This is a genomic window from Citrobacter sp. Cs237 (assembly GCF_030332325.1).
GTDB lineage: Bacteria > Pseudomonadota > Gammaproteobacteria > Enterobacterales > Enterobacteriaceae > Citrobacter_A > Citrobacter_A sedlakii.
The window spans coordinates 230,687-288,357 of record NZ_JAOWIB010000103.1; the positions used below are offsets into that span (position 1 = coordinate 230,687).

Genomic DNA, 57,671 nt, shown 5'->3' on the forward strand with positions numbered 1-57,671 from the left:
CGATTGGCGCGCAAACCGGCTTCCCGGCTATCAACCTGACCATCACTCAAGACGGCAGCCAGATTCAGGGGAAAGATGCCGATATTCTGATTATTGGCACGATTCCGGACAAGTTAAAGGATGAGAAGCGTATTGACCTGCTGGTGCAGGCGGCGCAGAGCTGGGTGAAAACGCCGCTTCGCCAGAGCGCCTTCCCGGGGATCATGCCGGATGAGGCCGACCGCAAAGCGGATGCGCAGGCCACTGTCACGTCGAGCGGCCCAATGGCCGCCGTGGTGGGCTTCCAGTCGCCGTTTAACGATCAGCGCAGCGTTATCGCCCTGCTGGCGGACAGCCCGCGCGGTTATGAACTGCTGAACGAAGCGATTAACGACAGCGGCAAACGTGCGGCGATGTTTGGTTCGGTGTCCGTCATTCGCGAGTCGGGCGTCAACAGCTTGCGGGTGGGTGATGTTTATTACGTCGGACATCTGCCGTGGTTTGAACGTCTGTGGTATGCGCTGGGAAATCATCCGGTGCTGTTAGCGGTGTTGGCGGCCATCAGCGTGGTATTGCTGGCATGGGTGTTGTGGCGCCTGCTGCGCATCATTAGCCGCCGTCGTCTTGATCCAGACCATGAGTAACGCATGATGAACGCGCTGCGTAGTGGAATCGCTGTTGTCCTGATGTTGGCCGCCCTGAGCGTTCAGGCGGCCTGTCATTGGCCCGCCTGGGATCAGTTCAAAAAGGATTACATCAGCAAGGAGGGCCGGGTGATTGATCCGAGCGACGCGCGGAAAATCACCACCTCGGAAGGGCAAAGCTACGCCATGTTCTTTGCCCTCGCGGCTAACGATCGTCCGGCGTTTGATACGCTTTTGGCATGGACCGAAAACAACCTGGCGCAAGGCTCGCTGAAAGCGCATCTGCCCGCCTGGCTGTGGGGACAAAAAGATCCAGCGACCTGGGAAGTGCTGGACAGCAATTCCGCTTCTGACGGCGATATCTGGATCGCCTGGTCGCTGCTGGAAGCCGGGCGTTTATGGCAGGAGCCGCGATACACCGATATCGGTAAAGCGCTGCTGAAGCGGATTGCCACTGAAGAAGTGGTGACGGTGCCAGGGCTGGGGTCGATGTTGCTGCCGGGCAAAATCGGTTTTGCCGAAGAAACCCGCTGGCGCTTCAACCCGAGTTATCTGCCGCCGCAGCTGGCGCAGTACTTTACCCGTTTCGGCGCGCCGTGGACCACCCTGCGGGAGACGAATCAGCGGCTGCTGTTAGAAACCGCGCCGAAAGGCTTTTCGCCGGACTGGGTGCGTTACGAGAAAAACAAAGGCTGGCAGTTAAAACCAGAAAAAACGCTGGTCAGCAGCTACGACGCCATTCGCGTCTATCTGTGGGCCGGGATGATGCATGATGGCGACCCGCAGAAAGCGCGGCTGCTCACTAAATTCAAACCGATGGCTACCCTGACAACCCAAAACGGCGTTCCGCCGGAGAAAGTGGATGTCGCCAGCGGCAAGGCGCAGGGCAACGGCCCGGTAGGCTTTTCCGCTTCTTTACTGCCTTTCCTGCAAAACCGCGACGCACAAGCGGTGCAGCGACAGCGCGTTGCAGACCACTTTCCTGGCAGCGATGCCTATTACAGCTACGTGCTGACCCTCTTCGGACAAGGGTGGGACCAGCATCGTTATCGCTTCACCGTCAAAGGTGAGTTACTACCTGACTGGGGCCAGGAATGCGCAAGTTCACACTAAGTTTTCTTGGGGTATCGCTCGGTATTGCGCTGATGCCCTTCGCGGAAGCCGCGCCGTCGGCGCAACAATTGTTACTCGACCAGGTTCGGCTGGGCGAGGCCACGCACCGCGAAGACCTGGTGCGTCAGTCGCTCTACCGGCTGGAGCTGATCGACCCGAATAACCCTGACGTTATTGCTGCCCGTTTCCGCTATATGCTGCGTCAGGGCGACAACGACGGCGCTCAAAAGCAGCTCGACAGGCTTGCTGAGATCGCGCCCAATTCGGCGGCGTATAAATCGTCGCGCACCACCCAACTGCTGGCGACGCCGGATGGCCGCCAGGCGCTGCAGGAAGCGCGGTTACAGGCGACGACCGGACATGCGGAAGAGGCCATCGCCGCTTACGATAAGTTATTCAAAGGCGCGCCGCCGGAAGGCGAGCTGGAGGTGGAGTACTGGAGTACGGTGGCGAAAGTGCCTGCCAGACGCGGTCAGGCGATCAACCAGCTTAAGGCGATCAACGCCCGCAGCCCCGGCAATACCGGGTTGCAGAATACCCTGGCGCAACTGCTGTTCGATAACGACCGTCCGGCTGAAGGTTTTGTCGTGCTGGAACAAATGGCGAAATCCAGCGCCGGACGCAACGCGGCGGCAACGCTCTGGTACGCCCAGATAAAAGATTTGCCGGTCAGCGACGCCAGCGTAAAAGCGTTGCAAAAGTACCTCACCGTGTTTAGTGAAGGGGACAGCGTGACGGCGGCGCGCAGTAAGCTGAACGAACAGCAACAACAGCTTGCCGATCCGACGTTCCGCGCCCGTGCGCAGGGGCTGGCGGCGGTAGAGGCCGGGCAGGGCGGCAAAGCGGTTGCCGGGCTGCAGCAGGCGGTGAAAGCGAATCAAAACGACAGCGAAGCCGTTGGCGCGCTGGGTCAGGCGTATTCACAGCGCGGCGATCGCGCCAGCGCGGTGGCGCAGTTTAAAAAAGCGCTGGCGATGGATCCGCAAAGCCCGAGCCGCGACAAATGGGAAAGCCTGCTGAAGGTGAACAGCTACTGGCTGGCGATCCAGCAGGGCGACGCCGCGCTGAAAGCGAATGATATCGACCAGGCCGAACGGTTTTATCAACAGGCAAGACGCATCGACAATAGCGATAGCTATGCGGTGCTGGGGCTGGGCGACGCGGCAATGGCACGTAAAAACTACCCGGCTGCCGAGCGTTACTATCAGCAGACGCTGCGTATGGACAGCGGCAACACCAACGCCGTGCGCGGCCTGGCGAACCTCTATCGCGAGCAGTCGCCGGAGCGAGCCAGCGCTTTTATCGCCACGCTTTCCGCCAGCCAGCGCCGCAGTATTGATGACATTGAACGCGGGCTGGAAAACGATCGTCTGGCGCAACAGGCTGAAACGCTGGAGAGCCAGGGCAACTGGGCGCAGGCGGCGGAGCTGCACCGGCGTCGTCTGGCGCTGGATCCGGGCAGCGTCTGGATAACCTACCGTCTGTCGCGCGATCTGTGGCAGGCCGGTCAGCGTAGCCAGGCCGACGCGCAGATGCACGCGCTGGCGCGTCAGAAACCTGGCGATCCCGAGCAGGTCTATGCTTACGGGCTGTACCTGTCCGGCGCCGATCGGGACCGCGCGGCGCTGGCGCATATCAACGCGCTGCCGCGCAGCCAGTGGAACCCAAATATTCAGGAACTGGCCGACAGGCTGCAAAGCAACCAGGTATTGGAAACCGCTAACCGTCTGCGCGAAAGCGGCAAGGAGCGTGAAGCCGAAGCGCTGCTACGTCAGCAGCCTGCTTCTACCCGTATCGACTTAACCCTCGCCGACTGGGCGCAGCAGCGCCGGGACGCTACGGCCGCGCGCGGATATTACAGCGGCGTGCTGGCGCGCGAACCGGATAACGTTGACGCGCTGCTTGGGCTGGCGGAGATCGACATCGCTCAGGGCGACAACGCGGCCGCGCGGGCGCGACTGGCGGCACTGCCGACGACCAACGGGTCTTCAATGAATATGCAACGTCGGGTGGCGCTGGCGCAGATGCAACTGGGCGATACCGTGGCGGCCAGACAGACATTCGATAGCCTGATTCCGCAGGCGAAATCGCAGCCGCCGTCGATGGAAAGCGCGATGGTGCTACGTGATGCCGCCAGGTTTCAGGCCCAGAGCGGCGAGCCGCAGCAAGCGCTGGAAACGTATAAAGATGCCATGGTCGCCTCTGGCGTCACCCCGACGCGTCCGCAGGATGACGACACTTTTACCCGTCTGACCCGCAACGATGAAACAGACGACTGGCTGAAGCGCGGTGTGCGCAGCGACGCGGCGGATCTGTATCGTCAGCAAGATTTGAACGTAACCCTCGAACACGATTACTGGGGATCGAGCGGTACCGGCGGTTATTCCGATCTGAAAGCGCACACCACCATGCTGCACGTTGACGCGCCCTGGTCCGATGGGCGTATGTTCTTCCGCACCGACCTGGTCAATATGAATGTCGGCAGCTTCGCAACCGATTCCGACGGGCGTTATGACAACAACTGGGGCACCTGTACGCTGGAAGACTGTAGCGGCAACCGCAGCCAGTCGGACGCCGGGGCGAGCGTGGCGGTGGGCTGGGCAAACGACACCTGGCGCTGGGACATCGGCACCACGCCAATGGGTTTCAACGTGGTTGATGTGGTTGGCGGCGTCAGCTACAGCAGCGATATCGGGCCGTTAGGGTATACGCTTAACGCGCATCGTCGTCCCATTTCCAGTTCGCTGCTGGCGTTTGGCGGCCAGAAAGACGCGCAGAGCCATAACGGCGACAGCGATGCGATTAACACCGGTAAAAAATGGGGCGGCGTACGCGCCGACGGCGGCGGCATCAGCCTCAGTTACGACAAAGGGGAAGCGAATGGCGTCTGGGCTTCGCTCAGCGGCGACCAGTTAACCGGCAAAAACGTGGCGGACAACTGGCGCGTGCGCTGGATGACCGGGTACTACTACAAGGTGATTAACGAGAATAACCGCCGCGTCACTGTCGGTCTGAACAATATGATCTGGCACTACGACAAAGACCTCAGCGGCTATTCGCTCGGTCACGGTGGTTACTACAGTCCGCAGGAGTATGTGTCGTTTGCGGTGCCGGTAATGTGGCGTCAGCGTACGGAAAACTGGTCCTGGGAGCTGGGCGGTTCCGTGTCGTGGTCGCATTCACGCACGAAAACGATGCCGCGTTATCCGTTGACGAACCTCATTCCGGCGGATTACCAGGAGGCGGCGCGCGATCAGACCAATGATGGCGGCAGCAGCCAGGGCTTTGGTTATACCGCCCGGGCGCTGGTGGAGCGGCGGGTCACCTCCAACTGGTTTGTCGGCACCGCTATCGATATCCAGCAGGCGAAAGATTACACCCCAAGCCATTTCCTTCTTTACGTGCGTTATTCCGCCGCAGGCTGGCAGGGCGATATGGATTTACCGCCGCAGCCGCTGGTGCCTTACGCCGACTGGTAATCGCCAGGGTCGGATGGCGCTGCGCTGGCGTGAAGGCCAGGTAAGACAACGCCGCCATCCGACGACCTGAACTCAGAAAAGTCCTTTTCAGATACGGCCTCTCTTAATGCCGCTGCAATCGGGTATACTCGGGCGGCAATTTGGGATATCCGGGGGAGACAATATTGCGCGTGAGTCGCTCGTTAACAATTAAGCAGATGGCAATGGTCGCGGCCGTTGTCATGGTGTTCGTTTTTATTTTTTGCACCGTTTTGCTATTCCATCTGGTCCAGCAGAACCGCTATAACACGGCTACGCAACTGGAAAGTATCGCCCGCTCCGTTCGTGAACCCTTGTCTGCCGCCATATTAAAAGCGGATCTACCCGGCGCGGAGGCGATTCTCGCCAGCATAAAACCGGCTGGGGTGGTTCAGCGCGCCGATGTCGTGCTGCCAAATCAGTTTCAGGCGCTGCGCATGAGCTTCATTCCTGAACGCCCGGTGCCGGTCATGGTCACCCGACTTTTTGAATTACCGGTGCAAATTTCCCTGCCCGTCTATTCGCTCGAGCGTCCGGCGAACCCACAGCCGCTGGCCTATCTGGTGCTACAGGCGGATTCGTTCCGTATGTATAAGTTCGTCATGAGCGCCCTCTCCACGTTAGTGACTATTTACTTACTTTTGTCACTCATGCTGACCGTGGCGATTAGCTGGTGCGTAAACCGCCTGATTCTGCACCCGTTGCGCAAAATCGCCCGCGAGCTGAACGATATTCCGCAACAGGATCTTATCGGGCATCAGCTGGCGCTGCCGCGTCTGCACCATGACGATGAGATCGGGATGCTGGTGCGCAGTTATAACCTTAATCAACAGATGCTTAAACGCCACAGCGAAGAGTTGACGGGGAACGCGATGCGTTTTCCGGTTTCCGAGCTGCCCAACAAAGCCTTTCTGATGGGGTTGCTGGAGCAAGTGGTGGCGCGACAGCAGACCACCGCGTTGATGATCGTCACCTGCGAAACGCTGCGTGATACCGCAGGCGTGCTGAAAGAGGCGCAGCGGGAAATCCTGCTGCTCACGCTGGTGGAAAAACTGAAATCGGTGATTTCCCCGCGAATGGTGCTGGCCCAGATCAGCGGCTACGACTTTGCGATTGTCGCTCACGGCGTGAAAGAGCCGTGGCACGCTATCACGTTAGGTCAGCAAGTGCTCACTATTATTAATGAGCGGTTGCCGGTCCAGGGGATCCAGCTACGCCCGAGTTGCAGCATTGGCGTGGCGATGTTTTATGGCGACCTCAGCGCCGAGCAGCTCTACGTTCGTGCCGTTTCGGCGGCGTTTACCGCCCGTCGGAAAGGCAAAAACCAGATTCAGTTCTTCGACCCTGAACAAATGGCGCAGGCGCAAAAAAGGCTGACCGAAGAGAGCGACATTCTTACCGCGATGGAAAACCACCAGTTTGCGCTCTGGCTACAGCCGCAGGTGGCGATCGCCAGCGGCAAGGTGGTGAGCGCGGAAGCGCTATTGCGTTTGCAGCAACCGGACGGAAGCTGGGCGTTACCGGAAGGGCTGATTGAGCGCATCGAGTCCTGCGGCCTGATGGTCACCGTGGGGCGCTGGGTGCTGGAGGAGTCTTGCCGTCTGCTTGCCGCCTGGCAGGAACGCGGAATGGCCATGCCGCTGTCGGTCAACCTGTCGGCGCTGCAACTGATGCACCCGACCATGGTGTCGGACATGCTTGAGCTGCTGGCCCGTTATCGCATCCAGCCGGGTACGCTGATTCTGGAAGTGACCGAAAGCCGCCGTATCGACGACCCGCACGCCGCGGTGGCGATATTACGACCATTGCGAAACGCTGGCGTGCGCATTGCGCTGGATGATTTTGGTATGGGTTACGCGGGGTTGCGCCAGCTCCAGCACATGAAGTCACTGCCGGTAGACGTGCTGAAAATCGACAAAATGTTTGTCGACGGTCTGCCGGAAGATAACAGCATGATCACGGCGATTATTCAGCTGGCGCGCAGCCTGAATCTGCAAACGATCGCCGAGGGCGTTGAGAACGAGGCGCAGCGCGACTGGCTGGCGCAAGCCGGTGTGGATATCGCTCAGGGCTATCTTTTTGCCCATGCCGTGACGGCTGAAACCTTCCAGGAACAGTATCTCACGCACAAGTGACGTAATTACAAAACTTTAAAAAGGCCCGGCTTATGCGAGCCAGTTCAAAGTTTTTAACATTTTTGTTTCAATTATGATCCAGGTGCATTTCTGTCGTGTTGTCCGGGTGTTATTTTAAGGCCGCAGGTTAATCATAACCTTACAAGACCTGTGGTTTTTACTTCAAGGACACCCTATGAAAACCTCTCTGTTCAAAAGCCTTTATTTTCAGGTCCTGACAGCAATTGCCATTGGTATTCTCCTTGGCCATTACTACCCTGAATTAGGCGCACAAATGAAGCCGCTTGGCGACGCGTTCGTCAAGCTGATAAAGATGATCATCGCTCCTGTCATCTTCTGTACTGTCGTGACCGGCATTGCAGGCATGGAAAGCATGAAGGCCGTTGGCCGCACCGGTGCGGTAGCGCTGCTTTACTTTGAGATCGTCAGTACGATTGCGCTGATCATTGGTCTGATTATCGTTAACGTCGTGCAGCCAGGGGCCGGGATGAACGTTGATCCCGCGACTCTCGATGCGCAGGCGGTGGCGGTTTACGCCGAGCAGGCGAAAGATCAGGGCATTGTCGCCTTCCTGATGGATGTGATTCCGGGCAGCGTCATTGGCGCGTTTGCCAGTGGTAACATCCTGCAGGTGCTGCTGTTTGCGGTGCTGTTTGGCTTTGCCCTGCATCGCCTGGGCAGCAAAGGCCAGCTGATTTTCAACGTCATTGAAAGTTTCTCGCAGGTCATTTTCGGCATTATCAATATGATCATGCGCCTGGCGCCTATCGGCGCGTTCGGCGCAATGGCCTTCACCATCGGTAAATATGGCGTCGGGACGCTGGTGCAACTGGGGCAGCTTATTATCTGCTTCTACATCACCTGTATCCTGTTTGTGGTGCTGGTACTGGGTTCTATCGCGCGGGCGACGGGCTTCAGCATTTTCAAGTTTATCCGCTATATCCGCGAAGAGCTGCTGATCGTGCTGGGTACCTCCTCTTCTGAGTCCGCGCTGCCGCGTATGCTCGATAAGATGGAGAAGCTGGGCTGCCGCAAGTCGGTGGTTGGGCTGGTTATCCCCACCGGGTATTCCTTCAACCTTGACGGGACGTCGATATACCTGACGATGGCGGCGGTGTTTATCGCCCAGGCGACCAACAGCCATATGGATATCTTCCATCAGATCACGTTGCTGGTCGTGCTGCTGCTCTCCTCTAAAGGCGCGGCGGGGGTAACCGGAAGCGGCTTCATCGTGCTGGCGGCGACCATCTCTGCGGTAGGCCATCTGCCGGTGGCGGGCCTGGCGCTTATCCTCGGTATCGACCGCTTTATGTCGGAAGCCCGTGCGCTGACTAACCTGGTTGGCAATGGCGTGGCGACGGTCGTGGTGGCGAAATGGGTGAAAGAGTTGGATTCCCAAAAGCTCGACGATGTCCTGAATAATCGTGCGCCGGACGGCAAAACGAACGAAATATCCTCATAATCTCACGACTTATGACCGCAGTCCCTTGTGGGGCTGCGGGCTCCTGCGCATAATTGACCCCTCCACCTTAATCCTTCAACATGAAGGCATTGGGTTTATTTCACTTCTGCCGTGACATTTCCATGTTCTTGCGGTCTAACACGAAGTGTTTTTACGTCATATTCAGACTGGCCTTCGCAGGGCTGTCTTTTTATTACCAGGATTGTTGATCAGGGGTTCACATGCAGGGCACAAAAATTCGACTTATAGCGGGCGGTTTGCTGATGATGGCCACTGCTGGCTATGTGCAGGCAGATGCGCTCCAGCCTGACCCGGCATGGCAACAGGGGACGCTGGCGAATGGATTACAGTGGCAAGTGTTAGCCACCCCGCAGCGCCCCAGCGACCGCATTGAGGTCCGCCTGCTGGTAAATACCGGTTCGCTCACCGAAAGTACGCAACAGAGCGGTTTCAGTCATATTATTCCTCGTATTGCGTTAACCCAGAGCGGCGGACTGGACGCCACCCAGGCGCGTTCGCTTTGGCAACAGGGTTTCGACCCCAAGCGTCCAATGCCGCCCGTTACCGTCTCCTATGACTCCACGCAATACAATCTCAGCCTGCCCAACAACCGTAACGATCTGCTGAAAGAGTCGCTGACCTATCTGGCGAATACGATGGGCAAACTGGCGATCACCCCGGAAACGGTGAACCATGCGATCAATAGCGAAGATATGGTCACTACGCTGCCGGTCGATACCAAAGAAGGCTGGTGGCGCTACCGGCTGAAAGGCTCCGCGCTGCTGGGCCACGATCCCGCTGAACCGCTGAAGAAGCCGATCGATGCGGCGAAAATTCACGATTTTTACCAGAAATGGTATACCCCGGACGCGATGACGCTGATTATTGTCGGTAACGTCGACGCGCGGACGGTAGCTGAGCAAATCAACAAAACGTTTGGCGAACTGAAGGGCAAACGCGAAACGCCTGCGCCAGTGCCGACGCTGTCGCCGCTGCGCGCTGAGGCGGTGAGCATCATGACCGACGCCGTGCGCCAGGATCGTTTGTCAGTCATGTGGGATACGCCGTGGCAGCCGATTCGCGAGTCATCCGCGCTGCTGCGCTACTGGCGCGCGGATCTGGCGCGAGAGGCGCTGTTCTGGCACGTACAGCAGGCGCTGAGTAAGAACAATGCTAAAGATATCGGCCTCGGCTTTGACTGCCGCGTGCTGTTTCTGCGCGCTCAGTGCGCCATCAATATTGAATCGCCGAACGATAAGCTCAACGCCAATTTAGGCACCGTGGCGCGCGAACTGGCGAAAGTGCGCGATAACGGTTTGCCGGAAGACGAGTTCAACGCGCTGGTGGCGCAGAAGAATCTGGAGCTACAAAAGCTTTTTGCCACCTATGCCCGCACTGATACTGACATTTTAATCAGCCAGCGCTTGCGTTCGCTGCAAAATCAGGTGGTGGATATCGCGCCGGAGCAGTATCAGCGTCTGCGTCAGGACTTTCTTAATGGTCTGACCGTGGAGATGATGAACCAAAGCCTGCGTCAGCAACTGTCCCAGGAGATGGCTTTGATTCTGCTGCAGCCGAAGGGAGAACCGGAATTTAACATGAAGGAACTGCAGGCCACGTGGGATCAGATTATGGCCCCGGTGAGCGCGGCGGCAGCGACGGTTGAAACGGATGATGCGCATCCGGAAGTCACGGATATTCCGGCCGCGCAGTAACCTGCAATTCTGTTGGCCCGGTAAGCGTAATGCTACCGGGCAACGGTGAATGGCTTACTGCGGCATTGCGTCGCGCGGGATAATCGCCCCGCGATGCTGTATTACCGTGCTGGCGGTCAGGTGTCCGCGCTTCGCAGCCGCTACGGTATCGCCACCGGTCAGGCGAATGGCCAGATATCCTGCGCTGAACGAGTCCCCTGCGGCGGTGGTATCAATGACGTTCTCTTTCGGCAGTTTTACCGCCGGGACGTCAATCAGATCTTGTCCCGCAACAGACACCAGGCAGGAATCCGCCCCGCGTTTCACCACCACTTCCTCTACGCCCGCGGCGTGCGTCCGCGCAATCACCTCTTCCACGGGTTTGACGCCCCACAGCGCGTCTTCGTCATCCAGCGTCAGGAAGGCGATATTGGTGCAGTCGAGCATCTGCTGATACACCTGCTGTGTTTCTTCTTTGCTTGCCCACAGACGCGGACGATAGTTGTTGTCGAAAATGACTTTGCCGCCGTTAGCGCGGCACTCGCGCAGCAGGGACAACAGCTTTTCACGGCTGCCCGGGCTGAGGATCGCCAGGCTAATGCCGCTCAGGTAGAGATAATCAAACGTCGCCAGTTCTTCACAGATCGTCGCAGACTGCTCGCTCTCGAGCCAGAATTTCGCCGCGGCCTCGTTGCGCCAGTAGTAAAACGTGCGTTCGCCGCTGCTGTCGGTCTCAATGTAGTACAGCCCCGGCAGACGGTTTTCCATACGCTGGGTCAGCGAGGTATCGACGTTTTCACCGTGCCATGCGTCCAGCATCTGCTGGCTGAAACTGTCCGTGCCCAGCGCCGTGACGTAGTGAACGGAAAGCGCCGCAGCGTCAACCTGGCGGGCAATATAAACGGAAGTATTCAACGTATCGCCACCGAAGCCGCGCTGAACGTCAGCGCCTTTCTGTGACAGTTCGATCATGCATTCGCCAATCACGGCAATCTTTTTGGACATAGTCGTGAACCTACCTGGAAAAATTAACGTTAGTGTGCGCTGTGGGTGTTTGGTGGTCAATCATATTAAAACAACGTTCCATTATTTTTTTGAGCCAGTCCGTATTCTGCGTTGTTTTTTCCTGACTGTTGTCGTTTTTGCGTGTGACGCAGCATAAAGTTCTTCGCGCGAAGGCCGATAACCCTTGACGAGTCCGGGCAGCCACACACTTAATCACGGGACATCGGCGATGATAAACCAGATTATCCAGCAGCTAAGCACGTCCGCAGCGAGCCCTGAATGCTTGCAGGAGCGTCGCTACTGGCTGCAGTGTGAGCGCGCTTACACTTTTCAGCCTATCTATCAGACCAACGGGCGTCTGTTGGCGGTGGAGCTTCTGACGGTGGTCACGCATCCGGATAATCCCGCGCAACGCATTGCGCCCGACCGTTATTTTGCCGAAGTGGCGGTACGCCAGCGTATTGAGGTGATAAAAGAGCAGCTCTGCTTACTTGAACAAAAGGCAGACTTTTTCCAGCGTCACGCGCTTCTGGCGTCCGTCAACGTTGATGGCCCGACCTTAATCGCTCTGCGCGAGTATCCGCAGATCCTGCAGAATATCGAGCGTATGCCCTGGCTGCGTTTTGAGCTGGTGGAACACATCCGTCTGCCGAAAGAGGCCTCGTTTGCCTCGATGTGCGAGGCAGGACCGCTGTGGCTGGATGACTTCGGCACCGGGATGGCTAACTTTTCCGCCCTCAGCGAAGTGCGCTACGATTTTATTAAGATAGCCCGCGAGCTGTTTGTGTTGCTTCGTCAGACGTCAGAAGGGCGTAACCTCTTCACCCAACTGCTACAGCTGATGAACCGCTACTGCCGTGGCGTTATCGTAGAAGGTGTCGAGACGCAGGAAGAGTGGCGAGACGTACAGCGCTCGCCCGCGTATGCCGCTCAGGGCTATTTCCTCTCTCGTCCGCGACCTTTTGCCTGTCTGGATGAGGTGAATTTGTCGCATTAAATCAGGCTGTTTCCGGTAAATCCGCCTGGCTGGACTATCTTTAGGACAGGCAAGGGAAGAAGTGAGGAAGCAGAACATGACCAGAGCAGGCAAAATTACCGCCGCTGTAACAGGGACTTTCTTGTTGTTGATCGTCGTGCTCATCGTCCTGATCGCGACATTTGACTGGAACCGACTCAAACCGACCATCAACCAGAAAGTCTCTGCGGAACTGAACCGTCCGTTCGCCATTCGCGGCGATTTAGGCGTGGTGTGGGAGCGTCAGAAACAGGAAACCGGCTGGCGAAGCTGGGTGCCGTGGCCGCACATCCACGCCGAGGATATTATCCTTGGCAACCCGCCGGATATCCCCGAAGTGACGATGGTGCATTTGCCTCGTGTTGAAGCGACGATTGCCCCGCTGGCATTGCTCACGAAAACCGTGTGGCTACCGTGGATCAAGCTGGTGAAGCCCGACGCGCGGCTGATTCGTCTGACGGAGAAAAACAATAACTGGACGTTTGATCTCGCCGGGGATGAACAAAAAGATCCCAACGCGAAGCCGTCTTCCTGGTCTTTCCGCCTCGACAACATCCTTTTCGATCAGGGGCGGATCGCCATTGATGACAACGTCAGCAAGGCGGATATTGAGATCCTTGTCGATCCGCTGGGTAAGCCGCTGCCGTTTAGCGAAGTGACGGGAAGCAAAGGTAAAAATGAAAACGCCAACGTTGAGGATTACGTTTTCGGCCTGAAGGCGAAAGGGCGTTATAACGGCGAACCGCTCAGCGGGACGGGGAAAATCGGCGGTATGCTGGCGCTGCGTAGTGCTGATGCGCCATTCCCGGTGCAGGCTGATTTTCGTTCCGGAAATACCCGCGTGGCGTTTGTCGGAGTGGTGAACGACCCGATGAAAATGGGCGGCGTCGATTTACAGCTTACGTTTTCCGGCGATTCGCTGGCGGAACTGTATGACCTGACCGGCGTCCTCTTGCCGGATACGCCGCCGTTTGAAACCGATGGCAGGCTGGTGGCGAAAATCGACAGCGAAAAATCCTCGGTCTATGACTACCGCGGCTTCAACGGACAGATTGGCGACAGCGACATTCACGGCTCGCTCACCTATACCACCGGTAAACCGCGTCCGAAGCTGGAAGGAGATCTGGAGTCTCGCCAACTGCGTCTGGCGGATTTAGGCCCGCTGATTGGCGTCGATTCCGGCAAAGGAGCCGAACAGACCCGGCGTTCAGAACAGAAAAAGGGTGAAAAAAGCGTCCAGCCTGCGGACAAAGTGCTGCCCTATGACCGTTTTGAAACCGATAAGTGGGACGTCATGGACGCCGACGTGCGCTTCAAAGGACGGCGCATTGAGCACGGTAGCAGCCTGCCGATTAGCGATCTCTCTACCCATATCATCCTGAAAAACGCCGATCTGCGTCTGCAGCCGCTGAAGTTTGGCCTGGCAGGCGGCAGCATCAACGCCAACATCCATCTGGAAGGTGATAAAAAGCCTATGCACGGACGGGCGGATATTCAGGCGCGCCGTCTGAAACTGAAAGAGCTGATGCCGGATGTTGAACTGATGCAGAAGACGCTGGGCGAGATGAACGGTGACGCCGAGTTTCGCGGCACCGGGAACTCCGTAGCGGCGCTGCTTGGCAACAGCAATGGCAACCTGAAACTGCTGATGAACGACGGTTTAATCAGCCGCAACCTGATGGAGATCGTCGGGCTGAACGTCGGTAACTACATTGTCGGGCAGATTTTTGGCGACGATGAGGTACGGGTGAACTGCGCGGCAGCCAATCTGGATATCGTTAACGGCGTGGCGCGCCCGCAGATTTTCGCTTTTGATACCGAGAATGCGCTGATCAACATTACCGGAACGGCGAGCTTCGCGTCTGAGCAACTCGATTTAACCATTGATCCGGAAAGTAAAGGGATCCGCATTATTACTCTGCGCTCGCCGCTGTACGTGCGCGGCACCTTCAAAAATCCGCAGGCCGGGGTGAAGGCGGGGCCGCTGATCGCGCGTGGGGCCGTCGCCGCTGCGCTGGCGACTTTGGTCACCCCAGCCGCTGCGCTGTTAGCGCTGATTTCGCCCTCTGAAGGCGAGGCGAATCAGTGCCGAACGATTTTGACCCAGATGAAGAAATAATGTCCTTCGCCGCGTTGCCCGGCGGCGCTATGCTTGCCGGGCTGTCGGGAAGGCACACAGGATGACCGGATAAGCGTCAGCGCCATCCGGCCAACGACTCACAGCGACTGATGACGCGTCTCGTGCGTTAACAGCAGCGCAATCAGCGTCAGCGCGGCCATTGATGCCAGATAAAGACCCACGGCGGCCAGCCCATAGTTTGACTGCAACCATGCGGCGATATACGGCGCCACCGACGCGCCAAGAATCGACGACACGTTATAGGAGAACGACGCGCCGGTGTAGCGTACTTCCGTGGGGAACAGCTCCGGCAGCAGCGCACCCATCGGGCCAAAGGTCAGCCCCATCAGGCTCAGCCCCAACAGCAGAAAAGCAAACACCAGCACCGGGTTTCCGGAACCGAGCAACGGTTTAAACGCGAACAGGGCAAAGAGGATGATCAGGCTGGTAATAATCACCATGCTCTTACGACGACCAAACGCATCCGCGAGCAGACCTGCAATGGGGACCATTACGCCGAAACCAATGACCGCCATCATCAGCATCCACAGCACCTCATTACGCGGCATGCCCAGCCCAACGGGAGCGGCTGCGGTACTGTAGGTCATTGAATAAACAGTCATAATATAAAACAGCGTGTAGGTCGCCAGCATGATAAAGGTGCCGAGGATTGTCACGCGCACATGTTTAGTCAACAGCGTGCCGAGCGGGATCTTGACCTGTTTTTTCGCTGCGGCGACTTTGGCGAAGACCGGTGTTTCATGCAGCGACACGCGAACGTACAGGCCGATGATCACCAGCACTGCCGAGAAGATAAACGGTACGCGCCAGCCCCAGGTCATAAACTGCTCGTCGGTCAGCAGCCAGGAGAGCAGCAGGAAAGTGCCGTTGGCAAAGAAGAAGCCAATCGGCGCGCCCAACTGCGGAAACGAACCGTACAACGCGCGCTTGCGCGGCGGCGCGTTTTCGGTGGCCAGCAGCGCTGCGCCGCCCCATTCGCCGCCGAGTCCCAGACCCTGACCAAAACGCGCCAGCGCCAGCAGCAGCGGCGCGAAGATACCAATGGTGGCATAGCCTGGCAGCAGGCCGATGATAACCGTTGAAATCCCCATGGTTAGCAGCGACGCCACCAGTGTCACTTTACGCCCCACCCGATCGCCAAAATGACCAAACAGCGCGGAGCCGATGGGACGCGCGACAAAGGCGATGGCGAAGGTGGCGAGCGACTGCAGCGTGGCGGCTGTCGGGTCGCCCTGCGGGAAGAAGATATGTGGGAATACAATCACCGCGGCGGTGGCGTAAATGTAGAAGTCGAAGAACTCAATGGCGGTGCCAATGAGTGAGGCGACGACGACTTTATTACGCGAGTTGACCGGCGTGTGTTCCTGTTCATTGTCGAGTGTGGTGGCTGTTGCTTGCATACAATTTTCTTATTTTTTGGCGAACGAAAGGCCATATTACGCACAGCAAAAGCGACATTTCAATCTGTAACAACGTAGTGGAATGGCTAAAAAATGGGCAAAAAGCGGATAATTTTTACGCCTGAGATTTCACGTCCATGAAATGCTTCACATAATTGTAAACTTAGTGGATGAAACTGGTTTTCGGTTAAATAAAAGTTACGGCCTGGATTTATATGCTGAATCAATGAGTGCTGGCGGAAGTCCATGCCTGGTCGGCCTTAGCTGGCCGGATGAGCGAGTCGCTATCCGGCACGTCGATACCGCCTCTAGCGGTGGCTTTTGCCCGGCATACGCGGGTCGTCTTTGTATTCGGCGGTGGCGATCCACGCGGCGCAAAACAGCGTCAGGCGGGCGAAAAAGTAAAAGAACGCCATCAGCCCCAGCACCGAGCCAAATGCGGCGCCGGACGGCGATTTCACCAGCGCGGGCAGGGTATAGGTCATGATGATTTTGATCACCTCAAAGCCAATCGCCGCAATAAACGTTCCGCGAATTAGCGCTTTTTTGCGCGGACGATGGCGCGGCAGACGCCAGAAAATCCAGAAGAACAACAGGTAGTTGGCGAAGATAGAGATCGTCAGGCCAATCAGACGCCAGGCCGGTTTCAGCCATTCAATGTTGTCCAGATACAGCGCCGAAATAATCATTTGTTGCGCCGAACCCGCAACCGAAGTTATCGACAACGTAATAATCAGCGCGACCAACAGCCCGATCAGCGAGATAAAATCGCGCAGGTACTTTATCCAGATTTTTTCCTGATCCTGCGGCGTGCGTTCCCACACGTCACGCGACTGCGCGCGTATCGCCTCACGCAGGTTACCCATCCAGTTCACCCCCGAATAGAGCGCCACCGCCAGACCCACCAGGCCAACGGTGGTACGCTGCTGCACCGCGGTATTGATGGTGCTTTTCAGCGTGGCGGCCAGCGTCGGGTCGCTGACGTTCATCAGGATCTTATTAAAGATATCCTGCAACAGCGTGGGATGGGAGACGAGGATAAAACCGGCGGCGGCAAACGACACCATCAGAAGCGGAATCATCGACAGAAACGAGAAGTAGGTGATGGCCGCGCCAAACTGATTGCCCAGGCGGTCGTTAAAGCGCTCAGTCGCGCGGATCAGATGCGCAATCATCGGAATGCGCTGGATCTGTTCCACCGTGGTGGTCAACTTTTTCAGCGTCGGGTTGCTGCTTTCCTGCTTCGGGGTCTCAATGGCTTCAGTCGTGTCGACCTTTGGGATCGGCTGGTGTTCAAGTTCCTGAGTGGGGCGTTTTACGTCGTTATCCTGCGTCATCAGGTCGGTCGTCCTTCTTTTGTTCATGTCTGCACAGAGTATAGCTTCTCAGTCCACGTAGTCCCGCATAACGCCGGATAACCATTCCATAAACAAATGGACCCGCCGCGAAAGATTCCGCCGATGGGGATAAAGTAGCGACACCGGCATCGGCGCGGCGCGGTACTGGGGCAGGATTTCGATCAGGCTGCCGCTGCGTAATGCCTCCCTCACGCCGACCCGCGGCACCTGTATGATGCCCAGACCCGCCAGACAGGCGGCGTGATAGGTTTCGGTGCTGTTTACCGTCAGCGTGCCGCCGGTTTTTATCCAGTGTGTGCCGCCGGCGCTGGCGATCTCAAAGCCGGGCGGGCGCGTCCCGAGATTCAGCGAATAATGCACCACGGCATGTGAGGCGAGATCGTCGGCGCTTTCCGGGTAACCAAAACGCTCCAGATACTGCGGACTGGCGCAGTTGATCACCGTCAGCTTACCGAGAGGACGAGCGATCAAACCGGAATCCTTAAGCGTGCCGAAACGCACCACGCAGTCAAACCCCTCGCGGACCAGATCCACCAGCCGATCGCTGCTGCTCAGCTCCAGCTCAATGCCGGGATACTGCTGTAAAAAGGCGGGCAGGCGCGGGATCACCAGATTTCTGGCGACGCCTACCGGCATATCGATCCGCAGCTTGCCGCTGATGCTGGTCGGGTCGTGTTGAAACAACCCGTCCAGCTCATCGAGGTTACTCAGCACATCTTTTGCCCGCTCGTAGTAGACCATGCCGTCCTGGGTCAGTTGAACCCGACGCGTGGTGCGGTGCAGCAACTGGGTGCCGAGATGGTTTTCCAGTGCCTGGATCTGGCGCGATACGCTACCTTTAGGTAGGCCCAGGGTATCGGCGGCACGCGAAAAGCTTTCCAGCTCCGCGACGCGAAGGAATAACTGCATTGCATGAATTTTATCCATTCGATTGACCTATTGTTGTTCTGGATGAAACAGTCATGCGCAATTCGCGACATTTATTGTTTTTCTATCACCTAATAAGCTTTGTCTCAATCTTCACAAGCGCAGAAATGAGGTTTCTTATGACGCAACGTATCGCATTGGTGACTGGCGCAAGCCGTGGACTGGGTAAAAACGCCGCGCTTAAGCTGGCGGCCAAAGGAACGGATATCCTCATTACCTACAATAGCCAGCAGCAGGCGGCGCTGGATGTTGTCGCCGAAATTGAAGGAAAAGGCAGAAAAGCGGCGGCAATTCAGCTAAACGTCGCCGATACATCCGGCTTTTCCGACTTTGCGCAAACAGTAAAAGAACAGCTTCAACAACACTGGCATCGCGAGACATTTGATTATTTAGTGAACAATGCCGGTATTGGGGTGTATGCGCCCTATGTCGACACGACCGAAGCGATGTTTGACGAACTGATGCGCATTCATTTTAAAGGCCCCTTTTTCCTGACTCAGCATCTGTTGCCGCTGCTGAAAAATGGCGGACGCATTCTCAATGTGTCAACCGGGCTGGCGCGTTTTGCCCTGCCGGGTTACGCGGCCTACGCTGCGATGAAAGGGGCAATGGAAGTCCTGACGCGCTATCAGGCGAAAGAACTTGGCGAACGGGGCATTTCCGTTAATGTTATCGCGCCCGGCGCAATTGAAACGGATTTCGGCGGCGGTCGTGTGCGGGACAATCAGGCGCTGAACGCGTGGATCGCGTCGCAAACGACGCTTGGCCGCGCAGGGCTACCCGATGACATCGGTGACGCTATTGCCGCGTTGCTCAGTGACGATCTGGCCTGGATGACCGCACAGCGTATTGAGGTGTCAGGCGGTATGTTTTTATAACCGCGGTTCAGCGGGCGAAAGTCCGCTGAATTAACCTAAAATGCGAATTTTTATTATGTTACATATTGCGGGTTTTTCACTTCTTTCCCTTTCTGCGCGCTTTCGATAATATTTTGATAAATAATATTATAAATCATTACCTCACCACGAATTTATAAGGATATCCTTAATTTAGCGTCGGTGTTTTCGTCAAATGTGTAATTTATGGGGCTGAGCTGTAACTATTCGTCTTTTTTTCTTCTCTCCGTGCGTGATATCGGTAGAATGGCCCCCGCCAAAAGGCGAATTCTTATTTTACCCCCCGGGTAATACCCTTTCACTCCTTAATGCGATTTTGGAAAACGGTGGAGAGAGAGTAATGAACATCATCATGTTTGACAGGCAGTCAATATTTATTCATGGAATGAAAATCAGTTTAGAACAGCGAATTCCAGGAGTAAGTATTCAGGGCGTCAGTCAGGCGGATGAACTCTGGCAAACGCTGGAAAACACCCCGGACGCCCTGCTGATGCTGGACGGCGACCTTGACGGCGAGTTCTGCCGTTGGTTATTACAGACTCTGGTCCAGCGGTTTCCGCAGGTGAGGACCTTGATTTCGGTGACAGATTGCAGCAAAAAGTGGCTTCAGGAAATGGTGCAATATAACGTGCTGGCGATTGTGCCGCGTGATTCTGTCGCCGAAAAATTCGCCCTTGCCTTAAATAGCGTCGCGATGGGAATGTTATTTTTACCCAGTGAACTGTTAACAACTCCATCACCTGAATATCGCGATATAAACGCATTAAGTAGCCGACAGCGAGAAATTTTAACAATGCTTGCGGCGGGCGAATCAAATAAAGAAATTGGCCGCGCGTTAAATATCAGTACCGGAACGGTTAAAGCGCATCTTGAAACGCTTTATCGCCGCCTCGACGTGAAAAATCGTACGCAGGCGGCCATGCTGTTGTTTCAGCCATAAGGCAATCGCTTTTTATTTCGTGGCCAGAGATGTGCTGGTCGCGAAATAGTCCCGCTTCAGTAGACCGAACAGCCAGTCATTTTGCCAGCGCTGTTCGAGCCAGTAGCTTTCCCGCAGCGTGCCTTCCAGTACAAATCCTGTTTTTTCCAGCAAGCGCCGCGAGGCCTGGTTTCCTTCTGTGACGCAGGCTGTCAGGCGGCGTAAGCCGCCCGTTGTGAAGGCGTAGTCGCAGACTGCGCGCAGGGACTCCATGCCATACCCTTTCCTCTGCGCCTCCGCTGCCAGCAGGAACCCCACTTCCGCGCTTCCTTCATCATGCTGAATATACCCCGTCACGCCCAGCGGCGTCTGCGTCGCCGTGTCGCACACCACAAGGCACAGCCAGTGCGCTGCGCCAGGCTGCCATGCCGGCAGGCGGGCGTCAAAGGCGTCACGGATCTGTTTTTCGCTGCGCGCGTCAGCAACGTAACGCATCACCGACGGGTGTCGCTGGAGCGCGAGAAAAAAGGGCCAGTCGTGGGAGACGATGGGGCGACAGGTCAGGCGGTCGGTCGTTAACACGGGCACGGGCACACTCCTGAAAATTTCTCGATGTTCACACAGCGGTCACTGTATTAATGATTAAACATGTTATATCTATAAAAAGTAATAATTAAAACAATGCACTAAAGCAAAATTTATTTCCCGGTGGGGTGGACTTTCTGGTGAAGGAAGAGAATGACGATTAGCGTTTTACAGACCACACGCACGACGTTTGAACACTGCCTGGGAATCATCCGCCAGGCTTCCGTTGAAATCCTGCTGTTGTTGGGGGTACATGCTTCTGAAGGCAAAGATCCGCGCTGGTTTCTTGAACAACTGGATCAGGCCCGACTGAATCTGGGGGGCTGGAGCGCGGTCGCCCGGCGGCTGCATCTTAACGATGCGCAACTGAGCCAGTTGACGCTGCAACTTCGCCACCTTCAGCAGTGCGTGCCGCAATACGACAGTGGACAAGAGGTCAACGAGAATCAGCTTATTGCCGCCCTGCGGGTAGTGAATGCCCTTGAACGACTGCGCCAGCATCAGCCGTTGCTGAATTACAAGACAGACATAGAGCAAACCGATGCAAGCCAGCAGATGCGCGCCGAGCGCCAGCTGCGCGCGATTGAACTGACGTTAATCGCCCTGATTGCGCAAATGTGGCCGGACAAGAGTCAGCTCAACAACTATCTCAGACAGAGCTTTGGCGCCGATAAGCTCAGACGCTGGATTAAGCAGGGTGAAAAGCAGGATCCGCTGAGCGGAATGCGCTTTAGCGAACTGGCGCTAATGGTGGTCGATAAGAAAACCTTTAGCCGCCATTATGCCGGGATCTTTAACGATGCATCCGTGTTGACGCTGTTTGTAGAACCGCGCCTCACACTACGCATGTTTCTTGATGACTGCCGGCAGGCGCGTAACAGCGTACTGGCCGGCGTTCCCTTATCATCGGCGCAACTAACGCTACTGGCCTGCCAGTTTCAGCATATTGTCCGCCCCGTACAGCGGGCTTACGAACAGGGACGAGGGCGGGTAAACCCGACGGCGTTCATGATCGTGGAAGAAGGAAAACTGGCGCAATACTGGGACGATGCGCGGCATAAAGACCATCAGGCAGGCGGTGACGCGCAGGAGATCGGCGAATCCATTGATCCACCGCGCAAGCGGCCGCAGCGCACGGCGGAAGAACGCGAGCAGCTGATTTCCGGCGTGCTGTGGGGCGCCGTCGGCGTGATGGTCTTCGCCATGCTCGGCGGCGGCGCGTGGCTGGTCAGCTCCCAGCCGCCAGCGCCAGCCCCAAGCGTGGCTATCGTGCAGAGCGAACCCAAGCGTGAAATGCCCTCTGCACGGGAGACGGTCAGCCAGATGGGCATCACCTGGGATGCGTTTTCACTTCGGGCGGCCATCGATCGTAACGATGTGCGGGTCACCAGCCTTTTTTTACAAGGCGGAATGAACTGGCAGATTACCTGGACGGAGACGGCATTTGCCCGCGGACACGACGACGTTTTACAGCTGCTGCTGCGCTATCCCTCCCAGATGGATGAAAACAAGCCCTGTCGACGGTTCATCAACACGCTGGGTCACGCCATGTCAGGCGGCGCGACGATGACCAGTGAACACAAAGCCTACCTGCAACGATTTTGCACCGTGCCTGCGGTGGTGAAGCGCCAGCAGTATGATATGGAGCAGGCGGAACGGCGCTTGCGCGCCGACCCCAGCGCGGATAATAAAAAGTGGCACAGGATCCAACGCGCCATTTATGACGCCATCAGGTAATGCGGTAGGCCGGAGAAGGCGCTTCGCGCCGCCATCCGGCACTCGCTTTAAGGTTCGCCGTACAAGCCAATCAGCCGACGCACCACGCCGTTCGTCCAGCCGAAGCCGTCCTGCAACGGATATTCACCACCGCCCCCTTCACGCGGGGTGCCGCCAGCGATGTGATACTTCTCGATCAGCTTGTGGTGCTGTTGATAAAAAAGATTCACCGTTTGCAACCAGCTATGCGCTATCTCATCGCCAAGCGCGTCGTCGCCGTACATTTTGAAGCCCTGAATCGCCATCCACTGGAGCGGCGCCCAACCGTTGGGTTTATCCCACTGCTCGCCGGTTTCATACTCGGTGGCGAGGATCCCGCCAGGCGTCAGCAGGCGGTTACGTACCGCGTCGCCGAGGCGATCGGCCTGTTCGTGCGTCGCCATGCCGACATACAGCGGCACGATGCTGGCGGCGGAGAACAGCGCCATCTCTCCGCGTCGCCAGTCATAGTCGCGATAGCAGCCGTTTTCTTCATCCCACAGATAGCGGTTTACTGCCGCCCGTCGGTCGCTGGCCTTCTGGCGAAATTCCGCTTCCACCTCGCGTTCTCCTTTCAGCGCCGAAATATTGGCGATAGCGCTTTCCAGCTTAAACAGGAAGGCGTTGAGATCGATCGGGATAAACTGCGTTGTGCGAATGCTCGCCAGACGCGTGGCGTCACGCAGCCAGCGGGAAGAGTAGTCCCAGCCGGAGGCCGCGCCTGCACGCAGGTCGCGATAGACCTCATTTGGCGGACGCCCGGAGTGCTTGGCGGTTTCCACATCTTCCAGCCACGACTCGTCGCGCGGCGTGTCACGATCGTCCCAGTAACGGTTGAGCAGCGAGCCGTCCGGCATGCGAACCACGTGACGATAGGCCTGGTTAAGCACCAGCGACTCCGCCCCGTCCATCCAGAAGGCGTACTCCATTTTCAAATGATCGAGATAACGCCGCGCGCCGCGTACGCCATCTTCTTCGAACAATTCGACCATCAGGGCGAAGACCGGCGGCTGCGAGCGGCTCAGATAATAGGTGCGGTTACCGTTAGGAATGTGACCGTATTTCTCGATCATCCACGCAAAATTATCCGCCATGCATTTCAGCAGATCTTCCCGGCCGCTTTCCGCCAGGCCCAGCATGGTGAAGTAGGAATCCCAGTAGTAGGTTTCACTAAATCGGCCGCCTGGGACGATATAAGACTGCGGCAGCGCCAGCAGCGAGGACCACGGGATATGATCCTGCGGTTCGCGGGTAAGCACCGGCCACAGACGGTCAATGTGTTCTTTAAGCGTATTTTCAGGGTCTGAGACATATTGGCTGTCGTACACTTCCGGCAACCAGAAGTGGTTTTCGACAAACTGTCGCAAATCGAAATCCCGATGACGTCTGACTTTACGGTAGCGGATCAGAATATCGAGCGGATCCATTTTCGGCGCGCAGTCCGGGAACGTTTTGCTGTCGGGAAACAGCTTTACGGACTGCACATGCTCAAACAGTTCAAGATAACGATCGGCTGGCGTCAGGGCGTCAGAGGCGGGGAGCCCCTCAATCATCTCAGGTTCCGGTTCTGCCTCGATCATCTCATCCAGCTTTAACTCGCACGGATCCGTTTCGTACATCAGATCGACATCGATCGTGAGTTCCTCTGACGGGACGTGTTGTAGGTTCTGGTTGATCATAATGAGAAGGACCTCCGGATTGCGTCGTAAATGATACGGGTGTTGCCCGGCTGTTTTTTAAGCGTAGACATTCGCTTCGGTCTGTGCGGTGCAAAGTGTGCGGTCGATCACGTTTCGATATTTCCTCTTTTATCATATAAATAATTTATCTGTTTGAAAGACAGCGCTATTCTGAAAAATGATGTTGTGTCGACCGTCGCTATTTTCGGAACATTCGATTGCAACGAAGTATAAATAGCAAAAAATAAAAAACCCGTTAAATAATAGGGATAAGCTATCTCAACGATAGTTACCGCCCATGTTATTGCTTGATACTTATCAATCCCCGCTTCAGCGTCTTTTTTATTATGACTGGGTCTTTACAAGACACGTCATTTTATCTTTCTGGGACCCACTAACTCACTACCGTGAGGGTAAAATAATGAAAATCATTACCCGTCTTACCGCGATAGCCATCGCTGGCATCGTTCTATGTTATTTCGGCTTATCCGCTTACGTCTGGTACCACGAAAAGCAGCGTAGCCAGACCGCATCCGTTCAGGCCTCTGCGCTGAAGGAAAATAACCAGGTGTTGGGGTTTTTAAGAGAGAAGGGATGCGATTATTGCCATACTCCCTCCGCTGAACTTCCTTTTTATTCTTCTTTCCCCATCGCCAGGCAACTGATGAATTACGATATTCAGCTTGGCTACAAATCTTTCAATCTGGAGGCCGTTCGCGCCGCGCTGGTGGCCAACGAGCCTGTTTCCCAGAGCGATCTGAATAAAATCGAGTGGGTGATGCAATACGAAACCATGCCACCGACGCGCTATACCGCGCTGCACTGGGCGGGGAAGGTGAGCGACGAGGAACGGAAGACGATTCTGGACTGGATCGCGAAGCAGCGTGAGCAGTATTACGCCAGCCATGACACCGCCGCGCAGCATCGCAATGAGCCGGTGCAGCCGATTCCAAAAGTCTTACCGACCGATGCGCAAAAAGTGGCGCTGGGCTTCACGTTGTATCACGATCCGCGTTTATCCGGCGATAGCACGATTTCCTGCGCCCATTGCCATGCGCTGAACGCGGGCGGAGTGGATGGTCGTAAAACGTCGATCGGCGTGGGCGGCGCGGTAGGGCCAATCAATGCGCCGACGGTGTTTAACTCCGTCTTTAACGTTGAGCAGTTCTGGGACGGACGCGCGCCAACGTTACAGGCGCAGGCCGGTGGACCGCCGCTGAACCCGATCGAGATGGCCTCGAAATCCTGGGATGAGATCATCAGTAAGCTCGACAAGGATCCTGTGCTGAAGCAGCAGTTCCTGGCGGTTTACCCGCAGGGTTTCAGCGGAGAGACGATCACCGACGCGATTGCCGAATTCGAGAAAACGCTGATCACCCCAGACTCCGCGTTTGATAAGTGGCTGCGCGGCGACGAAAACGCGCTGACGGCACAGCAGAAGCACGGTTATCAGCTGTTCAAGGATAACAAGTGCGCGACCTGTCATGGCGGCGTGATTCTCGGCGGTCGGTCGTTTGAGCCGTTGGGTTTAAAGCGGGACTTTAACTTTGGTGAAATGACCGCAGCGGATATTGGGCGTATGAACGTTACCAACGAGTTGCGCGATAAACTGCGCCAGAAGGTGCCGGGTCTGCGTAATGTTGCGCTAACCGCGCCCTATTTCCACCGGGGCGATGTGCCGACCCTGGACGGCGCGGTGAAGCTGATGCTGCGTTACCAGGTCGGGAAAGAGATCCCGCAGGAAGATATCGATGATATCGTCGCCTTCCTCGAAAGCCAGACCGGGGTGTATACGCCGTATATGCAGGGCAAGTGATAAAAATCAGGCCGGGTAACGTGAAACCGCTATCCGGCCTTGATCATATTTAACGCATCGTCACAAATTCTTCCGCGGCGGTTGGGTGGATCGCTACGGTGTTGTCGAAGTCTTTCTTGGTGGCGCCCATTTTCAGCGCAACCGCGAAGCCCTGCAGCATTTCATCCATGCCGAAGCCAATACCGTGAATACCGACAATCTTCTCTTCCTGACCGACGCATACCAGCTTCATGCGGCACGGCTGGCGGTGAGAGGTAACGGCGGTATACATGGCGGTAAACGATGATTTGTAGACTTTCACCTGGTCATCGCCGTACTGCTCGCGCGCCTGCGGCTCGGTTAAGCCAACGGTGCCAATCGGTGGATGACTGAAGACCACGGTTGGGATGTTGCTGTAGTCCAGATGCTCGTCCGGCTTGTTGTTAAACAGGCGTTCAGAAAGACGACGACCCGCCGCCACCGCGACCGGCGTCAGTTCGACCGCGCCGGTGTTGTCGCCTACCGCGTAAATCCCTTCCACGTTCGTGTTCTGGTATTTATCAACGATGATGTAGCCTTTTTCATTCGTTTTCACGCCCGTTGCCGCCAGATTAAAATCATCTGTCGCCGGTTCGCGGCCAATCGCCCAGATCAGACAGTCAACCGTTTCGCGGCGACCGTCTTGCAGTTCCAGCGTCAGGCTGCCGTCGGCGTTTTTTACCACCGCTTTCGGAATGGCCTGGGTGTGCAGCGTCGGGCCTTCAGCGTTCATCACCTCGACCAGCGTCTCGGTGATCATCGGGTCAAAGCTGCGCAACGGCGCGTGTTTACGAACAAACAGGTGCGTTTGCGCTCCCAGTCCATTGATCACGCCCGCCAGCTCGACGGCGATATAGCCTGCGCCAACTACCGCCACGCGTTCCGGCAGCGCGGGAAGTTCAAAGAAACCGTCAGAGTCGATGCCGTATTCCACGCCCGGAATATCCGGATGGCTTGGGCGGCCGCCCGTGGCGATCAGAATATGGTCGGCGGTCAGGGTTTCGCCGTTAACTTCGATGGTTTTTGCATCGACAAAGCGGGCAAAACCCTTGATCACATCAACATTATTTTTACCCAGCACGTTATCGTACGAGGTGTGAATACGGTCAATATAGGCGGTACGGCTGGCAATCAGCGTGTCCCAATTGAAATTATTGATGGTGGTATCAAAACCGTAGTCCGGGCCGTACAGATGGATCGCTTCGCGAATCTGCGCAGCATGCCACATCACTTTTTTCGGCACGCAGCCGACGTTGACGCAGGTGCCGCCCAGCTCTTTGGCTTCAATCAGCGCACACTTCTGGCCGTACATCGCTGCACGGTTAATCGAGGCGATACCGCCGCTGCCACCGCCGATAGCGATGTAGTCATAATGTTTGCTCATAGGTCTTATCCTTCCGTTCAGATTGCCGCGATTGTATACCTGAAATCAATTGGTTCCACCAATGGCTGCGATTACTCCGGCACGATCCAGTTCACCGATGTATGTCCGGTTCCGGCGGGAACCAGTTTGCTGTGCAGCCATGGCAGCACGTTGTTCATTTGCGCTTCCAGCTTCCACGGCGGGTTGATCACAATCATTCCGGAGGCGGTCATGCCGCGCTGGTCGCTGTCCGGGCGCACGGCCAGTTCAATTTGCAGGATCCTTCGGATGCCAGTGGCTTCCAGGTCGTGGATCATGCGTTTGACTTGCTGGCGGAGCACCACCGGATACCACAGGGCGTAAGTGCCGGTGGCGAACCGTTTATAGCCTTCGCTGATGCCGCTGACCACGGCCTGGTAGTCACTTTTAATTTCATAAGGCGGATCAATAAGAATCAGGCCGCGGCGGGAAGCCGGAGGCAGCTTAGACTTCAACTGCTGATAGCCGTCGGCGCGCGCCACACGGGCGCGGCTGTCTTTCTGAAATTCGCCGCGCAGCAGCGGAAAATCGCTCGGGTGCAGCTCGGTCAACTGTAGGCTGTCCTGCTCGCGCAGCAACTGACGGGCGATCAACGGCGAGCCCGGGTAATAACGCAACTGACCGCTGCGGTTGAAGTGGCTCACTACGTTAATGTACGGCTCCAGCTCGGCGGGCAGGTCGTCCTGCTGCCAGATGCGGGCGATGCCTTCCAGGTATTCCCCGGTGCGCTCGGCATGTTCACTGCTCAGCTGATAGCGACCTGCCCCGGCATGGGTGTCCAGATAAAGAAACGGTTTTTCCTTCTCTTTCAGCGATTCAATGATCAGGCTCTGAACGGTGTGTTTAAGGACGTCGGCGTGGTTGCCTGCGTGGTAGCTATGGCGATAACTGAGCATGGATGAAAGTATTCCAGATAATAAACGTAGACCCAAAAGCTGCGCGCCATCGGGCAAAAATAGAGCGTATCGCCACAGTATACAGAAAAGTTCCCCCTGCCGCGAAAGCGCAACGCCCGGTATTGAAATCCTCTACACTTATCCCCATTGTACAGGGATATTGCACAGCGCCGGATGCGCGCTTCATACACTTCTTTCAAACAGGACAGCGTTTATGACTAATCCTTTACTGACGCCCTTCGAGCTACCGCCGTTTTCCCAGATTCAGCCTGAGCATGTTGTTCCCGCCGTCACCAAAGCGCTGAACGACTGCCGTGAAAATGTGGAACGTGTGGTCGCGCAGGGCGCGCCGTACACCTGGGAAAATCTGTGTCAGCCGCTTGCCGAAGTTGATGATGTGCTGGGTCGCATTTTTTCGCCGGTCAGCCACCTGAACTCGGTGAAAAACAGCCCGGAACTGCGCGAAGCCTACGAGCAAACGCTGCCGCTGCTGTCTGAATACAGCACCTGGGTAGGGCAACATGAAGGACTGTACAAAGCGTACCGCGACCTGCGCGACGGCGATCATTACGCCACTCTGAACACCGCGCAGAAAAAAGCGGTAGATAACGCCCTGCGTGATTTCGAGCTGTCCGGCATCGGCTTGCCGAAAGATAAACAACAACGCTACGGTGAAATCGCCACCCGTCTGTCCGAACTGGGCAACCAGTACAGCAACAATGTCCTCGACGCCACCATGGGCTGGACGAAGCTAATTACCGATGAAGCGGAGCTGGCGGGTATGCCGGAAAGCGCGCTGGCGGCGGCGAAAGCCCAGGCCGAAGCGAAAGAACAGGACGGTTACCTGCTGACGCTGGATATTCCGAGCTATTTGCCGGTGATGACCTACTGCGACAACCAGACGCTGCGTGAAGAGATGTACCGCGCCTACAGCACCCGCGCTTCTGATCAGGGGCCAAACGCCGGAAAGTGGGACAACAGCCCGGTGATGGCGGAAATCCTCGCCCTGCGTCACGAACTGGCACAACTGCTTGGCTTTGACAGCTACGCGGATAAATCTCTCGCCACTAAAATGGCAGAAAACCCACAGCAGGTGCTCGACTTCCTGACGGATCTGGCGAAACGCGCCCGTCCACAGGGCGAAAAAGAGCTGGCGCAACTGCGTGCCTTTGCCAAAGCGGAGTTTGGCGTTGATGAACTGCAGCCGTGGGACATCGCGTACTACAGCGAGAAGCAAAAACAGCATCTGTACAGCATCAGCGACGAGCAACTGCGTCCTTACTTCCCGGAAAACAAAGCCGTTAATGGCCTGTTTGAAGTGGTGAAACGCATTTACGGCATCACCGCCAAAGAGCGCAACGACGTGGACACCTGGCATCCGGACGTGCGTTTCTTCGAGCTGTATGATGAGAAAAACGTGCTGCGCGGCAGCTTCTACCTCGACCTGTACGCCCGCGAAAACAAACGCGGCGGGGCGTGGATGGACGACTGCGTCGGCCAGATGCGTAAAGCGGATGGTTCCCTGCAAAAACCGGTCGCCTATCTGACCTGTAACTTCAACCGTCCGGTGAATGGCAAACCTGCGCTGTTTACCCACGATGAAGTGATTACCCTGTTCCATGAGTTCGGTCACGGCCTGCATCACATGCTGACCCGTATTGAAACTGCCGGAGTTTCGGGGATTAGCGGCGTACCGTGGGATGCGGTCGAGCTGCCAAGCCAGTTTATGGAAAACTGGTGCTGGGAGCCGGACGCGCTGGCGTTCATCTCCGGTCACTTTGAGACCGGCGAGCCGCTGCCGAAAGCACTGCTGGATAAAATGCTGGCGGCGAAGAATTATCAGGCGGCGCTGTTCATCCTGCGCCAGCTGGAGTTCGGCCTGTTCGACTTCCGCCTGCATGCGGAATTTGACCCGCAGCAGGGGGCAAAGATCCTTGAAACGCTGGCAGAGATCAAAAAGCAGGTGGCCGTGGTGCCATCACCGCACTGGGGCCGCTTCCCGCACGCGTTTAGCCACATCTTCGCCGGCGGGTATGCGGCGGGGTATTACAGCTACCTGTGGGCAGACGTGCTGGCGGCAGATGCCTACTCCCGCTTTGAAGAAGAGGGGATTTTCAACCGCGAAACCGGACAGTCGTTCCTTGATAACATCCTGACCCGTGGCGGTTCTGAAGAGCCGATGGAACTGTTCAAACGCTTCCGTGGCCGCGAGCCGCAGCTGGACGCAATGCTGGAACATTACGGGATAAAAGGCTAATCCCGACGTGAAAATCTGCTTAGTTAATGAAACAGGCGCCGGAGACGGCGCCTTATCTGTTCTGGCGTCCCGCTGGGGACTGGAGCACGATGAAGACAACCTGATGGCGCTGGTGATGACTGCCGCGCATCTGGAACTGCGTAAGCGCGACGAACCCAAACTGGGCGGTATCTTCGTTGATTTTGTTGGCGGGGCGATGGCGCATCGGCGTAAGTTTGGCGGCGGTCGCGGCGAAGCGGTAGCGAAAGCGGTCGGCATTAAAGGCGACTATCTGCCCGACGTTGTTGACGCCACGGCGGGGTTAGGACGCGATGCGTTTGTGCTGGCCTCGGTGGGCTGCCGCGTGCGGATGCTGGAGCGTAACCCGGTGGTGGCGGCCTTACTCGACGATGGCCTGACACGCGCCTATGCCGATCCGGAGATTGGCGGCTGGTTACAGGAACGCTTACAGTTGATCCACGCGTCCAGCCTGTCGGCGCTGACGGACATCACGCCGCGTCCGCAAGTGGTCTATCTCGACCCGATGTTTCCTCATAAGCAGAAAAGCGCACTGGTGAAAAAAGAGATGCGGGTGTTTCAGTCGCTGGTGGGGCCGGATTTAGACGCCGACGGTCTGCTGGAACCGGCGCGCCAGCTCGCCACGAAACGTGTGGTGGTCAAGCGCCCGGATTATGCGCCGCCTCTGGCGAATATCGCCACGCCCAACGCGGTGGTGACCAAAGGGCATCGGTTTGATATTTATCCCGGGACGCCGTTGGACGCGTGACGAAGCCCCGGATGGCGCTTCTGCTTACACAAATGGTGCGTACGGATCCGCCATTTTAAACGCGGCTTCTTTTTCTGCTACCGGCGGGTAAATTAATTCTCGGGTGATCGACTGCTTCACTTTTTTCGCCTCTGCGCGCGTCAGTTTCACCTGCTGGTCCCATCCTTCGGTATAGACAGCACCCCAGGCGCCGAGATCCAGACAGGTGACATACATTTCCTGGCGATACGGTAGCGCTTCGATGCCGAGCAAATCGGCAGCGGCGTTATTACCCGCAAATTTGCCCAGCAAAATCGCGTGCTGGCAGGTCATGAGGGCGTGATTGCCTTTATCGTCGGTGGCTGCGTAGGCCACATCGCCAGTGGCGAAAATATGCTCGTGTTCAGGCACCTGAAGTTTGCTGTTGACGTGCAGACGGCCCTGGCGATCGCGCGGCGCATCAATTTGCGCTGTCAGGGCGTTTGCCTGTACGCCAGCCGTCCAGATTACCGTTTGTGAAGGGATGGTGCGTCCATCTCTCAGCGTTACGCCGCTGGCATCGACTTTTTCAATCTCACTATTCACCATCCATTCCACGCCAAGCTCAGCGGAAGCTTCGATGATAGTGTTTCGCAGGGCTTCGCTGTAGCGTGAGCCGGGCGTCGGTCCACGTTCAACTACGACTACTCTGGTCTTAGCATTCGCGCCGAGGATCTCACGCAGCCGTCCCGGTAGTTCCAGCGCCATCTCGATACCGGTAAAACCGCCGCCGCAAACGACAACGGTATTACGCGCGTCACTTTCCACCTGGCGCGGCAGTTCGTTCAGGTGCCGCTCCAGGACCGCGGCGCTCTCCAGTTGGTCCAGATCGAACGTATAAGTTTGTGCGCCCGGCACGTGTGAACGGTTGACGTGGCTTCCGCTGGCGAGAATCAGACGGTCATAGTGATGTAAGTGTGATTCACCGTTGGTGTCAGTCCAACTGACCTCCTTTGAGGCGGGCAGAATTTGAGTGACCGTTCCGCGCAGGAAATTTACGCCCGTAACGTCGAACAAAGGCTGTAAAGGGGCAACCAATGTTTCTACGGCATTTTCATAGAAGCGGGGACGCACACGAAGCTCAGGCTGCGGGGCAATCACCGTAATATCAATAGACTGGCTGTCATTTTTATCCACCAGACGAGCGGCGCTCAGGGCTGCCCACATTCCGGCGAAACCCGCACCAACGATCAAAATTTGTTTACGCATTGCTTACCTGCTCCGTTAACACTGATTTATTTACTCGGATTTTATTGGTCGTAGTTTGAAAAAGCAACGCGAAAAATCATGACGGTCAATATTTAGTTATTATCCTCTTGATTAATAGTTGGTTATTTTTTCTATCATCGCTGATATAAAGGGAGGGAGTGGAATGATAAGGGCGAAAAAGCTACAATAACTCAGAATTAATTTGGCTGAGATAAAGGCATGGCATTCTACAGTTCCGGGGTTGAGTATGGCATCCACAGCTTGATGTGTATGGTGGACAGCAAAGGCGATGCCCGCGATATGAGCGTGCGCGAAATAGCTGAGTTACAAAGCGTGCCGTATGACTACCTGGCTAAAATCTTTACCCGACTGTCGAAGGCGGGACTAGTGCGCAGCATAGAAGGAAAGGGGGGCGGTTTTCAGCTTGCCAGACCCGCCGAACACATTACCGTGCTGGATGTGGTTAATGCCATAGATGGCGACAAGCGTATTTTCGAATGTCGCGAGATCCGCCAACGTCTGGCGGTATTTGACGAGCAACCGCCGACGTGGGCCTGTGAAGGCATTTGTGGCGTGCGTTCAGTGATGGATATGGCGCAGCAGCGAATGGAAGAGGCATTGGGCCAACATACCATTCTCGATTTGGCGCGTAAAATGTACCGTAAAGCCCCGGATACATTTGTCGTCGAAGTGCAGGCGTGGATCGACGCGCGTAAAGGGTAAATCGGATGAATGGCCCGATGGCGTTGCGCTATCGGGCCTGGAGTCCGGTGCGGAAGGCGAGACTGCCCTCCGGCACAAGCAGTACGGTTACTTCTCGCTGTCCGGCGTATTGATCATCCGGTTCAGCCACGGCACCATCAGCGCCATCACCACCGTTACGCCCAGCGTCACCAGTCCGATTTTACTGAATACCCCGGTATAAATGGGCAGCGTCAGTAGCGGGTCGGTGATATTTTCCGGCACGGCGGTAAAGGTGGCCACGTAGCCGCCCAGCAGAAACGCCGCGGCCTGCGTCAGGAACCACATCCCCAGAATAAAGCCCATCAGGTGCTGCGGCACCAGCGCCGCGACCATCGCCAGTCCCAACGCGCTGATCAGCAGTTCGCCCAGACTCTGGAACAAATACACCAGTACGATAAACCACGGCGACGTCAGCCCCTGCGCGTCGGCAAACCACATGCCTGCGGCGGCGGCGGTTAAAAAGCCCAGCGAGCATAAAAACATCCCGAGGGTAAATTTCATTGGCATCGTCAGGTCTTTGCCTTTGCTGCCCAGACGGGTGTAGATCGCCGCCAGTACCGGGCTGGCGACGACTACCCAGAACGGGTTCAGCGCCTGGAAACTCACCGGGTTAATGGTGAAGCCGAGGATCTCATGGTGGACGTTATTAATGGCGAAAAAGTTCAGCGAGGTTGGCATCTGTGCGTAAAGAATGTAAAACAGCACCGCTTCAAGCATCAGGATAAACGCCACGAACATTTTGTTGCGCCCGGTTTTATCCAGCTTAAACGCCTGGCGGAAAAAGATAATCGTCACCGCGATGGACAGAACGATCAGCACCAGGTTGGCGACCTGTACGTTATGCATCAACCAGGCGCAGAGGAAAATCATCGCCACTGTGCCAATCAGCACAGACAGCAGATTCCGCATACTGAGCGGCCGATGGTCCGGCTCGGAGCCAATATTCTTTACCATCCCCCGGCAGGCGAAATAGACCAGCAGCGCGACAATCAGCCCCGTGCCGCACAGGTTATAGGTGACGGCATAGCCAAACTTTTCCGCAATCACGGGCGCCAGGGAAAGCGACAGCAGCGAACCGATGTTGATCGACATGTAAAACAGGGTGAAAGCGCCATCCAGACGCGGATCTTTCGGGGGATAACATTTCGAAAGCAGGCTCGCCGGGTTGGCTTTAAATAAGCCGTTGCCGACAGCGATGGTTCCGAGAGCGATAAATATCAGGTCGGGCTTCAGTAACGACATCCCGGTCATGAAGTAGCCGATTGCCAGTACAATCGCCCCCAGCACCAGCGTTCGCTTAGTGCCAAGCAGGTGATCGCCCACGTAACCGCCAATGGAGATCAGGCCGTAGACCAGCGCAGCGAAGGCGCCAAAGGTGATAAAGGCCTGTTCCTGCGAGAAGCCAAGCTGTTTGACGAAGAAAACGGCCAGGATGCCCTGAACGCCGTAATAGCCGAATCGTTCCCATAATTCGACAAAAAAGATCATGAAGAAGGGGCGGGGTTGTTGTAGCAAACCCGTCGGTGCAGATGTGTTCATATTTTTTCGCCTTTCGATGCCATCCCAAAAAGTATGACGCGTAAAACAAAACGCGCCGAAAATGTATGACTCTGTTATAGACTGCGGTCATTAACCGAATGAGTAGATTATTATACAGATAGATTTCGATCTAATTAGCCGATCACACTAATTATGTTTTGTGGGCTGGAATGATGTCCTGAGGAAGAAATAAAAACGCCCGCAAAAGCGGGCGTGGGATCTGGCAGGGAAAACTTACTCTTCTTCGTCGCGCAGAGGAACGATCAGCATGTCAACGTGAACAGTGTTGATCAACTGGCGCGCTGAAGACATCAGCTTGCTCCAGAAGTCCTGATGATGACCACATACCACCAGGTCCATGTCGTATTTCTTAATCGCGTCGACCAGCACCTGGCCCAGGTCGCCGCTACCGCTGAGGGTTTCGGTGATAGGGTAGCCTGCGTTGGTGGAAAGCTCGGTCAGCGCATGGTGAGTTTCTTCAGAAATGCGCTTTTGCATATCGCCCAGATTAACGTCAATCAGGCCGGTATAAAGGTCAGAGTAGTTTACATCTACGTGGATCAGGGAAACTTTTGCGTTGTACGGGCGCGCCATAGAGACCGCTTTTTCTACCAGCACTTTACTTTCCGGAGAAAGATCAACTGCGATGAGAATGTGTTTGTAAGCCATAGTATTACTCCTTCCATAAAGTTGTCGATGACCAGCCAGCTGGCGTTTCTTGTGCCGTCGCGTCACCCGCGTCCTGCGAACTATGCGATTTTGTCTACGCGGGGCCAGCTCAGCCGCGATGAATTGTTGAGACGATCCTTACAGTATAGCGACCAGGATAATCCGTCAATCCGCCTTGCTTACCAGTTAGTTAAACAAATTTTTGCGTTAATTGCATTGATAGTGATTAACCTTCTGGCAAAAAAATTAACTGATCTCCTACACTATTAATAAAGCCGCTCGGATTTTATGCACCATCGTGGGCGGTTTCGTCGTACTCTTTCATTGAACTGTCTGGCAAGTTTGGGGAGCGGTAGTCCCGGAGAGGATCTCCGTGGGCGGGTCGCCGGGGAGGTCGTATGATAAGCACCGTCGCATTGTTCTGGGCGTTATGTGTCGTATGCATTGTTAATATGGCGCGCTATTTCTCATCGTTACGCGCACTGTTAGTGGTACTTCGTGGTTGCGATCCTTTGCTTTACCAGTATGTGGATGGGGGCGGCTTTTTTACCTCGCACGGCCAGCCCAACAAGCAGGTGCGGCTGGTGTGGTATATCTACGCCCAGCGTTACCGCGATCACCATGATGATGAATTCATTCGCCGCTGTGAGCGGGTGCGCGGTCAGTTTATCCTGACCAGTGCGCTGTGCGGCCTGGTGGTCATCAGCCTTATCGCGTTGATGATTTGGCACTGAGCAAAAAAAAGCGGGCCAGTTTCCTGACCCGCCCGATACGGTTTATTTCGCATCCCCTTACCTGAAAGCGCTTCGCTTACCGGGCCAGAGTGCTTCGTTTATCTGTAGGCCGGATAAGGCGTTGCCGCCCTCCGGCACAGTGATGTTTAAATTAGCTTCAGCGAGATCCAGTACAGCGTACCGGAAAGCAGGATCGCGGCTGGCAGCGTGAAGACCCACGCCATCAGAATGCTGGTTACCGTTTTACGCTGCAAACCGCCGCCGTCAACCACCATCGTCCCCGCCACAGAGGAGGAGAGTACGTGGGTGGTGGAAACCGGCATACCGGTGTAGCTGGCCAGACCGATAGAGACAGCCGCCGTCATCTGCGCGGACATCCCCTGTGCATAGGTCATGCCTTTCTTGCCAATCTTCTCACCGATAGTGGTCGCCACGCGGCGCCAGCCGATCATGGTACCAATACCCAGCGCCAGCGCGACCGCCATGATGATCCAGACAGGCGCATACTCAATGGTGCTCAGCATATCGGTTTTCAGTTTTTTCAGCAGACGCTGGTCGTCTGTGCTCACGCCTGGCAGCTTCGTCACCTTATCAGTGGTGTCGGAGATGCACAGCATGATGCGACGCAGCTGGCTACGTTGCTCAACGCTCAGTTTGTCATAGCTTTCCACGTTGTTCGCCAGCATGGCCTTCGCACGCTCAAGCGCGTTGATGGTGTTTGCCGGGTGGCAGTGGAATTCCGTTGGCTGGGTGGCGACCGGTTCCGGGGAAGGAATCAACTGGTCGACGCCTGTCACTTTCTTCAGCAGGTCAGGGTGCTGCTGGAAGTAAGTTTCGACGTTATTGATCGCATCGCGGGTACGGGTAATTTCATAACCTGAGGCGTTCATATTCACCACGAAGCCCGCCGGAGCGACGCCAATCAGAACCAGCATTACCAGACCAATGCCTTTCTGACCATCGTTCGCGCCGTGAGAGAACGCCACGCCGATAGCGGAAAGAATCAGGGCGATACGGGTCCAGAACGGCGGCTTTTTCTTACCGTCTTTCTTTTCACGTTCCGCTGGCGTCAAGTGGATACGGGCGCGCTTTTTGGTACCGCTCCAGTAACGACGCAGAATGAAAATCAGGCCGCCCGCGACCACCAGACCGACGATCGGCGAGACGATAAGCGAAGCAAAAATGCCGATAACTTTCGGGATGTTGAGCGCGTCGACAACTGACGTGCCGGTCATCAGGGCATTGGTTAAACCGATACCGATAATCGCGCCAATCAGCGTGTGGGAACTGGATGCAGGCAAGCCAAAGTACCAGGTACCGAGGTTCCAGATGATCGCCGCAAGCAGCATGGAGAAGACCATCGCAAGTCCATGCGTGGAGCCCATGTTGAGTAGCAGGTCCGTTGGCAGCATATGCACGATGGCATAGGCTACGCTGAGTCCGCCCAGCAGCACACCTAAGAAGTTGAACAGCGCAGCCATCACCACCGCCAACTGCGAACGCATCGCGCGGGTGTAGATAACGGTTGCGACTGCGTTGGCTGTATCATGGAAGCCATTGATCGCTTCGTAGAACAGCACAAAAGCCAGAGCAAGTAACAATAAAAGCCCGGTATGTAAATCCAGGCCAGCAAACAAATGTAGCATAGGACGTTACGCCATCTTGAGGACATGAACGCGGCGCATTATCAGTGACTTTGGCGGCGCGGGCAAAGTGAAATATAGACTTTTTTTGATTTAACGTCGGCATCCTGAGCTGCCTCTAAAGAATTATCTTATAGATTTCAGACAAATACTCCTTACTGAGGATTTTGGCGCTGGTGCGACCACTTAGATAACTTTACAATTCACGCCCGGTTTTGAGAGAGGAATGCAAAGTGGAAAGGTTTGATGCCGTTATTATAGGCGCTGGCGCGGCAGGTATGTTTTGTGCGGCGCAGGCAGGACAGGCGGGGTGCCGGGTGCTGCTTATCGATAACGGTAAGAAACCGGGTCGCAAGATCCTCATGTCCGGCGGCGGGCGCTGCAACTTTACTAACCTTTATGTTGAGCCTGCGGCCTATCTGAGCGAAAACCCGCATTTTTGCAAATCGGCGCTGGCGCGCTATACCCAGTGGGATTTCATCGATCTGGTCGGCAAGTACGGCATCGCATGGCACGAAAAAACGCTCGGACAGCTTTTTTGTGATGACTCCGCGCAGCAAATCGTCGACATGCTGGTGGCCGAATGCGAAAAAGGCAATGTTACCCTGCGGTTACGCAGCGAAGTGCTGAGCGTTACGCGGGACAACGACGGTTATACGCTGGCGCTGAATGGCATGAACGTTGGCGCAAAAAAACTGGTGATCGCCTCTGGCGGGCTGTCGATGCCGGGACTGGGCGCCACGCCGTTTGGTTATAAAATTGCCGAACAGTTTGGCCTGAAGGTGTTGCCGACGCGTGCAGGTCTGGTGCCTTTCACCCTGCATAAACCCCTGCTGGAGCAGCTTCAGGTGCTTTCCGGCGTTTCTGTGCCGTCAGTCATTACCGCCGAGGACGGCACCGTCTTTCGCGAAAATCTGCTGTTCACTCATCGCGGTCTGTCAGGCCCGGCTGTTTTACAGATATCCAGCTTCTGGCAACCTGGCGAATTTGTTACCATTAATTTGCTGCCGGATGCCGACCCCGACGCTTTCTTAAACGAGCAGCGCAGCGCACACCCCAATCAAAGCCTGAAAAATACGCTGGCGATGCTTCTGCCGAAGCGGCTGGTGGAATGTTTGCAGCAGCTTGGGCAAATCCCCGACGTTTCGCTTAAGCAGCTTAACGCGCGTGAGCAGCAGACGCTGGTCGACACCCTCACCGCGTGGCGTATACAGCCAAATGGCACTGAAGGTTACCGTACGGCGGAAGTGACGCTGGGCGGTGTCGATACCAACGAACTGTCATCGCGAACGATGGAAGCTCGTAACGTACCGGGGCTCTACTTCATTGGTGAAGTGATGGACGTGACCGGCTGGCTGGGCGGCTACAACTTCCAGTGGGCGTGGTCGAGCGCCTGGGCCTGCGCGCAGGATTTAACGTCTCATGAGGACGCTAAACGCTGATGCGATGTTCTTTAAGCTTACGCCACAATGTGGTGGGGCTTATTCCGAGCATTGTCGCGGCTTTGGTACGGTCGCCTGCCGTGGTTTCAATGACGCGGGTAATGAGCTGTTTTTCCTGTTTCTTAAGCAGGTTGGTAGCGTCCACCGTCATTTCGCTTGTGGGGAGGCGCGAAACCTCCTCCGGCGAAACGGAGGACATCTGGCACAACTGCTGAAGATCCGCTTTGCTCACCACATCCGTTTGTAATAACACAACGAGCCGATAAACCACCGCCTGCAGCTCACGAATGTTGCCCGGCCAGGTATACGCGTTTAAAAACGCCTGGGCTTCCGGGGTAAATATCAGCGTTTTGCCCTGCTGCGCCAGCAGGTGCTGCACGATCAGCATGACGTCGCCGGGGCGCTCGTGGAGCGCGGGCAACGCCAGTTCGAGAATGTTGATGCGGTACCAGAGATCCTGACGAAATTCACCCGCGTCGACCTGCGCCTTCAGCGGTTTATTACTGGCGGTAATAAGGCGGAAGTTGGCGGTAATCAACGAGTCGCCGCCGATCCGGGAAAACTGTTTTTCCTGTAATACGCGCAGCAATTTTACCTGCACCGATAACGGCGCTTCGCTGATTTCATCAATGAACACCGTGCCGTCTTTCGCCATTTCGAAAATGCCGGGTTTGCCGCCTTTACGGGCGTTGGTAAATGCGCCATCGGCATAGCCAAACAGTTCGCTTTCCAGCAGGCTTTCCGGGATGGCCGCGCAATTGATGGCGATAAAAGGACAATGGCTGCGTGCGCTATGGTTATGGATGCTCTGGGCGAAAAGCTCTTTCCCCGTCCCGGTAGCACCGGTGATATTGACCGGTAAATCATGTTGGGCGCACAGCTTTGCTTTCGCAATGACGTCAAGGATTTGCCGCGACTGGCCGATAATATCGTCAAAGTGATACGACGTGGTAAAGCCGCGCAGTTTGCTTTTTTTATTCGCCACGGAATGCCAGAGCGCATTATCCTGGCTTAAGCCGGTGATAATCGAAAACGAGTGTCGACGGTTGGCAAAATGTTTGATCGAGACGTAGACCAGATTTCCGTTAATTTCCGTCGGCTGTTCCTTCAGGCTTATTTCATTAATAATGCTACCGTACAGATCTTTAAACGCCTCTTTTTTGAAGAGTTTATCGCCCGGATGGCACTGAAACAGGGTCATACCGGTGGCATTAACGCTAATGACTTCCCCCATCTGGTCGATACACATAATGCCTTCACGCGACTGATTCAGCGCCGACTGGCTCATTAACAGTTTTGTGTTTTCCTGATTGATATATTTCAGCAGACTCCAGGCTTCGTTAATGGCTTGTTCGATGGAGATATTATCGGTATCGCCCATGACCGCATTTAAGCCGTACTTTTTCGCCATTTCAGCCACTGTCAGGCCGCCAATCACCAGCTGATAGTCATTTTCGGCCAGATTTTTAACCACGTTTTCAATATCATAATGGTTATAGACCTGGCAGATCTTGAACTCTTCGTTGGTCATATTTTGATAATGGCGCAGCGCATTACAAAACTGAGGAAAACCAATAGCGGCGATTTTCTGCGACTTGTGTTTGGCTTCCTGCAGGATGCGATAAACGCCGTGAAAATCATGGGCGATCTCGATAACCGGAATGGTCATATTGCTGCGCAACAGGGCGGCGGTGCCACCGCGGCTGATAATAATTTTTGTGCCAGCGCGAATCATCTCATCCGCTTTTTCCAGCACGTCAGAATAATGAAATTCGTATACGGGAATATCCAGTTTGCGTTCTATTAACACATTGGCGATGCGCTGAGTGATGGTGCTGGAAACAGAAAAGATAACAATCTCATTATTCTTCATTTATTCATCACTTACGGCTGGCGTCCTGATTTATAAAAAGAACCTTACACAAACCATTGTGTAAGGTTCAACAGGCAATGCTCAGAAATGAAGACGACGATAAACAATCTGACCGTTGCAGAGTGTGGCGCAGTTATCGATATACCGATCGCCCTCTATTTTTACGCCGCGGGTATCTTCAAAGACGATCCGCTCCTTGCGTAGCTTCACAAGGGAAATATCGGCAAACGCGCCTGGCTTTAACGTGCCGATGTCTCCTTCCATTTTCATCAGGCGGGCTGGCGTGGTGGTGACTGCGCGCAGGACGTCAAAAAATGACATGCCCATGTTGAGATATTTCGACATTACGTGCAGCAGGCTGTACACCTTATCCGTCCGCAGGCTATTTCTTTGCGTCAGGTCAGTGCTGATGATATCCGGGTAAAAACCTTGCTCCATCGCATTGCTGGCCACGTTGAAGTCAAAATGCGCCACCCCGTTGGAGCAGTCGAAAATCACGCCCCGCTTTTTGGCCTGTTTCACCGCCGGGTAAACTTCGCCCTGCGCGTTCAGTATCGAGTGACCCGTACCGTGGAAGCAGTGGGCGTATATATCGTTTGCCTGAAAATGACCTATCAGCTCATCGGCGGGCAGCAGGGCATCTGTAACATGAACGCAGAGGGAAGTGTTCAGCTCACGCGCCAGCGCGACGGTGGTAAGGAAAGGATCGCTGGAGTACGCTTTTCCCTTCGCAATATCCTGGCTGTAACGCAGCTTCAGACCAAGGATATTGTCGCTGTTTTCCGCCAGCGTCCGGGCAATGCGTTCCACGTTGTAATTCGCGGGATTGGTGTTTTCCAGATAACCGGTTGGCCCGCCCCCGAGCGTGGAAAGCCCGACGTTCACCACGTTGAGATAGCTTTTTATCTTTACCATTGAAGATGCGATCACGCTGTGACGAAACAACGCGTAGTTCACCCATCCGCTGCTTCCCGCATCCACCACGCTGGTGACGCCATTCGGCAGGCAGATAATATCCGGGTTCACGCTGATTGCCGTACCGCCATGAAACACATGGGCATGAAAGTCGATCAGACCCGGCAGGACGAGACAGCCAGCGGCATCGATCACCGTTTCCGCCTGGGTGGCGTCGACGTTATCCAGATCGACAATGCGGTTGCCAATAATCCCGATGCTGCGATTCAGGTATTCATTGCTTTCGACATCGGCAATCAGGCCATTTTTGATCAGAATATCCAGTTTCATTGCTATCTCCTTTAAATACCGATGAATTTCCAGTAAGGAATGCCGATCAGGAAGTAAACCAGAACGTTAATCACCACCATAATGGTACCTAACAGCCAGAAGGTTTTTTGCGGGACATAGCCGCTGGAGAAGGTAAAAACCCCCGCGCCGTTGCCGTAGTGGGTCAACAATGCGCCATAACCTGCTGAAAACGCTAAAGACAGCGCCACATACATCGGGTGCGCCTGGGTGGTCATGCCAAGAGTAAACAGCACCGGGTAGAACGAGACGACAAAAGCGCTGTTAGAGACGAAGAAGTAACGTACCGCGAGGCTGATAAACACCAGCACCGCGATGGCGCTGAATTCGCTCAGGTGTGACAAATCAAGATAGTTTTTGATGACGTCGACGAGGAAGACATAAAAACCGCCCTTTGACAGCGCCACCGCGCAGCCATAGAACGCGCCGTACCAGACAAAGGTTTGCCAGGCGGATTTCTCACTGACCACATCGTTCCAGCTTAAAACGCCAAACAGCAACAGACAGGCAAGGAAAGCCAGTCCCACAGGTATAAAGGCGATGCCGGTGAGCGAACCCGTCATCCAGCCCAGTACGCCGAGGATGAAAAAGACGATCAGCAGTTTTTCTTCCCGCTTCACCGGCCCCAGCTCACGCAGGCCTTTTTCAGCGATGTCGTTCACGTTGGCGATTGTTTTTAACTCTGGCGCATAGATTTTATACAGGATCCATGGCGACAGCAGCAGAACCAGTCCGGCGGGCACGATGGCGGCCTTAAACCAGGTCATCCATTCCAGGTTGACCTTCATAATTTCGTTCGCCAGCGACACGGTAATTGAGTTGGTGGCCATCCCGGTCAGAAACAGGCTGGAGGTGCCCATTGAGACGACATACATCAGGATAGTCAGATAAGCGCCGATTTTGCGGCTGCCCTCATCCGGCTTTGAGCCCAGCGCTTCGGCAATGTTGCGGAAAATGGGGTAGGTGATGCCGCCGGAACGGGACATGTTTGAGCCGGTGGCGGGCGCGAGAACGGTATCGGTTACCATCATCAAATAGCCGAGCGTCAGGGTATTCTTCCCGTAACGCTTAAGCAGCATATAGGCGATGCGCTTGCCGAGGCCGGTGATCACAAACGCTTTGCAGATGATAAAGGCGCTGATAATAAACCAGACCATCGGACTGCCGAATCCGGCAAACAGCGGACCGGGATCGAGCACCAGAGACGCGAATCCCAGAATAATCAGCATGATCACCGCATCGGTAAACGGGCGCAACACCAGGCCGCACAGCATTGCCAGATAAATCCCCACCATATGCCAGGTGGCGGCGGAAACGCCTTCAGGATTAGGTATTATCCAGAACAAGACCGGGAAAAAAATAATGGGTAAGAGTTTTAAATAAAGCATGTTAATTACCTTTGCTTTAAAGCCGCGGCTCATCAGACGTCGCGGCGTTTTATTATTTATTCGTATTAACGGTAAGTGTCGTCGATGAACTCAACGCCTTTGTCTTCAAGCGTCTTCTTAACCCACTGACGGTTCGCGGCGCCGTTTTTAGCCGCTTCGACCTTACTTGCGTCAAATTTTGAATACTCTTTTGCTTTCGCCAGCAGCGCTTCGGCGTCGCCAAGCGGCACCACGATGACGCCATCGGCGTCGCCGACAATCAGGTCGCCCGGATTCACCGCCACACCGCCGACGGCGATCGGCGTATTCACTTCGCCTGGCCCTTCCTTAAAGGGGCCTGCCGGGTTTGCGCCGGTAGCAAAGAGCGGGAAGTCGAGGACGGAAAGCGCGTCGATATCACGGATGGGGCCGTCGAGCACAATTCCGGCGATTTTTTTGCAGCAGTGTGCGTAGGCCACCATGATCTCCCCCATCAGCGCGCGGGAGCGGTCGCCTTCATTAGAGACCACAATCACGTCGTTTTCCGTCGCCATATCCAGCGCCGCATGCAGCATCAGGTTATCCCCGGCGCGCGCTTTCACGGTGATAGCAAACCCTGCCATAATCGGCTTCTTCGGCGCGGAAATACGCTTTATGCCGTTGCCGAGTACCGCGATACGGTTCATGGTGTCGGCAATATTTGCCGCCGGAAGCTGTTCATACGCTTTGAGCAGTTCAGGATTGCCTTGCGGGCGTTGTAAAAAAATACGGTTGCCAATAGACATGTTTTTCTCCTTAAAAACCCGGAACCGGCCAGGACGGTTTTTTACCGGACAGGACTTCATCAATCCCGATGGCGGAATGCAGTGAAGCGCGATCGGTCGCTTCGATCGTGGCGGCGCCGATATGCGGCCCAATCACGATATTGCTCAGTGAAAAAATGGGATCGTTGGCGTCGAATGGCTCTTTTTTCAGCACATCGATGCCTGCGCCCGCGATGGTGTTACTGGTGAGCGCGTGATAGAGCGCTTTTTCATCCACCAGCTTGCCGCGCGCGGTGTTGATGAAATAGGCCGAAGGTTTCATCAGGGAGAACTGTTTTTCACCGACAAAATCGGTGGTTTCGGCGGTGGTCGGACAATGCAGCGAAACAAAGTCGCTCTCTTTAAAGATGCGTTCAAAGTCATCCGTCATCTGGACGCCCTGCGGCACTTGCTGCTGGGTTTTATACGGATCGTACGCAATGACTTTCATGTTGAAGCCGTGCAGGGCTTTCAGGGCCACGCGGGAGCCGATATTCCCCACCCCAATCAGGCCGAGCGTTTTGCCATCCAGCTCCACTTTGGGGGTACGCAGTTTGGCCCAGTAGTAATCTTCAAGCATCTTTTCTTCGACCAGCTTAAAGTTACGCGAGCAGTGCAACATGTAGAAAATCGTCAGTTCGGCAACCGACATGCTGTTGGCGATAGGCGCGTTAAGAACCACCACGCCGTGGCGTTTGGCTGATTCAAGATCGACAGTGTCGTAACCCGCGCCGTGACGTGCGACCACCTTCAGCTTTTTAGCCGCTTCAAAGACGCGATCGGACATTTTGGACAGGCGAACGATAATACCGTCGCAATCCGGGATATCGCGGATAATGTCCTCTTCTTCCATGCCTGAGCCGGTAATCAGCTCATAACCGCGGCTTTCCAGATATTCTCTCCCTTCTGCCATGATTTCCTGCGGGAGTAAAATTTTGTACGTCATTTAACTATCTCCAGTGTTGATTACACCGGTGATATTGCAGAGGGCGTGCCATAACCTTGCAGAACGCAGTGAATTTTTATAATGCATTGAAAATAATCTATTATTTTTTAAATGGGTGAGGCGGGTGAGACCTGTTCAGGTGATGTTCTTCACATTCTGGCTGGCCGCCGAAATAGCGATATTTGCAAAGTGAAAGGAGGTGAAATGCAGAATGAAATCCGAAATGGAACGCGATCACATCGTCCATGCCAGCGCCCTGCGGCGCCGCCAGAGTACGGCCTTCGTTCAGTCCGGGACAATACAGGGCGATAAGTGAATTCCGTTACGGGCGTCATTGACAAGAATTACTGAATAGACTTATTAATCGCAGGTGTTAGTATCCTATTGATAGTAGTTATGAGTATGCGTGTTTCATTTACGGCCCGGATCGCTGATGATGACAACATTACTACCCGTTTTTCGCACTTCTCCATCATTCACTTTCCTTCACGGCACGCGTCGCGCTGACGCCCGGATGCCGCACGGCTACTTTCTCGCTTTCCTTCTTATCCCGGAAGGAAGATCCCGCTGAACGCGCGTTCGGCGGGTGTTGTAACACGCATGGTTTGCTGACAGGGATTATGGCGGGTCGATTATGGACAAGAGTAAACGTCATTTGGCGTGGTGGGTGGCAGGCGTGCTGGTGGTGGTCGCGGCGGCGGCGTGGTGGATGCTGCGCCCCGCTGGCGTGCCGGAGGGCTTTGCCGCCAGTAACGGCAGGATCGAGGCGACGGAAGTGGATATCGCCACCAAAATCGCCGGACGCATTGACGCTATTCTGGTGAAAGAGGGGCAGTTTGTTCGCCAGGGCGAGGTGCTGGCGAAGATGGATACCCGCGTGTTGCAGGAGCAAAGGCTGGAAGCCATCGCGCAAATTAAAGAAGCGGAAAGCGCCGTTGCCGCCGCGCGGGCGCTTCTTGAGCAGCGACAGAGCGAAACCCGCGCCGCGCAGTCGGTGGTGAAACAGCGTGAAGCCGAGCTGGCTTCGGTCTCTAATCGACACCTTCGCTCACGCTCGCTTTCCCAGCGTGGCGCGGTGTCGGCGCAGCAACTGGATGACGATCGCGCCGCCGCCGAAAGCGCCCGCGCGGCGCTGGAGTCGGCAAAAGCGCAGGTCTCTGCCGCTAACGCGGCGATCGAGGCCGCGCGTACCAGCATCATTCAGGCGCAAACCCGCGTGGAAGCCGCGCAGGCCACCGAACGTCGCATCGTCGCCGACATTGAGGACAGTGAACTGAAAGCGCCGCGCGATGGCCGGGTGCAGTACCGGGTGGCGGAACCGGGCGAAGTACTGGCGGCGGGAGGTCGGGTGCTGAATATGGTCGATCTCAGCGATGTTTATATGACCTTTTTCCTGCCTACCGAACAGGCCGGACTGCTGAAGATTGGCGGCGAAGCGCGACTGGTGCTGGATGCCGCGCCAACGCTGCGTATTCCCGCCACCATTAGCTTTGTCGCCAGCGTCGCCCAGTTCACTCCGAAGACCGTTGAGACGAGCGATGAGCGACTGAAGCTGATGTTTCGCGTCAAGGCGCGTATCCCACCGGAACTGCTCGAACAGCATCTGGAATATGTGAAAACCGGGCTACCGGGAATGGCGTGGGTGAGGCTGGATGAAAAACTCCCGTGGCCTGAGTCGCTGGCAGTGAGGCTGCCGCAATGACGCATCTGGCGCAGGTTTCCGTACCTCCCGTGGCGCACCTTGACGGCGTGAGTCAGCATTACGGGGCTACGGTCGCGCTGAACAACATCACGCTGGACATTCCCGCCCGCTGCATGGTGGGGCTGATTGGCCCGGACGGGGTGGGAAAATCAAGCCTGCTGTCGCTGATTTCCGGCGCGCGGGCGATCGAACAGGGAAACGTGAGGGTGCTTGGCGGCGATATGCGTGACCCGAAGCACCGCCGCGAGGTGTGTCCGCGCATCGCCTGGATGCCGCAGGGGCTGGGAAAAAACCTCTACCACACGCTGTCGGTGTATGAAAATGTCGACTTTTTTGCCCGCCTGTTTGGGCATAGCAAAGCCGAGCGCGAAGCGCGTATCAATGAACTGTTGAACAGCACCGGGCTGGCGCCGTTTCGCGACCGTCCCGCCGGAAAACTGTCGGGCGGCATGAAGCAAAAGCTGGGACTGTGCTGCGCCCTTATCCACGACCCGCAGTTATTGATTCTCGACGAGCCGACCACCGGCGTTGATCCGCTTTCCCGCGCGCAGTTCTGGGACCTTATCGACAGCATTCGCCAGCGTCAGACCAACATGAGCGTGCTGGTCGCGACCGCCTATATGGAAGAGGCTGAACGTTTTGACTGGCTGGTGGCAATGAACGCGGGTGAGGTGTTGGCAACCGGCAGCGCGCAGGCGTTGCGCGAGCAAACCGCCAGCGACTCGCTGGAGCAGGCGTTTATCGCCCTTTTACCCGAGGCGCAGCGGCAGGCCCACAAACCGGTGACTATCCCGCCGTATGACGCGGAACAGGCGGAAATTGCAATAGAGGCGAAAGCGTTGACTATGCGCTTTGGCAATTTCGTCGCTGTCGATCACGTTAACTTCCGCATTCCGCGCGGCGAGATTTTTGGCTTTCTCGGTTCGAACGGCTGCGGGAAATCCACCACCATGAAAATGCTGACCGGGTTGCTGCCCGCAAGCGAAGGCGAAGCGTGGCTGTTTGGTCAGCCGGTCGATCCGAAGGATATCGAAACTCGCCGCCGCGTCGGCTATATGTCGCAAGCCTTTTCACTCTACAGCGAGTTGACGGTGCGGCAAAATCTGGAGCTGCACGCCCGCCTTTTTCATATACCGCAAGCGGAGATCCCGGCGCGGGTCAATGAGATGAGCAAACGCTTTATGCTCACCGAAGTGGAAGACATCCTGCCGACGTCGCTCCCGCTCGGCATTCGTCAACGCCTGTCGCTGGCCGTGGCGGTGATCCATCGCCCGGAAATGCTGATCCTTGACGAACCGACTTCCGGCGTCGATCCGGTCGCCAGGGATATGTTCTGGCAACTGATGGTCGATTTATCCCGTCGCGACAAAGTGACCATTTTTATCTCCACCCACTTTATGAACGAGGCGGAGCGTTGCGACCGCATGTCGCTGATGCACGCCGGGAAAGTGCTGGCCAGCGGCACACCGCGGGAACTGGTAGAACGGCGCGGCGCCGCCACGCTGGAAGACGCGTTTATTGCCTGGCTGGCGGAAGCGTCGGGTCCGGCCCCGACGCCAGACGCGTCGTTGCCGCTGAAGACGACGCATGAGCAGGAAAAACCGCCGCGCCAGGGCTTCAGCCTGCGCCGTCTGTTCAGCTATAGCCGTCGCGAAGCGCTGGAGCTGCGTCGCGATCCGGTTCGTTCAACGCTGGCGCTGATGGGGACGGTGATCCTGATGCTGATCATGGGTTACGGCATCAGCATGGACGTTGAAAACCTGCGCTTTGCGGTGCTCGACCGCGACCAGACAGTCAGCAGCCAGGCGTGGACGCTCAACCTGTCCGGTTCCCGTTATTTTATTGAACAACCACCGCTTACCAGCTATGACGATCTCGACCGGCGAATGCGCGCGGGTGAAGTGGCGGTAGCGATTGAAATTCCGCCTGATTTTGGCCGCGACATTGCCCGCGGCACGCCGGTGGACATTGGCGTATGGGTTGATGGCGCGATGCCGAGCCGCGCCGAGACGGTGAAAGGTTATGTACAGGCGATGCACCAAAGCTGGCTGCAGGAGGTGGCGGGCCGCCAGCCAACGCCCGTAACGCAGTCCGGTTTACTGACCATCGAAACCCGCTATCGTTATAACCCGGACGTGAAAAGTCTGCCCGCTATTGTTCCGGCGGTGATCCCGTTGCTATTAATGATGATCCCTTCCATGCTCAGCGCGCTGAGCGTGGTACGGGAAAAAGAGCTCGGGTCAATCATCAACCTGTACGTAACGCCGACCACCCGCAGCGAATTTCTGCTCGGCAAACAGCTGCCGTATATCGCGCTGGGGATGCTCAATTTTCTGCTGCTCTGCGCACTGTCGGTGTTCGTGTTTGGCGTTCCGCATAAGGGCAGTTTTCTGACGCTCAGCCTCGCGGCGCTGCTATATGTCACCATCGCCACCGGCATGGGGCTGCTGATTTCTACGTTCATGAAAAGCCAGATTGCGGCAATTTTCGGTACGTCCATTATCACGCTGATCCCGGCCACCCAGTTTTCAGGAATGATCGATCCGGTGGCTTCGCTGGAAGGTCCAGGCCGGTGGATTGGCGAGATCTACCCGACCAGCCATTTTCTGACGATCGCCCGCGGAACATTTTCGAAAGCGCTGGATCTTGCCGATCTCTGGCCGCAGTTCCTGCCGCTGCTGGTGGCCATTCCGCTGGTGTTGGGACTGAGCATTCTGCTGCTGAAAAAACAGGAGGGGTAATGCGCCGGTTACGCAATATTTTCAATTTGGGCATTAAAGAGTTACGCAGCCTGCTGGGTGATAAAGCGATGCTGACGCTGATCGTTTTCGCGTTTACCGTCTCGGTATACTCCTCCGCCACCGTACTGCCCGGTTCGCTGCATCTGGCGCCGATTGCGATTGCCGACATGGATCAATCGCCGTTGTCGAATCGCATCGTGAACAGCTTTTATCGCCCGTGGTTTTTACCGCCGGAAATGATCACCGCTGACGAAATGGACGCCGGGCTGGACGCGGGTCGCTACACCTTTGCGGTGAACATTCCGCCCAATTTTCAGCGCGACGTGCTGGCCGGACGGCAACCGGATATTCAGGTCAACGTTGACGCCACGCGGATGAGCCAGGCGTTTACCGGCAACAGCTATATTCAAAATATCATTAACGGCGAGGTGAACAGTTTTGTCGCCCGTTATCGCGACAACAGCGAGCCGCCGGTCTCACTGGAGACGCGAATGCGTTTTAACCCGAACCTTGACCCGGCGTGGTTTGGCGGCGTAATGGCGATTATTAACAACATCACCATGCTGGCGATTGTGTTGACCGGCTCAGCGCTGATCCGTGAACGTGAACACGGCACCATTGAACACCTGCTGGTAATGCCGATTACGCCGTTTGAGATCATGATGGCGAAGGTCTGGTCGATGGGGCTGGTGGTGCTGGTGGTTTCTGGCCTGTCGCTGCTGCTGATGGTGAAAGGCGTGCTCGGCGTGCCGATCGAAGGTTCGATCCCGTTGTTTATGCTGGGCGTAGCGCTGAGCCTGTTCGCCACCACTTCCATTGGTATCTTTATGGGCACGCTGGCGCGTTCCATGCCGCAACTGGGCCTGCTAATGATTCTGGTGCTGTTGCCGTTACAGATGCTTTCCGGCGGTTCGACGCCGCGCGAAAGTATGCCGGAGGCGGTCCAGGACATCATGCTGACCATGCCAACCACCCATTTTGTCTCGCTGGCGCAGGCGATTCTCTATCGCGGCGCGGGGTTTGGCATCGTGTGGCCGCAGTTCCTCACCCTGCTGGCTATTGGCAGCGCCTTCTTCCTGATCGCCTTGTTCCGTTTCCGGAAAACGATCGGCACGATGGCGTAATCCGGCCTGCGGTTGCGAACTGCGCCAGGCTGGAGAAGCGCAGCGCACCCGGTAGCGGAGGCTTGACTTCACTTTGTGCTGTCATAAAATTGACGTCAAAGGATGAAGTCAAAAAGGGAATGTTATGAGGCAGCAGGTGTTATCCTTGCGGAAAAAGCAAAGGAATACGCTGGAGCAACTCTTTAAAACGCCTGTACCACAAGCAATAAAGTGGTTAGACATAGAGTCTCTGGTCAAAGCGTTAGGCGGTGAAATTAAAGAAGGACGCGGCTCTCGATGCAAATTCTTATTAAACAATAGTATTGCTTGTTTTCACCGACCGCATCCTTCACCGGATACAGATAAAGGCGCAGTGGAGAGTGTGCGCGACTGGCTAATAAGCATAGGGGTTAAACCATGATCAAACCTAAAACGCCAAACGCAATGGAAATCGCGGGGCATCCTGCCGTGATTCATTATGTGCCTGAACTAAACGCGTTTCGCGGAAAATTCCTTGGGTTATCGGGTCATTGCGATTTTGTCTCAGACAGCATTCAGGGTTTACAGGAAGAGGGCGAAATCTCTTTAAACGAATATCTTGCGGATTGCCGGGAAGCGGGAATCGAACCTTATGCACATGCGGAAAAAATGAAAACGTTTACGCTTCGCTATCCGGAATCTTTTGGCGAACGCTTAAGTTCCGCAGCGGCGGAAGAACAGGTGTCCGTCAATACCTGGATTATCGATACCCTTAGTGAACGTTTGAAACAGGCTTAATGCCTGAGCCGGCCTGCGGTCGCGAACTGCGCCAGGCCGGAGAAGCGCAGCGCACTCGATCTTTTGCCGGATGCGGCGACGTTATTCTTCTTTTGGCAGGCACTGCAAATGGCCGTGGCGCACGCCGCGCTGGGCGATGACATCGTCGGCGAAATGCTGCACGTCGCCCATGTCGCCTTTCAACACCGCGATCTCCAGGCAATCGTCATGATTAATATGCACATGCAGGGTGGCAACGGAAAGGTCGTGGTGATGGTGCTGCGTGGAAACAATCCGGCTGGCTAAGTCGCGTTTTTCATGTTCGTACACATAGGAAAGCACCGCGAAGCCCTGGGTGCCGTGTTCCTGCGTGGTTTCCTGCGCCAGCGCGCCGCGCAGGATATCGCGGATCGCTTCGGAACGGTTGTGATAGCCCCGGCGCTGACTCAGGCTGTCCAGCGTCTCCAGGAGATCGTCATCGAGGGTAATGGTGACTCGTTGCATCTGTTATAAACCTCAGGCTATGGCGCGACGGCGCACGGGAAAAGCGGGAAGTACCGCGTTTTGTAACACACGTCCCGCCTCAGAGGAAAATGTTAACGTCTCGCCAACGGTCTGCGTTTCCACGATTCGCCCGTCGTCCATCACCATCACCCGCTGGCAGAAACGCTCGACCAGTCGCAGATCGTGGGTGATAAACAGACAGGCGGTGCCAAACTGTTGCTGCAATTTTTTGAGCAGACGGATCACCCCGGCCTGCAACACCAGATCGAGGTTCGATACCGCCTCGTCCAGAATCAACAGTTTCGGCTCTACCACCAGCGCTCGCGCCAGGCAGACGCGCTGCAGTTGGCCGCCGCTCAACTGCGGCGGGCGTTTGTTCAGCAGCGAAACGTCGAGATCGACCGCGTTCAGCATCTCGCGCACCCGCGCCAGTTGGTCGGCTTTCGACAGCGAGAGCAAATGACGCATCGGCTCACGGAGGATCTCGCAGACGGTTTTGCGCGGATTAACGGCGCTGATAGCGTCCTGGAACACCATCTGAATATCCCGGCGAAAGGCTTTCTGTTTCGCCCGGTTCAGTGTCGCCAGCGGTTCGCCGCGCCAGCTTACGCTCCCCTGCGTCGGTGACTCCAGCCCGACGAGCAGACGCGCGAGGGTGCTTTTCCCGCAGCCGCTACGGCCTAACAGCGCCACGGTTTCGCCGCTTTGCAGGTTCAGTGAGATATCGTTCAGTACCGCCTGATGCGGATGTTTGCCGCCGAGGTTCGCGTGCGCATACTGATGTGACAGGGCAGAGACGCTGAGTAAGGTCATGAGGCTAACTCCATTCCGTACAGGGCCAGATGCGCCGACACCAGACTGCGGGTTACGCTGTGCTGCGGCGCATGGAACAGCGTTTCCACCTCACCCTGTTCGACGATCCTGCCGTTATCCATCACCGCTACGTCGTCGGCCAGCCGCGCCACCACGCCCATGTCGTGCGTCACCAGCAGCATACCTGGCGCGCGCTCAGCCATAATGCGTTCCAGCAGCTCGAGGATGCGCGCCTGGGCGACCACGTCAAGATCGGTCGTCGGTTCGTCGGCGATGATAAACGGCGCGTCGCACAGCACCGCCATAGCAATCATCATACGTTGCAACATGCCGCCGCTCATCTCAAACGGGTACAGCTTCAGCACACGCTCCGCGTTGTCCAACCCGACAGCATCCAGCGCCGCGATAAGCGTGGCGTCGTCGGCGGATTTCCCCAGCGCCAGGCAGGTCTCCCGCGCGTGTGTCGCCATGGTATGAAGCGGATTAAAGGCGCTGCGCGGGTTTTGCATAATAGTGGCGATTTTGATGCCGCGCAGCGTGCCGGGCGAGACCGGCCTGCCGTCGGCAAGGAGGACGCCTGCCGTCTGGCGAACGCCTGCGGGCAGGATACCGAGCGCCGCCGCGCAGGTCAGCGACTTACCGCTGCCGCTGCCGCCCACCAGCGCCAGCACCCGTCCGCGTTTCAGCGTTAATGAGACGCCGTGTACCAGCGGACGGTCCGCCTCCAGGGCAAGAGTCTGTAATGCAATCTGTTGCGGCATCAGTGGGCATGCTCCGTAATCAGATGAGGATCGAGGTGATCGCGCAGGGCGTCCCCCACCATGTTAAAGGCCATCACGGTGACAAACAGCGCCAGCCCCGGCCAGAACATTTGCAGCGGCTGGGTCCAGATATACTGGCGCGCATCGTTAATCATTACTCCCCATTCCGCCGTCGGCGCGGTGACGCCGAGGCCGAGGAATGACATACCGGCGACGTGCAGCATCATATGGCCGATATCCAGCGTCGCCAGCACCAGCAGGGAAGGGATTACCGCACCGGCCAGATGATCGATAAACACCCGCACGTGACCGGCGCCGGAAAGGCGCGAAGCGAGTACGAACTCGCGCTGGCGCAGGGAGATCACCAGGCTGCGCACCATTCGCGCATACCACGCCCAGTGGGACAGCGCGATGGCGATAATTACGTTGGTCAGCCCGGTTCCCAGTACACCGACCATGAAGAACGACAGGATCGAGGTTGGGAACGTCATAAACATATCCGCGACGCGCATCGTTATCTGATCGACGCGACCGCCCATCAGTCCGGCGCTGCCGCCAACGACCAGCCCCAGCGCCAGTACCAGCAGCAGGCAGGCCATCACTGACCCCAGCGACACCTTTGTCGCCGCCAGCAGGCGGGAAAAAATATCGCGCCCCAGATGGTCGGTGCCAAGCCAGTGCTGGCTGTCGGGAGCCAGCAGACGCGACGGTAAATCGATCGCCTGCGGATCGTACGGCAACCACCACTGACTGGTGATCGCAACCACCGCCAACAACGCGATAATGACCAGCGCCAGACGTACCGACCAGCGAGCAGAGAGAAAAAAGTTCACGAATGCGCTCCTTCATGGCGGCGAATGCGCGGGTCCAGCGCGGCGTTCAGCAAATCTACAATCAGGTTACAGACCACAAACACCACCACCATCATCAGCGTAAAACACTGAATCACCGGATAGTCGCGGTTAAAAATCGCCGATACGGCGTAGCGCCCGACGCCGGGCCAGGCGAAGATGTTTTCAATAATCATCGTCCCGCCGATCAGCTCGCCGATGTGCATCCCCACCGCGGTGACGACCGGCAGCGAGGCGTTGCGCAGAATATGGCGACGTTCGGTTTGTTTCTCGTTAAGACCGCGCAGTCGCGCCCAGGTGACGTGGCGCTGCCCGGCAACCTCCAGCATGCTGGCGCGCAACAGACGGGCGTTGATCGCCAGCGACATAAAGGCGATCGACAGCGCAGGCAAAAGAAGGTGCTGCCAGCCGCCGTAGCCCATCGCGGGTAGCCATTGCAGGTACACGGAAAAGAACATCACCAGCAGGAAAGCGAGCCAGAAGTTGGGCATTGAGACGCCGAGGAACGCGATCAGCCGCACGATGAAATCCGGCAGGCGATCGCGGTGGCGCGCCGCCCAGATACCAAGCGGCACAGAGGTGAGCAGAATTAATATCAGCGCCGCGCCCGCCAGTTGCAGGGTCGCGGGCAGGAAGTTCAACATATCATCCAGCACCGGGCGCTGAGTGGCGAACGAGATGCCGAAGTCCAGATGCAGCGCCTTCCACAGCCAGTTGCCATACTGCACGATAAGCGGCTGGTCCAGCCCCAGCATCACGCGCGTCGAAGCGACCATCTCCGGCGTCGGCGGCAGATTCGACAGGCGCAAGTAGTCCATTGCCGGGTCGCCGGTACCCAGACGCAACATCAAAAAGATAATCACCGAGGCGGCGAAAATCATCGGGATCAGCAGCAGAATGCGCCGCACTATGTAACGCAACATCAGGGGTTCACCGGTTTTATCTGTTCAAACGGGATGTCCGACGCGATTGGCGCGTAAGGGATTTCGCCCAGCTCAGGTTTTGCCACCACCATCATGGAGACGTAGCTGATGGGCAGATATACCGCGTCATTGTGCAAACGGGTCAGGATGTCTTTGTACAGCGCCTGACGCGTGGTTTCGTCTGTGGTTTCCAGCACTTCGCCGATCTCTTTATCGATGATCGGCTTGTCAGCCAGTCCCTGCTGCGCCTGGTAGTCGGCGTGGGAGGGGACGCGCATTGAGCTCATAAAGGCGTGCGGATCGTACGGCGCGCCCCAGGTGCGATTGAAAATCATGCCAAAGCGACCGTCACGCTGGCGGGCATAGATACTGCTCTCTTCTTCGCCGATCAGAGCGACATCGACGCCAATTTTGCGCATATCGGCCTGAATGATTTCCGCCATGGATTTGCTCAGCGCGTCGGTGCCGATAAACGACAGCTCAATGCGCAGCGGCTGACCCATTTTTTCGCGGATGTCTTTGCCCGCCGGGAGCTTCCAGCCCGCATTTTCCAGCAGCGTTTTGGCCTGCTGCGGGTCGTACTGGCGCGGCGTCAGGCCGATATTGGCGTAGGGCACGCTCGGGGCGAACAGCGTGTCGGCCTCCTGCTGGGTGCCGTACAGGGCATTGTCGATCAGTGATTTTTTGTTCACCGCATAATTCAGCGCTTCACGCACTGCCAGCTCGTTGGTGGGCGCTTTGGCGGAATTCAGCGCCAGCATCACCGTCTCTATCGGCTGTGAAAGCTGAGTACGGTACGCCGGGTTCTGACTGAACCGGGCAAAGGTGTCGAGCGGCAACAGTCCTTCATTGCCGTACAGCAGGTCAACTTCGCCGGTTTCAAACGCCACCGCGCGGGTGGTTGGATCAGGGATCACCTTGACGGTGATTTGCCTGATCGGCGGCTTGTCGCCCCAGTAACGTTCGTTACGCACCAGCACGTCGTACTGGTTAAGCTTTGATTCTTTCAGTACCCACGGTCCGGTGCCGATCGGCGCTTTAATGCCGCGCAGGGTTTCATTGTCTTTAAACTGCGACGGGGCGATAAAGCGGAAAGGGCGCGGCAGGGACAGCTCTTGCAGGAACGGGTAATAGGCGCTCTTCAGGGTAATTTGCAGTTCGGTTTTGCCCAGCGCTTTGACGTCGACGATTTGGTTGGCCAGTTCAAGCCAGGCATGACGCTGGCGGTTGTCGAGCACCACGCGGAAATTTTCCGCCGCGGCAGGGGCGTCAAACGGTTCGCCATTGGAAAACGTCACGTCATCGCGCAGCGTGAAGGTCCAGGTTTTCCCGTCCGCCGTGTGGGTCCAGCTTTTTGCCAGCCACGGTTTTACCGATCCGTCCGCCTGGTATTTCACCAGCGGCTCGTACACCATGCTCTGGGCGAACATCTGATTAGGGGTATAGAGATGCGGGTTAAGCGGCCCGACGTTGACCGGCCAGGCGGTAGTGATTTCGTCAGGCGCGGCGGCGTGCGCGAAGAAGGACGCACAGGCCAGCAGCGCAAAGAGTGTGCGGCGTAGTCTGGACAAAATAGTGATCCTGAATGCTGTAGGAGTACGACTAAAGAAGTATGACGATTCTAAGGAATCATCATACTTTTGACGTGTTCTGGATCAATAGAAGGGCGGTGAAAGGCGGGAATTATACGAAAATCATATGTTATCTCTCGCTTAATAACCGCAGCAGAGTGCTGACCTGATCATCGAGCGGGGCGAGGGTATTTTTGACAATAAGATGCAGCGGCGTGGCGCGACGGGCGCCATGCGTCAAGGGTAGCCTGCGCAGTACGCCCTGTTCCAGCAAGGGTTCAATCCGTTCCTCCGGTAGCCAGCCATAGCCGACCTGATACATCACCGCGTCAATGGCG

At 56.2% G+C, this 57,671-nt stretch carries 46 protein-coding genes (2 of these 46 running past the window's edge); 22 read left to right on the forward strand and 24 right to left on the reverse strand.

The window, feature by feature from the left end:
* The 6 genes from bcsB to OGY07_RS11620 all read left to right on the forward strand — a co-directional run.
* Positions 1-623, forward strand: partial view of a cellulose biosynthesis cyclic di-GMP-binding regulatory protein BcsB gene (bcsB, locus tag OGY07_RS11595; protein ID WP_286600674.1) — the end only. Its footprint begins 1,729 nt before the window's first position; only the last 623 of its 2,352 coding nucleotides appear in the window; the start codon falls outside the window, past its left edge; it ends in the stop codon at positions 621-623.
* A 6-nt stretch (positions 624-629) separates the two neighbouring features.
* A complete protein-coding gene (gene bcsZ / locus OGY07_RS11600; protein ID WP_248315937.1) occupies positions 630-1,736 on the forward strand; it encodes a cellulose synthase complex periplasmic endoglucanase BcsZ in 1,107 nt (368 codons plus the stop codon).
* Positions 1,718-5,215 carry a cellulose synthase complex outer membrane protein BcsC gene (bcsC, locus tag OGY07_RS11605; RefSeq protein WP_286600676.1) on the forward strand — a complete coding sequence of 1,166 codons (3,498 nt, stop codon included), beginning with the start codon at positions 1,718-1,720 and terminating at the stop codon, positions 5,213-5,215. The genes bcsZ and bcsC overlap by 19 nt, the downstream gene beginning before the upstream one ends.
* Before the next feature lie 164 nt (positions 5,216-5,379).
* Positions 5,380-7,368, forward strand: a complete 1,989-nt coding sequence (gene hmsP, locus OGY07_RS11610) for a biofilm formation regulator HmsP (RefSeq protein WP_286600678.1) — start codon at positions 5,380-5,382, stop codon at positions 7,366-7,368.
* Positions 7,369-7,543: 175 nt separating this feature from the next.
* Complete coding sequence (gene dctA / locus OGY07_RS11615) at positions 7,544-8,830, forward strand: C4-dicarboxylate transporter DctC (RefSeq protein ID WP_042286745.1); 1,287 nt, start codon at positions 7,544-7,546, stop codon at positions 8,828-8,830.
* Between the two features lie 221 nt (positions 8,831-9,051).
* The gene (locus OGY07_RS11620; protein WP_042286742.1) at positions 9,052-10,545 is read left to right on the forward strand and encodes a M16 family metallopeptidase; all 1,494 of its coding nucleotides are present in this window, start codon (positions 9,052-9,054) and stop codon (positions 10,543-10,545) included.
* 54 nt (positions 10,546-10,599) lie between these two features.
* Here OGY07_RS11620 and kdgK read toward each other — a convergent pair whose 3' ends face one another.
* Positions 10,600-11,529 carry a 2-dehydro-3-deoxygluconokinase gene (gene kdgK / locus OGY07_RS11625; RefSeq protein WP_060570217.1) on the reverse strand — a complete coding sequence of 310 codons (930 nt, stop codon included), beginning with the start codon at positions 11,527-11,529 and terminating at the stop codon, positions 10,600-10,602.
* 229 nt (positions 11,530-11,758) lie between these two features.
* Between kdgK and pdeH the strand changes: the two genes are divergently transcribed.
* Both pdeH and OGY07_RS11635 read left to right on the forward strand, forming a co-directional pair.
* Positions 11,759-12,526 carry a cyclic-guanylate-specific phosphodiesterase gene (gene pdeH / locus OGY07_RS11630; RefSeq protein WP_042286736.1) on the forward strand — a complete coding sequence of 256 codons (768 nt, stop codon included), beginning with the start codon at positions 11,759-11,761 and terminating at the stop codon, positions 12,524-12,526.
* A 76-nt stretch (positions 12,527-12,602) separates the two neighbouring features.
* Positions 12,603-14,663 carry an AsmA family protein gene (locus OGY07_RS11635; protein ID WP_042286733.1) on the forward strand — a complete coding sequence of 687 codons (2,061 nt, stop codon included), beginning with the start codon at positions 12,603-12,605 and terminating at the stop codon, positions 14,661-14,663.
* 98 nt (positions 14,664-14,761) lie between these two features.
* On the opposite strand, the gene OGY07_RS11640 is transcribed toward OGY07_RS11635, so the two are convergent.
* The 3 genes from OGY07_RS11640 to OGY07_RS11650 form a co-directional block, all read right to left on the reverse strand.
* Positions 14,762-16,084 carry an MFS transporter gene (locus OGY07_RS11640; protein ID WP_042286730.1) on the reverse strand — a complete coding sequence of 441 codons (1,323 nt, stop codon included), beginning with the start codon at positions 16,082-16,084 and terminating at the stop codon, positions 14,762-14,764.
* 308 nt (positions 16,085-16,392) lie between these two features.
* Positions 16,393-17,421 (reverse strand): inner membrane protein YhjD, encoded by a 1,029-nt coding sequence (yhjD, locus tag OGY07_RS11645; RefSeq protein WP_042286727.1) that lies wholly within the window; start codon positions 17,419-17,421, stop codon positions 16,393-16,395.
* Positions 17,422-17,469: 48 nt separating this feature from the next.
* Positions 17,470-18,369, reverse strand: a complete 900-nt coding sequence (locus OGY07_RS11650; protein ID WP_286600686.1) for a LysR family transcriptional regulator — start codon at positions 18,367-18,369, stop codon at positions 17,470-17,472.
* Positions 18,370-18,488: 119 nt separating this feature from the next.
* Between OGY07_RS11650 and OGY07_RS11655 the strand changes: the two genes are divergently transcribed.
* Both OGY07_RS11655 and OGY07_RS11660 read left to right on the forward strand, forming a co-directional pair.
* Positions 18,489-19,247: an SDR family NAD(P)-dependent oxidoreductase gene (locus OGY07_RS11655; RefSeq protein WP_286600688.1), complete on the forward strand. Its 759-nt coding sequence runs from the start codon at positions 18,489-18,491 to the stop codon at positions 19,245-19,247.
* A 358-nt stretch (positions 19,248-19,605) separates the two neighbouring features.
* Positions 19,606-20,205, forward strand: coding sequence for a response regulator transcription factor (locus OGY07_RS11660; RefSeq protein ID WP_042286718.1), 600 nt, complete (start codon positions 19,606-19,608; stop codon positions 20,203-20,205).
* Positions 20,206-20,217: 12 nt separating this feature from the next.
* Here the strand turns inward: OGY07_RS11660 and OGY07_RS11665 are convergent, their stop codons facing one another.
* Positions 20,218-20,772, reverse strand: coding sequence for a GNAT family N-acetyltransferase (locus OGY07_RS11665; RefSeq protein WP_286600691.1), 555 nt, complete (start codon positions 20,770-20,772; stop codon positions 20,218-20,220).
* Between the two features lie 150 nt (positions 20,773-20,922).
* Between OGY07_RS11665 and OGY07_RS11670 the strand changes: the two genes are divergently transcribed.
* Positions 20,923-22,506 (forward strand): STY4199 family HEPN domain-containing protein, encoded by a 1,584-nt coding sequence (locus tag OGY07_RS11670; RefSeq protein WP_286600693.1) that lies wholly within the window; start codon positions 20,923-20,925, stop codon positions 22,504-22,506.
* 47 nt (positions 22,507-22,553) lie between these two features.
* On the opposite strand, the gene OGY07_RS11675 is transcribed toward OGY07_RS11670, so the two are convergent.
* Positions 22,554-24,203 carry an alpha,alpha-trehalase gene (locus OGY07_RS11675; protein ID WP_042286711.1) on the reverse strand — a complete coding sequence of 550 codons (1,650 nt, stop codon included), beginning with the start codon at positions 24,201-24,203 and terminating at the stop codon, positions 22,554-22,556.
* Between the two features lie 421 nt (positions 24,204-24,624).
* Between OGY07_RS11675 and OGY07_RS11680 the strand changes: the two genes are divergently transcribed.
* Positions 24,625-26,019 (forward strand): cytochrome-c peroxidase, encoded by a 1,395-nt coding sequence (locus OGY07_RS11680; RefSeq protein WP_042286708.1) that lies wholly within the window; start codon positions 24,625-24,627, stop codon positions 26,017-26,019.
* Between the two features lie 49 nt (positions 26,020-26,068).
* On the opposite strand, the gene gorA is transcribed toward OGY07_RS11680, so the two are convergent.
* Both gorA and OGY07_RS11690 read right to left on the reverse strand, forming a co-directional pair.
* The gene (gene gorA / locus OGY07_RS11685; protein ID WP_042286705.1) at positions 26,069-27,421 is read right to left on the reverse strand and encodes a glutathione-disulfide reductase; all 1,353 of its coding nucleotides are present in this window, start codon (positions 27,419-27,421) and stop codon (positions 26,069-26,071) included.
* A gap of 71 nt (positions 27,422-27,492) precedes the next feature.
* Positions 27,493-28,335 (reverse strand): 23S rRNA (adenine(2030)-N(6))-methyltransferase RlmJ, encoded by an 843-nt coding sequence (locus OGY07_RS11690; protein WP_042286702.1) that lies wholly within the window; start codon positions 28,333-28,335, stop codon positions 27,493-27,495.
* Between the two features lie 214 nt (positions 28,336-28,549).
* On the opposite strand from OGY07_RS11690, the gene prlC reads away from it, so the two are divergent.
* Both prlC and rsmJ read left to right on the forward strand, forming a co-directional pair.
* Positions 28,550-30,592, forward strand: coding sequence for an oligopeptidase A (gene prlC, locus OGY07_RS11695; protein WP_042286700.1), 2,043 nt, complete (start codon positions 28,550-28,552; stop codon positions 30,590-30,592).
* Positions 30,593-30,599: 7 nt separating this feature from the next.
* The gene (gene rsmJ, locus OGY07_RS11700) at positions 30,600-31,358 is read left to right on the forward strand and encodes a 16S rRNA (guanine(1516)-N(2))-methyltransferase RsmJ (RefSeq protein WP_205612588.1); all 759 of its coding nucleotides are present in this window, start codon (positions 30,600-30,602) and stop codon (positions 31,356-31,358) included.
* Between the two features lie 24 nt (positions 31,359-31,382).
* Here rsmJ and OGY07_RS11705 read toward each other — a convergent pair whose 3' ends face one another.
* Positions 31,383-32,585 carry an NAD(P)/FAD-dependent oxidoreductase gene (locus OGY07_RS11705; protein WP_286600700.1) on the reverse strand — a complete coding sequence of 401 codons (1,203 nt, stop codon included), beginning with the start codon at positions 32,583-32,585 and terminating at the stop codon, positions 31,383-31,385.
* A gap of 219 nt (positions 32,586-32,804) precedes the next feature.
* On the opposite strand from OGY07_RS11705, the gene OGY07_RS11710 reads away from it, so the two are divergent.
* A complete protein-coding gene (locus tag OGY07_RS11710) occupies positions 32,805-33,308 on the forward strand; it encodes an RrF2 family transcriptional regulator (RefSeq protein WP_042286691.1) in 504 nt (167 codons plus the stop codon).
* Between the two features lie 87 nt (positions 33,309-33,395).
* On the opposite strand, the gene dtpB is transcribed toward OGY07_RS11710, so the two are convergent.
* Positions 33,396-34,868: a dipeptide/tripeptide permease DtpB gene (gene dtpB, locus OGY07_RS11715; RefSeq protein ID WP_286600703.1), complete on the reverse strand. Its 1,473-nt coding sequence runs from the start codon at positions 34,866-34,868 to the stop codon at positions 33,396-33,398.
* Positions 34,869-35,102: 234 nt separating this feature from the next.
* A complete protein-coding gene (gene uspA / locus OGY07_RS11720; protein WP_000323571.1) occupies positions 35,103-35,537 on the reverse strand; it encodes a universal stress protein UspA in 435 nt (144 codons plus the stop codon).
* A gap of 398 nt (positions 35,538-35,935) precedes the next feature.
* Between uspA and uspB the strand changes: the two genes are divergently transcribed.
* Entirely contained in the window at positions 35,936-36,271 is a 336-nt protein-coding gene (gene uspB, locus OGY07_RS11725) for a universal stress protein UspB (RefSeq protein ID WP_042286682.1), read from the forward strand.
* Positions 36,272-36,417: 146 nt separating this feature from the next.
* Here uspB and pitA read toward each other — a convergent pair whose 3' ends face one another.
* On the reverse strand, positions 36,418-37,917 hold the full coding sequence (pitA, locus tag OGY07_RS11730; protein ID WP_042286680.1) for an inorganic phosphate transporter PitA: 1,500 nt from the start codon (positions 37,915-37,917) through the stop codon (positions 36,418-36,420).
* A gap of 230 nt (positions 37,918-38,147) precedes the next feature.
* On the opposite strand from pitA, the gene OGY07_RS11735 reads away from it, so the two are divergent.
* Positions 38,148-39,356: a BaiN/RdsA family NAD(P)/FAD-dependent oxidoreductase gene (locus OGY07_RS11735; protein ID WP_060570204.1), complete on the forward strand. Its 1,209-nt coding sequence runs from the start codon at positions 38,148-38,150 to the stop codon at positions 39,354-39,356.
* Here OGY07_RS11735 and OGY07_RS11740 read toward each other — a convergent pair.
* From OGY07_RS11740 to OGY07_RS11760, 5 genes are all read right to left on the reverse strand, one after another.
* Complete coding sequence (locus tag OGY07_RS11740) at positions 39,346-41,229, reverse strand: sigma 54-interacting transcriptional regulator (RefSeq protein ID WP_060570203.1); 1,884 nt, start codon at positions 41,227-41,229, stop codon at positions 39,346-39,348. The two genes, OGY07_RS11735 and OGY07_RS11740, sit on opposite strands and share 11 nt — an antisense overlap.
* Positions 41,230-41,310: 81 nt before the next feature.
* Positions 41,311-42,474 (reverse strand): metallo-dependent hydrolase, encoded by a 1,164-nt coding sequence (locus OGY07_RS11745; RefSeq protein ID WP_042286672.1) that lies wholly within the window; start codon positions 42,472-42,474, stop codon positions 41,311-41,313.
* Positions 42,475-42,485: 11 nt separating this feature from the next.
* Complete coding sequence (locus tag OGY07_RS11750; protein WP_042286947.1) at positions 42,486-43,880, reverse strand: DASS family sodium-coupled anion symporter; 1,395 nt, start codon at positions 43,878-43,880, stop codon at positions 42,486-42,488.
* Between the two features lie 65 nt (positions 43,881-43,945).
* On the reverse strand, positions 43,946-44,644 hold the full coding sequence (locus OGY07_RS11755; RefSeq protein ID WP_042286670.1) for an RraA family protein: 699 nt from the start codon (positions 44,642-44,644) through the stop codon (positions 43,946-43,948).
* A 10-nt stretch (positions 44,645-44,654) separates the two neighbouring features.
* Positions 44,655-45,608, reverse strand: a complete 954-nt coding sequence (locus OGY07_RS11760) for a hydroxyacid dehydrogenase (protein WP_042286667.1) — start codon at positions 45,606-45,608, stop codon at positions 44,655-44,657.
* 634 nt (positions 45,609-46,242) lie between these two features.
* Here OGY07_RS11760 and OGY07_RS11765 point away from each other — a divergent pair.
* From OGY07_RS11765 to OGY07_RS11785, 5 genes are all read left to right on the forward strand, one after another.
* The gene (locus OGY07_RS11765) at positions 46,243-47,310 is read left to right on the forward strand and encodes an HlyD family secretion protein (protein ID WP_060570202.1); all 1,068 of its coding nucleotides are present in this window, start codon (positions 46,243-46,245) and stop codon (positions 47,308-47,310) included.
* Entirely contained in the window at positions 47,307-50,051 is a 2,745-nt protein-coding gene (rbbA, locus tag OGY07_RS11770) for a ribosome-associated ATPase/putative transporter RbbA (protein ID WP_205612582.1), read from the forward strand. The genes OGY07_RS11765 and rbbA overlap by 4 nt, the downstream gene beginning before the upstream one ends.
* On the forward strand, positions 50,051-51,175 hold the full coding sequence (locus OGY07_RS11775; protein WP_042286658.1) for an ABC transporter permease: 1,125 nt from the start codon (positions 50,051-50,053) through the stop codon (positions 51,173-51,175). The genes rbbA and OGY07_RS11775 overlap by 1 nt, the downstream gene beginning before the upstream one ends.
* Positions 51,176-51,299: 124 nt before the next feature.
* Positions 51,300-51,575, forward strand: a complete 276-nt coding sequence (locus OGY07_RS11780; protein WP_042286656.1) for a type II toxin-antitoxin system HicA family toxin — start codon at positions 51,300-51,302, stop codon at positions 51,573-51,575.
* Positions 51,572-51,931, forward strand: coding sequence for a type II toxin-antitoxin system HicB family antitoxin (locus tag OGY07_RS11785; RefSeq protein WP_060570200.1), 360 nt, complete (start codon positions 51,572-51,574; stop codon positions 51,929-51,931). The genes OGY07_RS11780 and OGY07_RS11785 overlap by 4 nt, the downstream gene beginning before the upstream one ends.
* Before the next feature lie 81 nt (positions 51,932-52,012).
* Here the strand turns inward: OGY07_RS11785 and nikR are convergent, their stop codons facing one another.
* The 7 genes from nikR to OGY07_RS11820 all read right to left on the reverse strand — a co-directional run.
* On the reverse strand, positions 52,013-52,414 hold the full coding sequence (nikR, locus tag OGY07_RS11790) for a nickel-responsive transcriptional regulator NikR (protein WP_042286649.1): 402 nt from the start codon (positions 52,412-52,414) through the stop codon (positions 52,013-52,015).
* Positions 52,415-52,426: 12 nt separating this feature from the next.
* Positions 52,427-53,227: a nickel import ATP-binding protein NikE gene (gene nikE / locus OGY07_RS11795; protein ID WP_181822380.1), complete on the reverse strand. Its 801-nt coding sequence runs from the start codon at positions 53,225-53,227 to the stop codon at positions 52,427-52,429.
* On the reverse strand, positions 53,224-53,988 hold the full coding sequence (nikD, locus tag OGY07_RS11800; protein ID WP_042286643.1) for a nickel import ATP-binding protein NikD: 765 nt from the start codon (positions 53,986-53,988) through the stop codon (positions 53,224-53,226). Before nikD ends, nikE begins: the two co-directional genes overlap by 4 nt.
* The gene (gene nikC, locus OGY07_RS11805) at positions 53,988-54,821 is read right to left on the reverse strand and encodes a nickel ABC transporter permease subunit NikC (RefSeq protein ID WP_042286641.1); all 834 of its coding nucleotides are present in this window, start codon (positions 54,819-54,821) and stop codon (positions 53,988-53,990) included. Before nikC ends, nikD begins: the two co-directional genes overlap by 1 nt.
* Positions 54,818-55,762 (reverse strand): nickel ABC transporter permease subunit NikB, encoded by a 945-nt coding sequence (nikB, locus tag OGY07_RS11810; protein ID WP_042286639.1) that lies wholly within the window; start codon positions 55,760-55,762, stop codon positions 54,818-54,820. Before nikB ends, nikC begins: the two co-directional genes overlap by 4 nt.
* Positions 55,762-57,336: a nickel ABC transporter substrate-binding protein gene (gene nikA, locus OGY07_RS11815; RefSeq protein WP_286600793.1), complete on the reverse strand. Its 1,575-nt coding sequence runs from the start codon at positions 57,334-57,336 to the stop codon at positions 55,762-55,764. Before nikA ends, nikB begins: the two co-directional genes overlap by 1 nt.
* Before the next feature lie 127 nt (positions 57,337-57,463).
* On the reverse strand, positions 57,464-57,671 hold the 3' end of the coding sequence (locus OGY07_RS11820) for a LysR family transcriptional regulator (RefSeq protein ID WP_060570196.1). The gene runs 653 nt beyond the window's last position; 208 of the gene's 861 nt are visible here — the last part of the coding sequence; the start codon falls outside the window, past its right edge — the gene reads right to left on this strand; its stop codon occupies positions 57,464-57,466.

Bases quoted from the DNA above. Each gene is read 5' to 3' on its own strand.
- OGY07_RS11670 (WP_286600693.1), top strand. From the start codon at position 20,923: ATGACGATTAGCGTTTTACAGACCACACGCACGACGTTTGAACACTGC.
- OGY07_RS11650 (WP_286600686.1), bottom strand. From the start codon at position 18,369: ATGGATAAAATTCATGCAATGCAGTTATTCCTTCGCGTCGCGGAGCTG.
- OGY07_RS11635 (WP_042286733.1), top strand. From the start codon at position 12,603: ATGACCAGAGCAGGCAAAATTACCGCCGCTGTAACAGGGACTTTCTTG.
- OGY07_RS11690 (WP_042286702.1), bottom strand. From the start codon at position 28,335: ATGCTCAGTTATCGCCATAGCTACCACGCAGGCAACCACGCCGACGTC.
- pitA (WP_042286680.1), bottom strand. From the start codon at position 37,917: ATGCTACATTTGTTTGCTGGCCTGGATTTACATACCGGGCTTTTATTG.
- dtpB (WP_286600703.1), bottom strand. From the start codon at position 34,868: ATGAACACATCTGCACCGACGGGTTTGCTACAACAACCCCGCCCCTTC.
- nikR (WP_042286649.1), bottom strand. From the start codon at position 52,414: ATGCAACGAGTCACCATTACCCTCGATGACGATCTCCTGGAGACGCTG.
- OGY07_RS11785 (WP_060570200.1), top strand. From the start codon at position 51,572: ATGATCAAACCTAAAACGCCAAACGCAATGGAAATCGCGGGGCATCCT.
- OGY07_RS11745 (WP_042286672.1), bottom strand. From the start codon at position 42,474: ATGAAACTGGATATTCTGATCAAAAATGGCCTGATTGCCGATGTCGAA.
- OGY07_RS11765 (WP_060570202.1), top strand. From the start codon at position 46,243: ATGGACAAGAGTAAACGTCATTTGGCGTGGTGGGTGGCAGGCGTGCTG.
- OGY07_RS11780 (WP_042286656.1), top strand. From the start codon at position 51,300: ATGAGGCAGCAGGTGTTATCCTTGCGGAAAAAGCAAAGGAATACGCTG.
- OGY07_RS11655 (WP_286600688.1), top strand. From the start codon at position 18,489: ATGACGCAACGTATCGCATTGGTGACTGGCGCAAGCCGTGGACTGGGT.
- OGY07_RS11675 (WP_042286711.1), bottom strand. From the start codon at position 24,203: ATGATCAACCAGAACCTACAACACGTCCCGTCAGAGGAACTCACGATC.
- nikB (WP_042286639.1), bottom strand. From the start codon at position 55,762: ATGTTGCGTTACATAGTGCGGCGCATTCTGCTGCTGATCCCGATGATT.
- OGY07_RS11620 (WP_042286742.1), top strand. From the start codon at position 9,052: ATGCAGGGCACAAAAATTCGACTTATAGCGGGCGGTTTGCTGATGATG.
- OGY07_RS11660 (WP_042286718.1), top strand. From the start codon at position 19,606: ATGAACATCATCATGTTTGACAGGCAGTCAATATTTATTCATGGAATG.
- yhjD (WP_042286727.1), bottom strand. From the start codon at position 17,421: ATGACGCAGGATAACGACGTAAAACGCCCCACTCAGGAACTTGAACAC.
- rbbA (WP_205612582.1), top strand. From the start codon at position 47,307: ATGACGCATCTGGCGCAGGTTTCCGTACCTCCCGTGGCGCACCTTGAC.
- OGY07_RS11750 (WP_042286947.1), bottom strand. From the start codon at position 43,880: ATGCTTTATTTAAAACTCTTACCCATTATTTTTTTCCCGGTCTTGTTC.
- kdgK (WP_060570217.1), bottom strand. From the start codon at position 11,529: ATGTCCAAAAAGATTGCCGTGATTGGCGAATGCATGATCGAACTGTCA.
- bcsZ (WP_248315937.1), top strand. From the start codon at position 630: ATGAACGCGCTGCGTAGTGGAATCGCTGTTGTCCTGATGTTGGCCGCC.
- OGY07_RS11740 (WP_060570203.1), bottom strand. From the start codon at position 41,229: ATGAAGAATAATGAGATTGTTATCTTTTCTGTTTCCAGCACCATCACT.
- nikD (WP_042286643.1), bottom strand. From the start codon at position 53,988: ATGCCGCAACAGATTGCATTACAGACTCTTGCCCTGGAGGCGGACCGT.
- OGY07_RS11775 (WP_042286658.1), top strand. From the start codon at position 50,051: ATGCGCCGGTTACGCAATATTTTCAATTTGGGCATTAAAGAGTTACGC.
- OGY07_RS11755 (WP_042286670.1), bottom strand. From the start codon at position 44,644: ATGTCTATTGGCAACCGTATTTTTTTACAACGCCCGCAAGGCAATCCT.
- prlC (WP_042286700.1), top strand. From the start codon at position 28,550: ATGACTAATCCTTTACTGACGCCCTTCGAGCTACCGCCGTTTTCCCAG.
- OGY07_RS11705 (WP_286600700.1), bottom strand. From the start codon at position 32,585: ATGCGTAAACAAATTTTGATCGTTGGTGCGGGTTTCGCCGGAATGTGG.
- nikE (WP_181822380.1), bottom strand. From the start codon at position 53,227: ATGACCTTACTCAGCGTCTCTGCCCTGTCACATCAGTATGCGCACGCG.
- OGY07_RS11760 (WP_042286667.1), bottom strand. From the start codon at position 45,608: ATGACGTACAAAATTTTACTCCCGCAGGAAATCATGGCAGAAGGGAGA.
- dctA (WP_042286745.1), top strand. From the start codon at position 7,544: ATGAAAACCTCTCTGTTCAAAAGCCTTTATTTTCAGGTCCTGACAGCA.
- OGY07_RS11640 (WP_042286730.1), bottom strand. From the start codon at position 16,084: ATGCAAGCAACAGCCACCACACTCGACAATGAACAGGAACACACGCCG.
- gorA (WP_042286705.1), bottom strand. From the start codon at position 27,421: ATGAGCAAACATTATGACTACATCGCTATCGGCGGTGGCAGCGGCGGT.
- uspA (WP_000323571.1), bottom strand. From the start codon at position 35,537: ATGGCTTACAAACACATTCTCATCGCAGTTGATCTTTCTCCGGAAAGT.
- OGY07_RS11680 (WP_042286708.1), top strand. From the start codon at position 24,625: ATGAAAATCATTACCCGTCTTACCGCGATAGCCATCGCTGGCATCGTT.
- OGY07_RS11710 (WP_042286691.1), top strand. From the start codon at position 32,805: ATGGCATTCTACAGTTCCGGGGTTGAGTATGGCATCCACAGCTTGATG.
- bcsC (WP_286600676.1), top strand. From the start codon at position 1,718: ATGCGCAAGTTCACACTAAGTTTTCTTGGGGTATCGCTCGGTATTGCG.
- pdeH (WP_042286736.1), top strand. From the start codon at position 11,759: ATGATAAACCAGATTATCCAGCAGCTAAGCACGTCCGCAGCGAGCCCT.
- uspB (WP_042286682.1), top strand. From the start codon at position 35,936: ATGATAAGCACCGTCGCATTGTTCTGGGCGTTATGTGTCGTATGCATT.